The 57,671-nt window shown below is 47.7% G+C and carries 55 protein-coding genes, 1 other RNA gene, 1 pseudogene and 2 other annotated features (2 of these 59 running past the window's edge); of the genes and pseudogenes, 5 read left to right on the plus strand and 52 right to left on the minus strand.

The window, feature by feature from the left end; genetic code table 11:
* Nucleotides 1–361, plus strand: the 3' end of a protein-coding gene (gene trpS / locus P403_RS0103030; RefSeq protein WP_029331004.1) for a tryptophan--tRNA ligase. 644 nt of this gene lie to the left of the window's left edge; only the last 361 of its 1,005 coding nucleotides appear in the window; its start codon lies beyond the left edge, outside the window; it ends in the stop codon at nucleotides 359–361.
* An 85-nt stretch (nucleotides 362–446) separates the two neighbouring features.
* Here trpS and P403_RS0103035 read toward each other — a convergent pair whose 3' ends face one another.
* From P403_RS0103035 to recD2, 15 genes are all read right to left on the minus strand, one after another.
* Nucleotides 447–2,090, minus strand: a complete 1,644-nt coding sequence (locus P403_RS0103035; protein WP_029331005.1) for a peptide ABC transporter substrate-binding protein — start codon at nucleotides 2,088–2,090, stop codon at nucleotides 447–449.
* 208 nt (nucleotides 2,091–2,298) lie between these two features.
* On the minus strand, nucleotides 2,299–3,846 hold the full coding sequence (locus P403_RS0103040) for a peptide ABC transporter substrate-binding protein (protein WP_029331006.1): 1,548 nt from the start codon (nucleotides 3,844–3,846) through the stop codon (nucleotides 2,299–2,301).
* 172 nt (nucleotides 3,847–4,018) lie between these two features.
* A complete protein-coding gene (gene fabF / locus P403_RS0103045; RefSeq protein ID WP_029331007.1) occupies nucleotides 4,019–5,260 on the minus strand; it encodes a beta-ketoacyl-ACP synthase II in 1,242 nt (413 codons plus the stop codon).
* Nucleotide 5,261: 1 nt separating this feature from the next.
* A complete protein-coding gene (locus tag P403_RS0103050; protein ID WP_029331008.1) occupies nucleotides 5,262–6,206 on the minus strand; it encodes a beta-ketoacyl-ACP synthase III in 945 nt (314 codons plus the stop codon).
* Nucleotides 6,207–6,314: 108 nt separating this feature from the next.
* Entirely contained in the window at nucleotides 6,315–7,022 is a 708-nt protein-coding gene (gene mtnN, locus P403_RS0103055; RefSeq protein WP_029331009.1) for a 5'-methylthioadenosine/S-adenosylhomocysteine nucleosidase, read from the minus strand.
* 53 nt (nucleotides 7,023–7,075) lie between these two features.
* Nucleotides 7,076–7,549, minus strand: a complete 474-nt coding sequence (gene greA, locus P403_RS0103060) for a transcription elongation factor GreA (protein ID WP_029331010.1) — start codon at nucleotides 7,547–7,549, stop codon at nucleotides 7,076–7,078.
* Nucleotides 7,550–7,605: 56 nt separating this feature from the next.
* Nucleotides 7,606–8,253 (minus strand): uridine kinase, encoded by a 648-nt coding sequence (gene udk, locus P403_RS0103065; protein ID WP_029331011.1) that lies wholly within the window; start codon nucleotides 8,251–8,253, stop codon nucleotides 7,606–7,608.
* Between the two features lie 16 nt (nucleotides 8,254–8,269).
* Nucleotides 8,270–8,911 (minus strand): O-methyltransferase, encoded by a 642-nt coding sequence (locus P403_RS0103070; protein ID WP_029331012.1) that lies wholly within the window; start codon nucleotides 8,909–8,911, stop codon nucleotides 8,270–8,272.
* 71 nt (nucleotides 8,912–8,982) lie between these two features.
* Nucleotides 8,983–10,131, minus strand: a complete 1,149-nt coding sequence (gene mltG, locus P403_RS0103075) for an endolytic transglycosylase MltG (RefSeq protein WP_029331013.1) — start codon at nucleotides 10,129–10,131, stop codon at nucleotides 8,983–8,985.
* Nucleotides 10,132–10,210: 79 nt separating this feature from the next.
* Nucleotides 10,211–10,507 carry a DUF1292 domain-containing protein gene (locus P403_RS0103080; RefSeq protein WP_235195162.1) on the minus strand — a complete coding sequence of 99 codons (297 nt, stop codon included), beginning with the start codon at nucleotides 10,505–10,507 and terminating at the stop codon, nucleotides 10,211–10,213.
* Complete coding sequence (locus P403_RS0103085; RefSeq protein ID WP_029331015.1) at nucleotides 10,491–10,778, minus strand: DUF1292 domain-containing protein; 288 nt, start codon at nucleotides 10,776–10,778, stop codon at nucleotides 10,491–10,493. Before P403_RS0103085 ends, P403_RS0103080 begins: the two co-directional genes overlap by 17 nt.
* Nucleotides 10,779–10,791: 13 nt before the next feature.
* Nucleotides 10,792–11,214: a Holliday junction resolvase RuvX gene (gene ruvX, locus P403_RS0103090; RefSeq protein WP_029331016.1), complete on the minus strand. Its 423-nt coding sequence runs from the start codon at nucleotides 11,212–11,214 to the stop codon at nucleotides 10,792–10,794.
* On the minus strand, nucleotides 11,211–11,480 hold the full coding sequence (locus tag P403_RS0103095; RefSeq protein WP_029331017.1) for an IreB family regulatory phosphoprotein: 270 nt from the start codon (nucleotides 11,478–11,480) through the stop codon (nucleotides 11,211–11,213). Before P403_RS0103095 ends, ruvX begins: the two co-directional genes overlap by 4 nt.
* Before the next feature lie 34 nt (nucleotides 11,481–11,514).
* Nucleotides 11,515–14,157: an alanine--tRNA ligase gene (gene alaS, locus P403_RS0103100; RefSeq protein WP_029331018.1), complete on the minus strand. Its 2,643-nt coding sequence runs from the start codon at nucleotides 14,155–14,157 to the stop codon at nucleotides 11,515–11,517.
* 331 nt (nucleotides 14,158–14,488) lie between these two features.
* The gene (recD2, locus tag P403_RS0103105) at nucleotides 14,489–16,714 is read right to left on the minus strand and encodes an SF1B family DNA helicase RecD2 (protein WP_029331019.1); all 2,226 of its coding nucleotides are present in this window, start codon (nucleotides 16,712–16,714) and stop codon (nucleotides 14,489–14,491) included.
* Nucleotides 16,715–16,837: 123 nt separating this feature from the next.
* On the opposite strand from recD2, the gene P403_RS0103110 reads away from it, so the two are divergent.
* Nucleotides 16,838–17,386 (plus strand): VOC family protein, encoded by a 549-nt coding sequence (locus P403_RS0103110; protein ID WP_034800839.1) that lies wholly within the window; start codon nucleotides 16,838–16,840, stop codon nucleotides 17,384–17,386.
* Between the two features lie 189 nt (nucleotides 17,387–17,575).
* On the opposite strand, the gene P403_RS0103120 is transcribed toward P403_RS0103110, so the two are convergent.
* From P403_RS0103120 to cymR, 4 genes are read right to left on the minus strand one after another with little or no spacing between them, the layout of a single operon-like run.
* Entirely contained in the window at nucleotides 17,576–18,292 is a 717-nt protein-coding gene (locus tag P403_RS0103120) for a tetratricopeptide repeat protein (protein ID WP_235195163.1), read from the minus strand.
* Nucleotides 18,246–19,370 carry a tRNA 2-thiouridine(34) synthase MnmA gene (gene mnmA, locus P403_RS0103125; RefSeq protein ID WP_029331022.1) on the minus strand — a complete coding sequence of 375 codons (1,125 nt, stop codon included), beginning with the start codon at nucleotides 19,368–19,370 and terminating at the stop codon, nucleotides 18,246–18,248. The genes P403_RS0103120 and mnmA overlap by 47 nt, the downstream gene beginning before the upstream one ends.
* A 12-nt stretch (nucleotides 19,371–19,382) precedes the next feature.
* Nucleotides 19,383–20,513: a cysteine desulfurase family protein gene (locus P403_RS0103130; RefSeq protein WP_029331023.1), complete on the minus strand. Its 1,131-nt coding sequence runs from the start codon at nucleotides 20,511–20,513 to the stop codon at nucleotides 19,383–19,385.
* Between the two features lie 12 nt (nucleotides 20,514–20,525).
* Entirely contained in the window at nucleotides 20,526–20,933 is a 408-nt protein-coding gene (gene cymR, locus P403_RS0103135) for a cysteine metabolism transcriptional regulator CymR (RefSeq protein ID WP_029331024.1), read from the minus strand.
* 67 nt (nucleotides 20,934–21,000) lie between these two features.
* On the opposite strand from cymR, the gene P403_RS0103140 reads away from it, so the two are divergent.
* The gene (locus P403_RS0103140; protein WP_029331025.1) at nucleotides 21,001–22,314 is read left to right on the plus strand and encodes a replication-associated recombination protein A; all 1,314 of its coding nucleotides are present in this window, start codon (nucleotides 21,001–21,003) and stop codon (nucleotides 22,312–22,314) included.
* A 41-nt stretch (nucleotides 22,315–22,355) separates the two neighbouring features.
* Here P403_RS0103140 and P403_RS0103145 read toward each other — a convergent pair whose 3' ends face one another.
* From P403_RS0103145 to P403_RS0103235, 19 genes and pseudogenes are all read right to left on the minus strand, one after another.
* Nucleotides 22,356–23,120, minus strand: coding sequence for a tRNA threonylcarbamoyladenosine dehydratase (locus P403_RS0103145; RefSeq protein ID WP_029331026.1), 765 nt, complete (start codon nucleotides 23,118–23,120; stop codon nucleotides 22,356–22,358).
* A gap of 108 nt (nucleotides 23,121–23,228) precedes the next feature.
* A non-coding RNA gene (gene ssrS / locus P403_RS16375) (6S RNA) lies at nucleotides 23,229–23,418 on the minus strand.
* Between the two features lie 82 nt (nucleotides 23,419–23,500).
* A complete protein-coding gene (locus P403_RS0103150; RefSeq protein ID WP_029331027.1) occupies nucleotides 23,501–24,688 on the minus strand; it encodes a DASH family cryptochrome in 1,188 nt (395 codons plus the stop codon).
* A 310-nt stretch (nucleotides 24,689–24,998) separates the two neighbouring features.
* Complete coding sequence (locus P403_RS0103160; protein ID WP_029331028.1) at nucleotides 24,999–25,583, minus strand: DNA-3-methyladenine glycosylase; 585 nt, start codon at nucleotides 25,581–25,583, stop codon at nucleotides 24,999–25,001.
* Between the two features lie 121 nt (nucleotides 25,584–25,704).
* A complete protein-coding gene (aspS, locus tag P403_RS0103165) occupies nucleotides 25,705–27,468 on the minus strand; it encodes an aspartate--tRNA ligase (RefSeq protein WP_029331029.1) in 1,764 nt (587 codons plus the stop codon).
* Complete coding sequence (gene hisS, locus P403_RS0103170; RefSeq protein ID WP_029331030.1) at nucleotides 27,465–28,745, minus strand: histidine--tRNA ligase; 1,281 nt, start codon at nucleotides 28,743–28,745, stop codon at nucleotides 27,465–27,467. The genes aspS and hisS overlap by 4 nt, the downstream gene beginning before the upstream one ends.
* A 43-nt stretch (nucleotides 28,746–28,788) precedes the next feature.
* Nucleotides 28,789–29,011, minus strand: a binding site (T-box leader).
* A gap of 56 nt (nucleotides 29,012–29,067) precedes the next feature.
* Nucleotides 29,068–29,505 (minus strand): D-aminoacyl-tRNA deacylase, encoded by a 438-nt coding sequence (gene dtd / locus P403_RS0103175; RefSeq protein WP_029331031.1) that lies wholly within the window; start codon nucleotides 29,503–29,505, stop codon nucleotides 29,068–29,070.
* A gap of 12 nt (nucleotides 29,506–29,517) precedes the next feature.
* Entirely contained in the window at nucleotides 29,518–31,716 is a 2,199-nt protein-coding gene (locus P403_RS0103180; protein ID WP_029331032.1) for a RelA/SpoT family protein, read from the minus strand.
* A gap of 140 nt (nucleotides 31,717–31,856) precedes the next feature.
* A complete protein-coding gene (locus P403_RS0103185) occupies nucleotides 31,857–32,375 on the minus strand; it encodes an adenine phosphoribosyltransferase (RefSeq protein ID WP_029331033.1) in 519 nt (172 codons plus the stop codon).
* Complete coding sequence (gene recJ, locus P403_RS0103190; protein ID WP_029331034.1) at nucleotides 32,354–34,663, minus strand: single-stranded-DNA-specific exonuclease RecJ; 2,310 nt, start codon at nucleotides 34,661–34,663, stop codon at nucleotides 32,354–32,356. The genes P403_RS0103185 and recJ overlap by 22 nt, the downstream gene beginning before the upstream one ends.
* A gap of 70 nt (nucleotides 34,664–34,733) precedes the next feature.
* Nucleotides 34,734–36,945, minus strand: a pseudogene (gene secD, locus P403_RS16965) (protein translocase subunit SecD).
* Nucleotides 36,946–37,098: 153 nt separating this feature from the next.
* Complete coding sequence (gene yajC, locus P403_RS0103200) at nucleotides 37,099–37,389, minus strand: preprotein translocase subunit YajC (RefSeq protein ID WP_029331035.1); 291 nt, start codon at nucleotides 37,387–37,389, stop codon at nucleotides 37,099–37,101.
* Between the two features lie 70 nt (nucleotides 37,390–37,459).
* Complete coding sequence (tgt, locus tag P403_RS0103205; protein WP_029331036.1) at nucleotides 37,460–38,605, minus strand: tRNA guanosine(34) transglycosylase Tgt; 1,146 nt, start codon at nucleotides 38,603–38,605, stop codon at nucleotides 37,460–37,462.
* Complete coding sequence (gene queA / locus P403_RS0103210; protein WP_029331037.1) at nucleotides 38,602–39,645, minus strand: tRNA preQ1(34) S-adenosylmethionine ribosyltransferase-isomerase QueA; 1,044 nt, start codon at nucleotides 39,643–39,645, stop codon at nucleotides 38,602–38,604. Before queA ends, tgt begins: the two co-directional genes overlap by 4 nt.
* Before the next feature lie 3 nt (nucleotides 39,646–39,648).
* Entirely contained in the window at nucleotides 39,649–40,644 is a 996-nt protein-coding gene (gene ruvB, locus P403_RS0103215) for a Holliday junction branch migration DNA helicase RuvB (RefSeq protein ID WP_029331038.1), read from the minus strand.
* A gap of 7 nt (nucleotides 40,645–40,651) precedes the next feature.
* Nucleotides 40,652–41,245 carry a Holliday junction branch migration protein RuvA gene (ruvA, locus tag P403_RS0103220; protein WP_029331039.1) on the minus strand — a complete coding sequence of 198 codons (594 nt, stop codon included), beginning with the start codon at nucleotides 41,243–41,245 and terminating at the stop codon, nucleotides 40,652–40,654.
* A 127-nt stretch (nucleotides 41,246–41,372) separates the two neighbouring features.
* Complete coding sequence (gene nadA / locus P403_RS0103225) at nucleotides 41,373–42,470, minus strand: quinolinate synthase NadA (protein WP_029331040.1); 1,098 nt, start codon at nucleotides 42,468–42,470, stop codon at nucleotides 41,373–41,375.
* Nucleotides 42,460–43,302, minus strand: coding sequence for a carboxylating nicotinate-nucleotide diphosphorylase (nadC, locus tag P403_RS0103230; RefSeq protein ID WP_029331041.1), 843 nt, complete (start codon nucleotides 43,300–43,302; stop codon nucleotides 42,460–42,462). Before nadC ends, nadA begins: the two co-directional genes overlap by 11 nt.
* Nucleotides 43,271–44,701 (minus strand): L-aspartate oxidase, encoded by a 1,431-nt coding sequence (locus P403_RS0103235; protein WP_029331042.1) that lies wholly within the window; start codon nucleotides 44,699–44,701, stop codon nucleotides 43,271–43,273. Before P403_RS0103235 ends, nadC begins: the two co-directional genes overlap by 32 nt.
* A 97-nt stretch (nucleotides 44,702–44,798) precedes the next feature.
* On the opposite strand from P403_RS0103235, the gene P403_RS0103240 reads away from it, so the two are divergent.
* The gene (locus P403_RS0103240; RefSeq protein ID WP_029331043.1) at nucleotides 44,799–45,884 is read left to right on the plus strand and encodes a cysteine desulfurase family protein; all 1,086 of its coding nucleotides are present in this window, start codon (nucleotides 44,799–44,801) and stop codon (nucleotides 45,882–45,884) included.
* Between the two features lie 26 nt (nucleotides 45,885–45,910).
* Entirely contained in the window at nucleotides 45,911–46,453 is a 543-nt protein-coding gene (locus P403_RS0103245; RefSeq protein WP_029331044.1) for a transcription repressor NadR, read from the plus strand.
* A 399-nt stretch (nucleotides 46,454–46,852) separates the two neighbouring features.
* On the opposite strand, the gene P403_RS0103250 is transcribed toward P403_RS0103245, so the two are convergent.
* The 14 genes from P403_RS0103250 to P403_RS0103315 form a co-directional block, all read right to left on the minus strand.
* The gene (locus tag P403_RS0103250) at nucleotides 46,853–48,130 is read right to left on the minus strand and encodes a hemolysin family protein (RefSeq protein WP_029331045.1); all 1,278 of its coding nucleotides are present in this window, start codon (nucleotides 48,128–48,130) and stop codon (nucleotides 46,853–46,855) included.
* Nucleotides 48,131–48,175: 45 nt separating this feature from the next.
* The gene (obgE, locus tag P403_RS0103255) at nucleotides 48,176–49,471 is read right to left on the minus strand and encodes a GTPase ObgE (RefSeq protein WP_029331046.1); all 1,296 of its coding nucleotides are present in this window, start codon (nucleotides 49,469–49,471) and stop codon (nucleotides 48,176–48,178) included.
* A gap of 15 nt (nucleotides 49,472–49,486) precedes the next feature.
* Entirely contained in the window at nucleotides 49,487–49,972 is a 486-nt protein-coding gene (locus P403_RS0103260; protein ID WP_029331047.1) for a Spo0B domain-containing protein, read from the minus strand.
* 68 nt (nucleotides 49,973–50,040) lie between these two features.
* Entirely contained in the window at nucleotides 50,041–50,319 is a 279-nt protein-coding gene (gene rpmA / locus P403_RS0103265) for a 50S ribosomal protein L27 (RefSeq protein ID WP_012370976.1), read from the minus strand.
* A 14-nt stretch (nucleotides 50,320–50,333) separates the two neighbouring features.
* Nucleotides 50,334–50,672: a ribosomal-processing cysteine protease Prp gene (locus P403_RS0103270; RefSeq protein ID WP_029331048.1), complete on the minus strand. Its 339-nt coding sequence runs from the start codon at nucleotides 50,670–50,672 to the stop codon at nucleotides 50,334–50,336.
* A gap of 3 nt (nucleotides 50,673–50,675) precedes the next feature.
* Nucleotides 50,676–50,984 carry a 50S ribosomal protein L21 gene (gene rplU / locus P403_RS0103275; RefSeq protein WP_012370978.1) on the minus strand — a complete coding sequence of 103 codons (309 nt, stop codon included), beginning with the start codon at nucleotides 50,982–50,984 and terminating at the stop codon, nucleotides 50,676–50,678.
* A 15-nt stretch (nucleotides 50,985–50,999) separates the two neighbouring features.
* Nucleotides 51,000–51,069 (minus strand) — a sequence feature (ribosomal protein L21 leader region).
* 66 nt (nucleotides 51,070–51,135) lie between these two features.
* Nucleotides 51,136–52,482, minus strand: coding sequence for a ribonuclease E/G (locus tag P403_RS0103280; RefSeq protein ID WP_029331049.1), 1,347 nt, complete (start codon nucleotides 52,480–52,482; stop codon nucleotides 51,136–51,138).
* A gap of 63 nt (nucleotides 52,483–52,545) precedes the next feature.
* On the minus strand, nucleotides 52,546–53,394 hold the full coding sequence (minD, locus tag P403_RS0103285) for a septum site-determining protein MinD (protein WP_051667297.1): 849 nt from the start codon (nucleotides 53,392–53,394) through the stop codon (nucleotides 52,546–52,548).
* A 5-nt stretch (nucleotides 53,395–53,399) separates the two neighbouring features.
* A complete protein-coding gene (locus tag P403_RS0103290; RefSeq protein WP_029331051.1) occupies nucleotides 53,400–54,074 on the minus strand; it encodes a septum site-determining protein MinC in 675 nt (224 codons plus the stop codon).
* A gap of 3 nt (nucleotides 54,075–54,077) precedes the next feature.
* The gene (gene mreD / locus P403_RS0103295; protein WP_029331052.1) at nucleotides 54,078–54,581 is read right to left on the minus strand and encodes a rod shape-determining protein MreD; all 504 of its coding nucleotides are present in this window, start codon (nucleotides 54,579–54,581) and stop codon (nucleotides 54,078–54,080) included.
* Complete coding sequence (gene mreC / locus P403_RS0103300; RefSeq protein WP_029331053.1) at nucleotides 54,574–55,458, minus strand: rod shape-determining protein MreC; 885 nt, start codon at nucleotides 55,456–55,458, stop codon at nucleotides 54,574–54,576. Before mreC ends, mreD begins: the two co-directional genes overlap by 8 nt.
* Nucleotides 55,459–55,472: 14 nt before the next feature.
* Complete coding sequence (locus P403_RS0103305; protein WP_029331054.1) at nucleotides 55,473–56,507, minus strand: rod shape-determining protein; 1,035 nt, start codon at nucleotides 56,505–56,507, stop codon at nucleotides 55,473–55,475.
* 162 nt (nucleotides 56,508–56,669) lie between these two features.
* On the minus strand, nucleotides 56,670–57,302 hold the full coding sequence (radC, locus tag P403_RS0103310) for a RadC family protein (RefSeq protein ID WP_200872410.1): 633 nt from the start codon (nucleotides 57,300–57,302) through the stop codon (nucleotides 56,670–56,672).
* A 47-nt stretch (nucleotides 57,303–57,349) separates the two neighbouring features.
* Nucleotides 57,350–57,671: the 3' portion of a Maf family protein gene (locus tag P403_RS0103315; protein WP_029331056.1), read on the minus strand. The gene runs 257 nt beyond the window's last position; only the last 322 of its 579 coding nucleotides appear in the window; its start codon lies off the right edge, out of view — the gene reads right to left on this strand; its stop codon occupies nucleotides 57,350–57,352.

The following is a 57,671-nucleotide window of genomic DNA, read 5'->3' on the forward strand; positions in this document are numbered from 1 at the left end:
TAAAAAAATCAAGTCGGCCGTGACGGATTCGGAAGGAATTGTTAAGTTCGACCGGGAGAACAAACCGGGTGTCTCAAACTTACTCGAAATCTATTCACTACTCGCTGACATCTCCATCGCCGATCTCGAAGCGAAATACGAAGGTTCAAATTATGGCGTGTTCAAAGCTGATGTCGCTGAAGCAATCATTGCCGAACTCGAGCCAATCCAAAAGCGCTACTATGAGTTAATCGACTCAGAAGAACTCGATATCATTTTAGATCAAGGCCGTGAAAAAGCCGACCTCGTCGCTTCTCGTAAACTTACTAAAGTAGAAAAAGCAATGGGGCTCCAACGTAAACGTGCGAAAATAAAAAAATAAGAATCCATCCCGGCGAGTCGTTCATCCGACTCGCTTTTCTGTGCAAAAAAAACACTTCCGAAAAATCGGAAGTGTTTTTAAAAACTTATTTGCCTTCGATTGAAGCCCATTTGTAAGAGAAGTCTGCGCCGAAGTTATGCTCGACAACACCTTTTACGTATGGTTTAACGAGGAACGCACGTCCACGTTGATAAACAGGTGAGATTCCTGCAGAATCAAGAAGAATTTTCTCTGCTTCTTGAAGTTCAGACCAACGTTTTGCTGCATCCGTTTGTGTTTGAGCATCTTTGACGAGTTTGTCGTACTCTGGATCTGACCAGTCACCACGGTTATATGGTCCATCAGTCAAGAAGAGATCGAGGAACGTCATTGGATCTTGATAGTCAGGACCCCAGCCTGCGAATGAGAATTCGAAGTCGCCTTTGTTTTCAAGATCAAGTTTGTTTTTGAACGGTTGTTGCTTGATTGTGACTTTCATACCTGGAAGGTTCTTCTCAAGCTCACCTTTCAAGAACTCACCGATTTTCTTCGCATCATCACTATCATAGTTAAGAAGCTCAAGCTCGACTGAATCTTTGCCGATTTCTTTTAAGCCCTCTTCCCACAGTTTTTTCGCTTCATCCGCATTGAACTCGTTGAATGTTGGATACTTTTCACGGAAGTCTTTTCCGTCAGCATCTTTCGCGAAGTCTTTTGGTACAAGATAGTTTGCTGGAAGTGATCCGTTTGCAAGGATGACATCCGTGATTCCTTTTTTGTTATATCCCATATCGATCGCACGGCGAATTTTTTCATTTTCGAGTGCTTCAACTTTCGTATTCAAGTAAAGGTAGAAGATTGTTGATTCACCTTTAGTTTGGAATTCTTTATTGTCTTGATACTGAGCTACGAATTCAGATGAAAGACCTGTACGGTCGATTGTCCCTTTTTCGTAAAGGTTAACAGCAGTCGAAATTTCTTTTACGACCTTAACGTTGATCGTGTCCAATTTGACGCTATCTTTATCCCAGTAGTTATCGTTTTTAACCATTTTCCAGCCTTGTTCACGTGTCCATTCCGTTAACTTGAATGGTCCATTATAAAGTGATTTGTCAGCTGTCGTACCGAAGCCCTTACCGATTTCTTTCGAAAGTTCTTCCGATTTCGGCATGAATGGACCGAATCCAGTCAATCCGAGGAAGTAATCTGCAGGTGATTTTAATTTTACTTCGAACGTTTTATCATCAACTGCTTTTACGCCTACCGCGTCACGCTCGCCTTTTTTCGTATTGTATTCTTCAGCACCTTCGATGTTGTAGAATACATACGCATATTGCGATGCGTTTTCTGGGTTAAGGACTTCTTTCCAAGCGTACTCGAAGTCTTTTGCAGTGATTGGTGTACCATCAGACCAATTAGCATCACGTAGCTTGAACGTGTACGTCAATTTGTCGTCAGAAACCGTATGGCTTTCTGCAATACCTGGTGTTGGCTGTTGCTTGTCATCCAAACGGTAAAGACCTTCCATCGTGTTGTTCAAGACGTTGAACGAAACAGCGTCCGTAGAAGTTGTTGGGTTAAGCGTCGGGATATCCGCGCTTTCGATCAGGTTAAGCGTCTGCTCACTTGATTTTTTGTCCGAACCGTTATCGCCCGATGAATCATTTGAATCAGTCGTCGAACAAGCAGCAAGGAATGCGCTTGATACGAGCGCTACTGAGGTAGCGAGTGCAAAACTTTTCTTTTTCATGATACGATGACCCCCCTAAAATTTCCAAAGCTAGTAATCTAAAGTTTTTGCCCGAAAAAAAGTAGTCCTTTTTGGCCGAACAAAACTCTCCGTTACAAATAGTTTACAATGTTCTGATAATTTTGCAAAGCTTTTATCCGATTTTTCTAAATATTTTTTCAAAAAAACAAGAAGGACATGAGTGCATCCCATGTCCTTCCTTAATTAATTAATTCGATTTCTTTACTGTTCGAAGCAAGTATTCAGGTCCATAAATTGGCACTGTCAAGCCGTTTATCCCTTCTTTTACCAACATGTTTTCCGTTGTCTGATAAAGTGGAATGATGACCGCATCTTTTTCAATCAATTTTTTTTCAGCAGTTCGATAACCTGAAGTTTTTTCTTTTACTGTCTTTACATTTCTTGTTTCTTTAATCAATTTGTCATATTCTTTTGAATTGTAATTTACTTTATTCAATGGATTATCTGATACGAATTGATTTAAATAGGCGAGAGGACCTGGGTAGTCAGGCATCCAGCCTGTCAGCGTCATGGAAAAATCGCCAGATTGTTCAAGGCGTATTTTATCTTCGATATCTACATTTTTAGTCACAATATCGATTCCAGGTAGCTGCTTTTCGAGAATTTTTTCAATTGTTTTCCCTAGCTCTAACGCTTTTTGATCATCAAAATTCAACAATTCAACCTTCACTTTTTTCTTAGTCGCCTGTTTCCACTTTGTCGTTGTTTGCTCTTGATGCGGAGAAATCCAGTCACTCGCCGTTACTACAAAACGATTCGTCGGTTTCCCTGATAATCCGAGCGGCAAGTTCAATGTTTGTTGATTCATCAGTGTAGAAGAGATGGCTTGGCGGGCATTTCGACTTTTAAACAATGGATCGTTCATATTAAAGGCTAGATAAAAGACCCCGCTCCGACTTTTTTGATAAGTAGGCTCGTCACCCATCAAAAGATTCGTATCAAATCCTTCAATTAGTGGCAACATGTCTGCTTGATCATTTCGATACGCTGTCACCTGATCTGACATACTTTTAGCGGTGATACTTTTGACGGTATCGAGCTGAACGACAGTCGCTTGATGATAGTGATCATTTTTTTCGAGCATGTAGGATGCCTTTTTCATCTCACCCATTTTAAATGGACCATTTTCATTCAAATCCGACCATTCGCTTACTTCAGGTTGCGGATAGAATACAGACATCGCCAGTAATTGTGATAGATCCGAAACCGGCTGATTTAATTCAATAATTAGCGTTGATTTCCCTTCTGCTCTAACACCAAGTTTATTCGGTGGGAGTTCGCCATCATTGACTTGCCGTCCGTTTTTAAAAACTTCGAATAAAAAACCATATGGTGAATTTGTCTCATTTGAAGCAACACGTTGAAAACTATCAACAAAATCTTGCGCTTCGACTGGCGTACCGTCAACGAACTTTGTTTCTTTTAGTTCGATTGTGTACATCAAGCCGTCATCCGAAACAGTCATCGTTCGGGCGAGACCTTTTCGGACAGATGGACCGCCAGTAAACACAAATAGTCCTTCATATAATTGTGCAAGCAACGTTTGTGAACGATTATCTGTTGCCTGTGCAATATCCGGTACTCGTGGCATCGATGACTCAATGATTGTCATATGCTGTTGTTGCTTTTTTGTAGAGGCTTCCTCTGTCGTGTTTTGTTGAAACACAATGAATCCACTAATGATTACTCCGATTACTAAAAACATTAAAACAAACAGTTTAAATTGCTTAGACATATTTTTCCCCTTTTATTTTAAAGTGACTCTACCATTCAAACAGAATTCAACCAAAAAAGCGACCTTACTGTCTTATTGACAGTAGGTCGCTCCAGGCTGTAGACAAAGTGCTATCAGGAGATAAAGCATTTTTTTCGTTGCTTTCCTCTGGCGAGGCGCAATCCTTCAAGAATTATGCTTCCTGATACCGCTTAAAGACGAGTGAGGCATTGTGCCCACCGAAACCGAGCGAATTGCTTACTGCATACTCGACGTCCCATGCTCTGCTACCTTCACGAACGTAATCTAAATTACAGCCTTCGCTTGGTTGTTCGAGATGAATCGTCGGGTGAACCGTTTGTTCTTGCAACGACTTGATTGTTGCAATCGCCTCGACGCCACCTGCACCACCGAGTAAATGACCAATCATTGATTTCGTCGAGTTCACAGCGAGTTTCGCTACATGTTCTCCGAAGACCGTATGAATGGCTTTCGTTTCCAGAACATCATTCATTGGCGTACTCGTACCATGCGCATTGATGTATTGAACAGCAGTTGGCTCGATGTTCGCATCTTGAATCGCCATCGCCATCGCACGTGCGCCTCCATCACCATCTGGATCTGGAGCAGTAATATGATACGCGTCTGCAGTCAGACCGTATCCACTGACCTCTGCGTAGATTTTTGCTCCACGAGCAATCGCGTGATCGTATTCTTCAAGGACGAGAATGCCTGCCCCTTCTCCCATGACAAATCCATCGCGTCCCTCATCGAATGGACGGCTCGCTGTATTCGGATCATGATTTGTCGACATCGCTTTGTTCGCACAAAAACCAGCGAATGCTAAGTTCGTGATTGGAGCTTCCGCCCCACCGGCAATCATGACATCTGCATCACCACGTTCGATTACGCGTAACGCTTCACCAATTGCATTCGTACCTGAAGCACAGGCAGTGACAGAACAGTTATTTGGACCTTTCGCTCCTGTATAAATCGAAACTTGCCCGCTCGCCATATTCGGAATCATCATTGGAATGAAGAATGGGCTGACACGACGATGTCCGCGCTCAAAATAAATTTTCGCTTGTTTTTCAATCGTCTCAACGCCACCAATCCCTGAACCAATCCACACGCCTGTACGTTCAGCATTCGACTTGACATCAAGTCCTGCATCTTTGACAGCTTCCATGCTTGCGACCAATGAATAGTGAACAAATCGATCCATCTTTCGTGCTTCTTTTGCTTCGATGAATTCTGTAATATCAAACCCTTGTAACTCACCCGTCACTTTTGTTGGATACTCATCGATATCGAGTCGTTCCATCGGACGAATCCCGTTCTCACCTGCTTTTAATGCATTCCAAAATGTATCCACATCATTTCCAATCGGTGTTAGTGCACCCATACCAGTAACTACTACTCGTTTTCTCGTCATCTTATATGTTCTCCCCTTTAGTCCAAGTAATGTAAGAAGCTCCCCAAGTCAAGCCAGCACCAAATCCTGCAAGAACGAGTGTCGTTCCCGGTTGTAGTCGCCCTTGACGCCGTGCTTCTTCTAATGCCAACGGAATCGACGCCGCTGATGTATTTGCATGTTCATCAATCGTGACGATGACTTTCTTTTCATCGATACCTAATCGTTCGCGTGCCGCGTCGATAATCCGTAAGTTTGCTTGGTGCGGAATCAATAAGTCAAGTGATTCCAACGATCCGTTCGCTTTTTGAATGACTTTATCGACAATCTCTGGTAATTTTCGAACGGCAAATTTAAACACTTCTCGCCCGTTCATTTCAATTGGTCCATCCAACTCTTTAAACAACAGATGTGCCCCTCGCCCATCCGTTCCGAGTTCAAACGCATTCAATCCTTGCTGTTCTGTTGGTCCGAGGACGACTGCACCTGCACCATCACCAAACAAAATTGCTGTCGACCGGTCTGACCAGTCGACGATGCTCGACATTTTTTCCGCTCCAATGACGAGCGCATACTTAGAGTTCGTCGCCCCCATCATGCTTGATGCTGTTTGAAGAGCGAAGATGAAACCGCTACAAGCAGCACTAATATCAAATGCCGTCGCGCCTAACGCCCCTAACCGTTCCTGAACGATACAGGCTGTTGAAGGAAAGGCACGTCCTGTCGCTGTCCCGACGACGATCAATCCGATATCATCAGCTGTTAGGTTCGCATCAATCAATGCTTGTTGAGCGGCCTCTGTCGCTAAATCCGTTACATCGACTTCGTCTGTTGCAATCCGTCTTGCACCGATTCCCGTTCGTGTCCGAATCCATTCATCGCTCGTATCAAGCGTCTTCGCTAAATCATCATTTGTAATCCGACGTTCTGGTAATGACGTCCCTAGTCCTACAATCCCGATATTCATGTGGTCGCTCCTTTAGTATTAGTATCTGGTACTAATATAAAGCGTTAATCCTTTTTTGTCAAAGAAAAAAGAAGGGTCCCTTCGATTAGGGTCCCTCCTCCATCCACCTTACGCTTCAGAATCTGCTAGCGTTCGTACAACTTCCATGACCATCTTCGCAGAGTTAATCGACGCAATTTCTAAAAATTCATCAAATGAGAGGGAAGCTTCCTCATCTGCACTATCCGAAATCGAACGTGTTACGACGAAAGGAACATCGAATTGATGACAGACTTGTGCGATCGGTGCTGCTTCCATTTCAACTGCTGCGACGTCCGGGAAGTTCTTTTTAATGAGTGTCGAGCGCTCTGTATCATGAATGAAAGAATCTCCTGTCACGATTAGACCGTGAACGACATTAATCGACTCCATCCGTTCGATGACGGCTTCAGCTGTCGCGACAAGTTTTTCGTCTGCCACGTAAGCAGCAGGCATTCCCGGCACTTGACCGTACTCGTATCCAAACGCCGTCACGTCGACATCATGATGACGGACTTCTGTCGAGACGACGACGTCACCGACAGTCAGCCCTGCCTTAAATCCACCAGCAGAACCCGTGTTGATGACGGCACTTGGTTTAAAATGATCCAGTAATAATGTCGTCCCAATCGCAGCATTCACTTTCCCGATGCCTGATTTCAAGATGACGACTGGCACACTGTTCAATAAACCTTCATAAAAATGATAGTTAGCGATCATCGTGTCTTTTCGTTCAGAAAGTTCATTCCGAAGTAAGTTGACCTCTTCTTCCATTGCTCCAATGATAGCGATTGGCATACTCATTCCTCCATCATACAGAAAGCCGGATTGCTCCGGCTTCATCGTTTTATTTATTTAATCGATGTAATCTTTACAGCGAAATCTCCACCTGGAGCTTGTACCGATACTTTCTCACCTACGCTATGTCCGAGTAAGCTTTTAGCGATTGGTGATTCGTTCGAGATTTTACCTGTGAACGGATCCGCTTCTGCACTTCCGACAATCGTGTACGTTTCTTCTTCATCATCTTCAAGAATCAAGAATGTGACCGTCGTTCCGATACTAACGACCGAAATATCCTTTTCTTCTTCAGAAATAATTGCTACGTTACGTAGCATTTCCTCAAGTTGTGCAATCCGTCCTTCGACCATCGCTTGTTCTTCTTTCGCTGAATCATATTCTGCGTTCTCAGACAAGTCTCCGAAAGATCGGGCAATCTTAATATTTTCAACTACTTCTTTACGGCGGACTGACTTCAGTTCGTTTAATTCGTTCTCAATTTTCGCTTTACCTTCAAGCGTCATATAGTACTGTTTTTCTGCCATTTTTGTCACGCTCCTTTTTATTCCACTAGTATAGTATATTCACATCTTTTTTGGAATCAATATCCTCTTTCATCAAGTGCTGTTCGATAATCGAGGATGGCACGAATCTTCGTTACGAGGAGATCAATCGCGACATGATTCTCTCCACCTTCCGGAACGATGATATCTGCATAACGTTTTGTCGGCTCACAAAACTGAAGATGCATCGGACGGACGACATTCGTATACTGCTCGACGACCGAGTCGATTGATCGACCACGTTCGTTGATATCACGTTGCATCCGTCGTAAAATCCGTACGTCTGCATCCGTGTCGACAAACACTTTAATATCCATCAGTTCCCGTAAACGCTCATCTTCAAGCGCTAAAATCCCTTCAACGATGATGACATCTCGTGGATCGAGTTTAATCGTCTCTTCCGCTCGCGTATGCGCAACGTAATCATAAACAGGTTTTTCAACCGCAATGTTTTCGCGTAACGATTTGATATGATCAATCAGCAAATCATTATCGAATGCAAACGGATGGTCATAATTTGTTTGATATCTTTCTTCCATCGAGAGTGTACTTTGATCTTTATAATAAGCATCTTGCTCGATCATGACGATCGATTCGCTCGGGAAAGCTGCGACGAGTGAGCGTGCGACTGTCGTCTTTCCTGATCCCGTACCTCCAGCAACGCCAATTACAACCGGTTTTTGCATTGATTTTGTTCCTCCATCATTCCGACTTGATTTTTCGACTTACGGAAACACCGTCTCCGAGCGGAAAAATCGTCGTATCGTATTGTTCTTGTTCCATCATCCAGACTGTGAATTCCTTGACGAGACGGACGAGTCGTCGTCTTCTTCGATCAAACGTTTTTGGATCTGTTTCTAAGACATCACCATGTAAAAATAGATTATCCGTGTATAAAATCCCGCCTATTGGCACAAGCCGCCCATAACCGTTGAAGAATTTTTTATACTGCCCTTTCGCCGCATCGATGAAGATTGCATCGAACTCTTGGTCAAGGGTTTCGGCTAATTCTACTGCATCTGCAAAAACGATGTCAATTCGGTCCGCGACATCTGACCGGGCGATGAATGCTTTTGCTTCTTCATACCGTTTTGCATTTCGTTCGACTGTCGTGATGCGTGCGTTTGGCAATGCACGTGCCATTCGAATCGCGCTATATCCAATTGCCGTCCCTAGTTCGAGTATTCGCTTTGGTTGTTGTAGCGTCAGCAACGATAATAACACTTCTGACCCCGTCAACTCAATGATTGGGATGTGATGTTCCTTAGCATATGCTTCCATCTCTTCGAGTAGCGAATCACGTGGCTTAATCATTGCTTCGACATACGCTGTAAACTCATTCATTCGAACTACTCCTTCTCCGCATAAACAGGTTGACCTGGAACGAAAATACTCGTCCCAAACCAACCCGATGCTCATTGCTCTTTACTTGCTTCGTATTCAACCCATTCCGGTTTATACTTTACGACATTACGTTGATGTTCTTCATACGTCTCTTCGTAAAGAATCTGCCCTTTTGGATTTTTTTCGCTCGGTGGCCGAGCAAAGAAATAAACATACTTTGTTTTATTCGGATTGAGTACGGCGAGTACGGAATCTTTACTGACTGTTGAAATCGGACCAATTGGAATTCCCTCATATTTATACGTATTGTATTTCGAGTTATTCTCAAGATCCTTCAATGTCGTTAATGCCGTGTTTTCTCCCGTACCATACCAGACCGTTGGATCCGATTGAAGTTTCATGCCATCATCAAGACGATTTTTGAAAACGCCAGCGATTTCACGACGGTCTTTCGCTGTTGCCGCTTCACGTTCGACCATCGCACCAAGACTGAGTACTTCATGGAATGTCATTCCTGATTCTTTAATCGCATCTGCATTTGCATCATAAATTTTTTCCATCTCGTCAAGCATCGTTTCAGCAATTTGATTGATGTTTTTCCCTTTATCAAATTCATATGTCGCCGGGAACAAGTAACCTTCAAGGGAGTAGAGTACCCCTTTTTGTTTCACTTCGTCCGTTAACATCGGGTACTTTTCAATCAAACTGTTGATGTACGTTTGATCCGTCAGTGCTTTACGAACGGCATCTTGCTTAAAGCCCGTTGCTTTTGCAATCACGGCGATTTGCCGATCCATCGTAATCCCTTCAGGAATCGTCATCTTGACATCTGCTGCTTTCATGACTTTACCGGTTTTCAACTTATTGATGATTTCGTCCGGTGTCATCGCTTGCGTTAGCGTATACGTTCCCGCTTGGAATGACGATTCATTCTTATAACGAACGTAATAGCGGAAAATCGTTTCATTCGCAATCAAGTCTTTGTCCTTTAGGATACTTGAAATCGTACTTGTTCCAGCACCTAACGGAATTTCGACTTTCACGGATTTTGTTGCGTCCGCATTGACGGGTTCGAGTGAATTTTTTAAAAAGATATAGATTGCCGCACCTGCTACTAAGAAAATCGTGAATAACACTGAAAGGATGATGAGCGTAATCCGGCGTGATGTCCGGCGGCGCTTGTTTTCGATTTCAGCATTGTGCTTCCATTCGTTCTCCATCGGTTCCTCCTTTTTCTCTTAAAACAAGGTGATCTCGAAAGAGCATTGCTCCTTCGACATCACCTTATACACGAGTCGTTTATTCAAGCTCGTCTTCTAATGTATTGAAGACTTCTTCGATTTCATCCCACGTTTCCGTGTCATCTTCTTCGATTGGAACAAGATTGAAGTCATTGTCTCCATCGCCATACTCGTCTAGTTCGTAAACGAAGATGTCGACTTCTTCTGCGTTGTCGTAGTCAGCACCGACTGGCTCGAGGAAGATATACGTTTTGTTTGAGCGTGGGCTCTCATAACGTAACCGCTCCATAAATTCGAAATCATTACCTTCACCATCTGGAATTACGTAACGTGTTGGTTCATTCTGTTGCATCATTCATCCGCTCCTTTAATGCAGTCTCGAGCTCATCCCAAGTCTGCTCATCATTTTCATCGATCAGGCTCAGTTCAAAATCGTCGTCGCCTTCTCCATACTCATCAATCTCACAGATGATTAAATCATCTGCGCCATCTTCTGGATTCCCTATCATTTCGAGGAACAGATACGTTTTCCCTGTTCGCTCGCTGACATAACGGTACCATTCTTCGAAAAGATGTTCGCCACCGTCTTCATCCGGAAAGAGATACTGGCGCTTTTCTTCAGACATCTCATTTCCTCCTTTACCGATTCGCCCGATCCAAATACGATTGTAGGATCATGACTGCCGCCATCTTATCGATGACTTGTTTTCGTTTTTTTCGACTGACATCTGCGTCGATCAACATACGCTCTGCCTGCATCGTCGTGAGACGTTCGTCGACAAGAACTGTTGAAAGTCCTGTCGCTGATTCGATTTCACGCGCGAACGCTTCACTTGCTTCTGCTCGCGGGCCAATCGAACCGTTCATGTTTTTCGGATGTCCGATGACGATGATTTCGACACCGTACTCTTTAATGATTGCCTCTAGTCGCTTGAAGGCGACAGGATAATCGGGTTCTGTCCATTTGACGGTCTCGACGCCTTGCGCCGTCCAGCCCATCAAATCACTCACCGCGACTCCAATCGTCTTCGAACCGACATCGAGTCCGATCGCACGCTTCATTTTTTGTCTCCACTCTCCGACAGATAGGATTTGACGAGTTCTTCAAGCAATTCGTCTCGTTCAATCTTACGGATTAGATTACGTGCATCATTATGACGAGGAATGTAAGCAGGATCCCCAGATAGAAGATATCCGACGATCTGATTAATTGGATGATATCCTTTCTCTTCCAAAGCGTGATAGACCGTCAACAACACTTCCCGTGTCGCTGCTTTACTATCGTCTTCCGGAAAATTAAATTTCATCGTTTGATCCATCTGACTCACGTTAATCACCTCTTTCATTTACACTACTTTTCTATTATGCCAGTGATTGCGCATAATGTGAAGCATACGCCAACGCTTCATTTAATTTCGAAGCATCTTTCCCACCTGCTTGGGCCATATCGGGGCGACCACCGCCACCGCCGCCACAACGTGTCGCAACTTCTTTAATCAACTTTCCAGCATGATAACCTTGGTCGATTAAATCTTTCGAGACACTTGCGACGAGGTTCACTTTGTCGCCTTGAGCACTGCCGAGGACGATGATTGCTGACTCGAGTGAACCTTTCAATTCATCCATCATCCCACGTAATGCATCCATATCAGACACATCGACACGTTTCGAAAGGACTTGGACACCATTGATCAATTCAACGTCATCTTTAAGTGATGCTGCTTCGATATTCGAAAGTTTTGCTTGGAGTGATTCGTTTGCGCGTTCTGTCTCACGTAATTGAACTTGTAACGCTTCGATTCGACTCGGAACTTCCGTCGTTTTCGTCTTCAGGACACGTGCTGCTTGTTCGAGCGTCTCAAGATGCGCATTCATGACACGATATGCACCAGCTCCTGTGACCGCTTCAATCCGACGTGTACCAGCACCGATACCTGATTCAGAAACAATTTTGAAAAGACCGATTTCCGCCGTGTTCTTGACGTGGATCCCGCCACATAATTCGATTGAATACGTTCCTGCCGATACGACACGGACCGTCTCACCATATTTTTCACCGAACAGTGCCATTGCCCCTTTTGCTTTTGCGTCAGCGATGTTCATTTCTTCGATATCAACAGCCAGCGATGCCCAGATTGCCTGATTGACATCCTGTTCAATCGTATTCAGTTCATCTGCCGTGACTGCACCAAAATGAGAGAAGTCAAAGCGAAGACGATCTGCTGACACGAGTGATCCTGCTTGATTGACGTGCGTGCCGAGTGTATCTTTTAGTGCTTTATGCAACAAGTGTGTTGCTGTATGGTTTTTCGTAATGGCTTTACGTGATGCCTCTTCGACCTCTGCGATGACTGAAGCATCCGCGAGTGCAATCCCTGTCCGAACGATGACCGTATGCAAGTTTTGCCCGTTCGGTGCTTTTTGCACGTCTTTGACGTCTAAGACGAAATCTTTTCCTTCAATCGTTCCTGTATCCGCGACTTCACCACCGCTCTCAGCATAAAACGGCGTGATGTCTAAAATGACTTGTGCCTGCTCGCCTGCTGCGACTTCCGTGACATGCTCTCCATCATGAAGTAATGCGACGATCGTTGCATCCGTCTTCACATCCGTATAACCGACGAACCGGCTTGGTACCGTCAATGTCGCAAGCACTTCAGATTGCTGTTGCATCGATCCGCCATCTTCACGTGCCGCACGAGCCCGCTTACGTTGCTCATCCATCGCCCGTTTGAAGCCTTCTTCGTCAACTGCCATTTGATGATCTTCTGCATATTCAACCGTCAATTCGAGCGGGAAACCATACGTGTCATAAAGACGGAATGCATCTTCCCCACTAATCGTATGCTCCCCATTATTTTTAGCCGTCTGAGCGACCGTATTTAAAATCGCGAGACCATCTTGTAATGTTTCGTGGAAACGTTCTTCTTCATTCTTGATGACACGTTTGATGAAGTCCGCCTTCTCTGGAACTTGTGGATAAAAGTCAACCATGACGCCACCGACCGTATCCACGAGCTCGTACATGAACGGACGTTCGATTCCAAGCATTTTCGCATAGCGGACTGCCCGGCGAAGTAAACGACGGAGGACATACCCGCGTCCTTCGTTCGACGGCAATGCGCCGTCGCCAATCGCAAACGAAACTGTTCGGATATGATCAGCGATGACTTTGAATGCTACATCCAGCTTCGCGTCATCACGGTATTTTTTACCACTCATTTCTTCCGTCTTATGGATGATCGGCATGAACAAGTCCGTATCGAAGTTCGTCGGCACGTTTTGTAAGACACTTGCCATCCGTTCGAGACCCATTCCTGTATCGATGTTCTTGCGTGGAAGTTCTGTATAGTTCCCGTTTCCATCATGGTTGTACTGACTGAAAACGATGTTCCAGATTTCAAGGTAACGTTCATTTTCGCCACCTGGGTAGAGTTCTGAATCGTTCGGGTCGTCACCGAAGTCTGGACCACGATCAAAGAAAATTTCCGTGTTCGGACCAGATGGACCTTCACCGATTTCCCAGAAGTTATCTTCGAGCGGAATGATCCGTTCAGCCGGAACACCGAGTTCAAGCCAGATTTGGCGTGCCGCATCGTCTTCCGGATGGATCGTCACAGACAAGTACTCTGGATCTAGACCGTACCATTCGTCACTCGTTAAGAGTTCCCAGCCCCATTTGATCGCATCTTCACGGAAGTAATCACCGACTGAAAAGTTACCGAGCATTTCAAAAAACGTATGGTGACGTGCTGTTTTACCGACGTTCTCGATATCGTTCGTCCGGATCGATTTTTGTGCATTGACGATTCTTGGATTGTCTGGGATGACACGTCCATCAAAATATTTTTTTAATGTCGCGACACCTGAGTTAATCCAAAGCAATGTTGGATCTTCCACTGGTACGAGTGAAGCACTCGGTTCCACAGCGTGACCTTTCGATTGGAAAAAGTCGAGATACATCTGACGGATTTGTGCGCCAGTCAACGGTTTTAATGGTTTCATCGAAAATACCCCCAATTAATTAATAAGTTCATCCTGAACGCAAAAAAAACGATGCATCATCCCCTAGGAAAGGGACGAAAGCATCGCTCTCGTGGTACCACCCTCGTTCGCAACATCCGCTGTTACGGATGTTACCTCGAAAAATCCAATAACGAGGATTAACCGCAAGTGTTTTCACTCGACTCAAGAAGGAGCTTCAAATGAGGCATCACGGAGATGGTTGCAGCAAATCCATCTCTCTCTTCGTCATGATTGCATCACTCTACTTATCTTCCATCAACGTTTTACGTCCATTCATCTAACGTGATTATTACCTATCCAACGTATTCCGTCAAGTCTTTGTCGCACCACCGAGACGTTCAATCAACCGCGTCCGCCGGCGTGGTTCTTCTTCTTGTGATGCCTTGTGAAAGGCGCGTGGATCTCCGAACAACAACAAACTTGTTTTCGCACGGGTCACGGCCGTATAAATTAAGTTTCTCGAGTGCTTAAAGGCGCCCGTGAAGAAGACAGGCATCAAGACAATCGGGAACTCCGACCCTTGGGCTTTATGGATCGTGATCGCATAGGCATGTGTGAATTGGTCCCAGTCACTGCGATTGTATTCGACTTCCGTCTGGTCGAACCGCGCGATGATTTTATCGACTTTATCGACGTTTTCTTTCGCAAAAAAGATGTTGACGATTTCGCCGATATCACCATTGTAGACATTTTCTTCTGCATTGTTGACGAGCTGCAGAATCTTATCCCCGCTCCGGTACAACCGATTTCCTTGCTTCACTTCCCGTTTTTTCGGTGCTTCCGGATTGTAGACATTCTGCAGCGCGAGATTGAGTTCATCAATCCCGACTTGTCCGCGGTACGTCGGGGCGAGGACTTGGACGTCGAACTTCGAGTAGCCTTTTGCTAACGCTTTTTCAGCGAACGCGGCAATCCCGCGTAATGATTCTTGCGGAGCCAGTGAATAAAAACGGCGGTCCGATAACGGTGCCAATAAATCAGCCGATGTGACCCGATTTTTCAAATCGTGAGCCAATCGTAAAATCGATGAATCCTCCGCTTGACGGTGGACGACATTGAGTCGTACGACCGGAATCCCGTCCGTATCCATTAAATCAGCCAACACTTGTCCCGGACCGACCGACGGCAGTTGATCCCGGTCACCAACGAACAAGATTTTCATCCCGTTCGGTACGGCGCGAAGGAGACTCGACAAGAGGTAGATATCAATCATCGATGATTCATCGATGATCAACACTTTTCCGGTGATCGGTTGATCTTCATTCAATTGAAAATTTGAGCCGTCATACTTCAACAGCCGATGAATTGTCATCGCTGGAACATCGGTCGCTTCCGACAATCGTTTTGCAGCACGCCCGGTCGGTGCGACGAGAACGTACGGATACACATCACCTGATTTGACTTGGCTTTTTTCGAGCGGCCAATCATGGATTTCTTGTAAGGCATGTAAGATTCCTTTGATGACCGTCGTTTTACCGGTTCCCGGTCCACCGGTCAAGACCATCAATGGTGCTTTGACGGCCAGTTCAATCGCTTCTCGTTGTTGCGTCGCATATTCCATCCCGAAACGTTCTTCGAGCTGACCGATTGCCGTTAAGATCGTCGCGACATCGACTTCTTGTTCTGCTCCATTCGCCATGACGCGTGCCAGCTCTTTTGCCGCCCTGACTTCCGCATAATAAATCGTCGGCAGATACAGACAGCCTTCTTCGAGTTTTACTTTATCTTCTGTCAATAACAACTCGATTGCCTGTTCGAGTCGTTCGCCTGGGTCTTCCCCTAGCAGGCGGGGAGCGCGTTGCAACAGGGAATCAATCGTCGCAAAAGCATGTCCTTCCCCTGCCTCTTGCTCAAGTATGTGCATGACGGACGCTGCAACGCGTTCCGGGTGAAGACCAACTAACCCGAGATGGGAGGCAATTTGATCGGCCGTCTTAAAACCGATCCCGCTCACTTCGTACATCAAGGAATACGGGTTTTCACGAATCCGCGCCATCGCATCCCCTTCGTACGCCGCATAAATTTTAGCTGCCAGTTTCGGCGTGACGTCGAACGGTGCCAAAAACAACATCAATTGATCAACACCATAGAGCGTTGCCAGTCGACTGAAGATGACGTCAGCTTGTTTTTGTTTAAGTCCAGGCACACGATCGAGGGCACGGCTATCTTTTAAGATGACATCGATCGCATCCTCGCCAAGTGCCTCGACGATATTTTTCGCTGTTTTCGGACCAATGCCGGTAAACGATCCATTCGTCAAAAAGCGGACAGCGGCATGCTTCGTCATCGGAACAGAGCGGCGAATCAACTCTGCCTTTAATTGTTTCCCGAACCGTGGATGATCAATCAATCGTCCGAATGCCTGGTACGTACCGCCAAGTTCAATTCCGACACCTGTTCCCGTCACGACGAGTTCGGTTTCTTTCAATTCAAAGTTTTTTTCCTTCACAGCCACCAATACGATGGAATGCGCTTCTTCTTCGGAGGAGAAGAGCACACGTTTAACACGACCGACGACTTGATGGGGGTGCTCCATCACTCCACCTACTTTCTAAAAGACTACGATCTCACTACGCTCTCACCATCATAGCATTCGTTTAATCGATTTAAAATCAGGGAAAGTGAAGTTGGACTAAAAATCGAATTGGAGGAGAAGCTTGTGGGACGATTACCAATTGCTGGCTTATGTGAATTAGTACTTGAAGTAGAGGATATGGAACGTGCTGTCGACTTTTGGCATGGGACGCTCGGAATACCGATTGTCGAACAATGGGCTCCGGATGACGCGGAACCAAGTAAAGAGCAAGCCACTCAAGACGGCGTTTGGGCGACATGGCTCTATATTGGTGGAAACACGCGACTCGGACTCTGGCTCAAACGAGATTTCACCCTTGAGGAACGGACTGTCAAAAATCTACCGGTCACGAAGTGGGATTCACTTTATGATGAAGGAGGGACTCACGTCCACTGCGCCTTTTACATTGAAAAAAACCGATTCGAGGACGCTCTGAACGTCTTACGGGAAGCAGATATTGCCGTTAAGATTCGAGAATGGGATGAACAAGAAACTTCAAATGATAAAGAATACTCCGCTTATTTTAAAGATACCGAACAAAACGTGATTGAGCTCTATACAAAAAATATGGACGAGGCGTACGAAGACTTTTCTGGTCCGCCGCAACGCGTCGTACGTGAAGTCGGAAACTAATGAACCGCCACCCCACTCACTTCGCCTGGCTATGCACTAAACGATTTTGAATCATAAGAAGTTGTATAAAAAATGGCCGACGATCCCGTGAGAAGTGGAATCGTCGGCCATTTGATTGTTGAAGGACGGAAACATCCGTCACACGGCTTGATGCTGGTCTGACTTATGCGTCAGACCCGTTCATGGACCTTATTTTAACAAAGAATCCATTTTCGCTTTCGCATCTTGCGCGAGCGTATGATTCGGTTGATATTCAAGAACCGTCTCGAGCTCCGTATAACACGCTTCTTGCTGACCAAGAAATGCAAGGGCAATCGCATAGTTATAGCGTGCGTCCGTGTGCGTTTCTTCTAACAACAGGACTTGTTCGAAAATTTCTGCCGCTTCTTCAATCTGTTCGTTTTGCGCGAGCGCAAGGCCGTATTGGAAAGCAATTTCGACGTCCACCCCGTTCAATTCCGTCGCTTGTTTCAAGCGAGGAATTCCCCGGACAGGATCCCCGAGCTTTTGATACGTCAGACCAAGCATGAAGTGTAGATCGGCGTCATCAAGTCCATGGAGTAAGGCGAGTCGTAAGGCATCTTCTGCCTCGACAAGTTGCTCTGCCGCAAAGAACAATGCCCCTTTTGCATAGTGGGCACTTGCGAACGTTGGATCAATCGTCAGCGCTTTTTCATAAAAACGTAATGCCCGGTCCGCGTCATCCATCGATTGAAGCAACGTCCCCAAATTGACATATGCCGTCGGATCATTCGGATTTTCTTCAATCGCATCGTTGAACGCTTGCGCCGCCAGTTCGTAATTTCCCGCTTCTAAATGTCTAAATCCTACTTCGTTATAATTCATCGTGTTCTCTCCCTTATGCAAGATACGTAAGACGTTCGCCCGCTTTGTACGCTTCGTCAATCGTTGCGCCACCTAAGCAGACATCACCATCATAAAAGACGACGGCTTGTCCCGGTGTGATGGCCCGTTGGCGTTCGTCAAAGGCAACATCAAGACGTCCATTTTCAAGCAAGCGGACAGTCACGCCTGAGTCTTCTTGACGGTAGCGGAACTTCGCCGTACACCGGAATGTATCGCCGACTTTCAGTGGTGCCGTCCAGCTGATGTCTGACGCATATAATCCTTCCGAGTAGAGCAGTTCATTATGGAAGCCTTGATCAACGAACAAGACGTTATCCGCAAGATTTTTTCCGACGACGAACCAAGGCTCTCCGTCTCCACCAATCCCTAGTCCATGACGCTGTCCCATCGTATAATACATCAAACCATCGTGACGTCCCATGACTTTCCCGTCGAGTGTTCGCATTTCGCCCGGTTGTGCCGGGAGGTATTGGCTGAGGAATTGTTTAAAGTTCCGTTCACCAATAAAACAGATACCGGTCGAATCTTTTTTCTTCGCTGTCGCCAAGTTCGCTTCTTCCGCGATTTTCCGGACTTCTGATTTTTCCATGTGACCGATTGGGAACATCGCTTTCGCAATTTGGTCTTGTGACAGTTGGTTCAAGAAGTACGTTTGGTCTTTATTCGTATCGACCCCACGGAGTAACTTGTGCTCCCCGTCTTCATAGACCGCACGCGCGTAATGACCTGTCGCGACAAAATCCGCCCCGAGACGCATGGCATGATCAAGAAACGCTTTGAACTTAATTTCCTTGTTACACATGACATCCGGATTCGGTGTCCGACCCAGTTTATATTCATTCAAAAAATACGTGAAGACTTTGTCCCAGTATTCTTTTTCGAAGTTGACTGCATAGTACGGAATGCCGATTTGATTGGCGACCGCAATCACATCTTCATAGTCTTCCGTCGCTGTACAAAAACCGTCTTCATCCGTATCATCCCAGTTTTTCATGAAGATTCCGATGACGTTGTACCCTTGTTCTTTCAGCAAGTGTGCTGTGACGGACGAGTCGACGCCGCCAGACATTCCGACGACGACTGTCGTCTCACTTGGCGCTTTTGCTCTTGTATTCATTGCTTTCACCTCTTATTTGTTCTGAAACGATTTTACGACATCTATCAATCCTTGTGCGAGTAGTTCGACTTGCTCCTTATCGTTTCCCCGTCCAAAACTAATTCGGACCGATTGCCGCGTCCGGTCATTTTCACCGTACATCGCGGACAACACGTGGGACGGTTCAATCGATCCTGCCGTACAGGCACTCCCACTCGAGACGGCAATTCCACGCATGTCGAGCATGATTAAAAACGGTTCAATCTCGACACGTGGGAAATAGAGATTGACGATATGCGGCAGTCCTTTATGACCGTTTTGTTCATAGGAAATCGAGGCGGTATCGAGGCGCTCGAGTAACAAGTGACGCAAGTCTTCCGACTGGGCTTTCAGTATGTCACGTTCTGCTACGATCAATTGAACGGCTTTTGCGAAACCGACGATTCCAGCGACGTTCTCTGTTCCCGCGCGACGCTTCCGTTCTTGTTCACCGCCATATGATTGCGCTTCTAATTGAACACCTGTCCGGACGTAGAGCATCCCGACTCCTTTTGGTCCATTGATTTTATGACTTGATGCCGATAATAGGTCAATTTGACATTCTTCGACGTCGAGACTCAGCTTGCCAAAGACTTGGACCGCATCCGTATGAAAGAGAATATTTTGCTTGTTTAATAGCTGGCCCATTTCCTTGATTGGTTGCAGTGTCCCGACTTCATTGTTTCCGAACATGACCGAAACAAGAATTGTATCCGGACGAAGTGCCGCCGCGAGTGCGTCGATCGTGACGACGCCCGACTCCGGAACTTCTAAATACGTCACGTCAAATCCACGTTTTTCGAGTTCCTCGAACGCATGCAAGACGGCATGATGTTCAAAGCGTGTCGTAATCACGTGGCGACCTTGTGTTTGATATTTCATCGCAGCACCAAGAATCGCATAGTTATCCGACTCCGTTCCACCCGCCGTGAAAATGATTTCATTCGGTTTGGCATTCAGTTCACTCGCAAGTGTTCGACGTGCCGCGTCGATTGCAGCTCGTCCCGAACGTCCAAAGGCATGGACGCTCGAAGGATTACCAAACTGTTCGAGCATATATGGAGTCATTGTTTGTAGTACATCAGGGTGCATCGGCGTTGTCGCTGCATGATCAAAATATATCATTTGTCTCACCTTTCATATATAGAACATATATCCAGTATCATCATCTTCCGCTAAATCTTTTAATGTCGTCGAATCAAGTACTTGATCGACTGCACTTTGGATTTTATCCCATAATTTACGTTTCGTCACTTCATCACAATTGTCCCCTTCGACAACGACGAGTGGTCCTTCAAGCAAACGAATGATATCACCGGCTGTGATTTCTTCCGCTTTTCGTCCTAATTTGTATCCACCGTAAGCACCACGGACACTTTTGACGAGCCCGCCATTACGGAGCGGGGCAATCAATTGTTCCAAGTAATGCTCCGACAGATTATACATCTGGGCAATTTTCTTTAAGGATAGCGGCTTTTGTTCGCCTCCTTTAGCGAGTGCGATCATGATTGTCAGACCATAACGGCCTTTCGTCGAAATTTTCATCATGCGAAATAACATCCTTTCTAGTATAGTAGGAGCTGAATCCACGTGGAAAGAAGGAACGCTACCTATGGCTAATTTATTTGAATCAAAATATCCTGCTGGACCGCTCGCCAACCGGATGCGTCCTCAGTCACTGGAGGAAATCGTTGGTCAACGGCATTTGATTGGAGAGACGACCCTTTTACGTCGTGCCATTCTTGCCGATCGACTCGGAACGGTCATCTTTTACGGACCACCGGGAACCGGAAAAACGACACTGGCGCGTGTCATCTCGAGCTATACGAAGTCGGCTTTCGAACAGTTGAACGCCGTCACCGCAAAACTCGATCAATTACGCGATGTCTTGAAGGCAGCAGAATCTCGCCTACAGTTCGATGATCAAAAAACAATCCTCTTTTTAGATGAAATCCATCGTTTCAATAAAATGCAACAAGACGCGTTGCTCCCTGCTCTTGAAGCGGGTACAATCACCTTGATTGGGGCGACGACAGAAAATCCGAGCTTTGAGGTCAATGCCGCCTTACTTTCCCGGGCGACCGTCTTTCGGTTCGAGCCGCCGACTGCAGACGACTTACGTGTCGTGCTTAACCGCACGTTACAAGATAAAGACCGTGGTCTTGGAAAATATCCGATTTCGATTACAGAAGAAGCGATTGATCATTACGTTAAACTATCTGACGGCGATTACCGTGCCTTATTGAATGCACTCGAGCTCGCCGTCTTGACGACTCCGGAAGTCGACGGAGAAATCACGATTGATCTCGCCGTCGCCGAAGAATCGATTCAGCAAAAAGCATTGAAATACGATAAAGACGGTGATCGCCATTATGACGTTATCTCGGCTTTCATTAAATCTATCCGCGGATCCGATCCGGACGCAGCATTATATTGGCTCGCCGTCATGATTGAAGCGGGCGAAAGTCCTCGTTTCATCGTCAGACGGTTGTACGTCCATGCCGCGGAAGACATCGGGCTATCGGATCCACAAGCTCTGTTGATTGTCGACGCTTGTGCTCGTGCGTGTGAATACGTCGGTTTTCCGGAAGCACGAATTCCGCTCGCTGAAACGGTGTTGTACTTGGCGACGGCACCTAAGTCAAATACCGTCATCACAGCAATCGACAAGGCGCTGGCTCTCGTACGACGTTCGGACGGCGGACCGGTCCCACCGCATCTTCGTGACGCCCATCATCCCGGTGCAGAAGCACTCGGAAATGGTGTCGCTTATCAATACCCGCACCAATTCCCTCACGCTTACGTGAAACAAAGCTATTGGCCGGAAAACTTAGCGCGGACGAAACCGGTCTTTTATGAACCAAGTCCACGCGGCTTCGAGAAACAGCTCCAAGCCCGACTCGAGTTTTGGAAAAAACAGCCGTAACCATTCAAGATGCGAAAAAGCGACCGAAGTGGTCGCTTTTTTTAACGGACGCGTTCGATCGTAACGCCTGCTTCGCGAACGATCTCATTGATGACGTGACTTGCTGCAATCAAACCACCGACCGACGGAACGAATGCGTTCGAACTTGGTGGCATCTTCGCTTTTCGAATGACTGCTTCGTCATTTCCGACGACTTGACGCACTTCTTCGATTGTTTTGACAGGTGGTTCATCCGAAAAGACGACAGGAACACCTTTATGGATCCCTTCCTTGCGTAAACGTGTCCGGATGACTTTTGCTAATGGATCATATGTCGTATCTTTGATGTCAACGATCTTAATCCGTGTCGGATCCATTTTATTTGCCATCCCCATGCTCGAGATGATTGGAATGTTGCGTCGTTTACACTCTTTAATCAAATGAATTTTAAACGAGACAGTATCTGATGCATCGATGACATAGTCCGGTTGTTGGTCAAAAAAGGATTCGTACGTTTCTTCATTGTAGAACATCTTCAGGCGGACGATTTCTAAATCGGGATTGATCAACATCAACCGATCTGCCATCGCATCGACCTTCGGTTGTCCGACGGTCGGCAGCAGGGCATGGATTTGGCGATTGACGTTCGTGATATCGATGTCATCTTTATCGACGAGAATCAATCGTCCGACACCACTCCGGGCCAGTGCTTCTGCCGAAAATGATCCGACGCCGCCAATTCCTAAGATAGCGACAGACTTTGATGCCAATGCTTCAAGTCCCGTCTTACCGATTGCTAATTCATTACGTGAAAATTGATGTAACATGTCTCTAACCTCACAATTCTCATACTGTTTTACTCGGAATTATATCATAAAAAAAAACGTCATGCGACGTGTCTTTTTTTAATCATTTTTAATTTTAATAAAAAGACGATGGGACCCGAAGTGCCGTGTCGATACCTTATTTTTGAACCTGCTGTGCAGGTGGGTGTCTTATCCGATTCCTATTCGTACGTCCTCCTGCTGTGTTACGAGGCATGTACTACTAGTTGGAACGTCAAACTCCCTATCAAAAAAGAGTGGCTCAAAGATAAAAGGCGGCTCTCGTACATCTCAGGAACCCCATCTGTTGCATTTAATATAGCATTCCCCTAACCGAATTGCAACTCAATCTGCTTCTAAAAAAATGATATTTTTTTAACGACTCAGGGTGATGTCCAACGCCTCGTGAAGGCGCCTGTCGGATCATACATTTGTTGCTGAAAAATAGGATTGAAGCGTGGAATTCGAGTCGCATTTCCGACACCTGCGATATAAGCCCAGTTACCATAATTTGAAGCGACGTCATAATCGATCAGTTGGCTTTCAAAGTATGACGCCCCGACGCGCCAATCCTGTCCAAGCTCATGAATCAAATAACTCGCAGTAATTTGTCGCCCACGATTCGACATCCATCCCGTTTCTCGAAATTCATGCATGAAGGCATCCACGAACGGTTGCCCAGTTCGTCCTTCGATCCACATCGAAATGATTGACTCGTCCGTCGGCCAGACGTTACTCCCTTCTCGTAAACCTTGCGCAAGAAATAATCGATTCCCCGTCTCTCGCATCGTGAAATGAAAGAAGTCGCGCCAAAGTAACTCGAAATACAACCAGTATGTCGATTCATTAGCACCATGCCGTCTTTCTACGCTTTGAAGTTCTGCCATGACCCGGCGTGGGGATAAGGAACCGTTCGCTAACCAGGCCGATAATTTGGAGGAATCATCCCGACCGAAACCATTCCGTGTTTCCTTATACGTAAAAATAGGTCCTTCCAGATATGCTTTTAATTTTGCACGCCCCGTCATCTCCCCTCCTTCAAAGGGAAACGCATCACCTGATGCATAAGCGGGTAACGTAATAGCAGCCGCAGGGTCTTCAATCGCAACTGGTTGTTCAAAATGTCCCGACCGCTCGACTTTCTTGCGAAAGGCTGAAAAGACATGCGCCAATTTGTCGCTACCGATTTGTTCACGGCGATACAACGTCTGCGTTTCATAGATGTGTGCCGTGAATTGTGCAAGCACTGCCCGCTCATCAATTGATTCGTAATACCCCGTCATCCGATGAAAGTAAACGACGTCTCCCGGCTTCATAAACCGTCCCAACTGTTCGCTGACGTCCCCGGTTAAAATCGTTAACTCGATTCCGAGTCGTCCTAACTCCTCCTGAAGCGTCTGTAACGTTTCACGCTCAAATTTCATTTGAGCACGTCCACGTTCAAATCGTCTCGTATTTAACGGTTGTTGAACAAAGACAGCTTTGACCGTTGAATGTGCCTGACGTGCCTGCGCTAAGGCTTCGTGATCGTCGACACGTAAATCAGCACGGTACCATACGATTCCACTCATCATCTCGTCTCCTTTCACCCTCGTCCTGTTTCATCATCTCAAGGATTTCGGGATTCGCCTACTCTGCAATATGCCGAAAAGGTTTCAGCTTTTTGTTTTCGTGGAATATAGTTAATACAAAACGGTGTAAGGAGTGACAGACAGATGGCTAAAAAAGGAAAATTAAGAACGTTAATCACGCTCGCGACGACAGTTGGACCAATCGTCTATAAGTTTTATAAACAACAACAATCTAAAAAAACAACGAACACTCCTAAATAAAACGTCAAGACGCGACGGACTTCATTGTCCCTCGCGTCTTTTTTTGTTGTCACTTTTTACTGACACCAGGACTTCCCTCTTCATAAAACCGCCACGGATAGTGTGTCGCTTCACCGGCATTCGGAATCCCAATCCGTGTCGTCTCGATGATTTGTCCAGACTGACCCGCAACGAGCCGAAAACGTTCTTGATATAAATCTTCCCCCGACTCAGCAGTCGTTAAGCCAAAGGCCTGACAGAGCTTCGCTGGTCCGTTGACCAAGTTTTTGAGTTGGGTGTTCGTCAGTTCGTGATACGATCTATGAAATCGACGATAGGCGATGATCTCATGACCTGAAATGATTTCCGCTCCCCGCAGTAAGACGGCATACCCTTGCCCGACCTCTCCACAGACAAAATTCAAGCAATGATGCATGCCATAAGTAAAGTAGACATAGAGATGCCCTGCTTCACCGAACATCGGTGCCGTTCGTTTCGTCGGACGGCCACTGTAGGAATGTGCAGCTTGATCATCCGGTCCGAGATACGCTTCGACCTCGACGATTCGCATCGTCACGTCATCGACCGTCAGAACACTCCCAATCAATTCTTTGCCGACTTCAAGCGGTGACCGTTCAAAAAAACTCCGTTCCATTGTTGCTCCCTCCTAATCTTCCAATCACTCTTAAAAAATCAGAATCTTGAATTAGTCAAAACCCATTTAACTAAAAGAAACAGACTCCCTTCCAAAAGAGGAAGAAAGTCTGATGTGATGATTATTGTTTGACAGCCGTCCGGATTGACAACTCATTTAATTGTGCGTCCGAGACCGGGCTCGGTGCTGCAGTCAACAAGTCGCTCGCTGACGCCGTTTTCGGGAACGCAATCGTATCGCGTAAATTCGTCCGTCCCGCAAGTAACATGATCAAGCGGTCAAGACCGAGTGCGATACCGGCGTGCGGCGGTGTACCGTATTCAAAGGCTTCCATCAAGAATCCGAACTGTTCGTTCGCTTCTTCTTCCGTGAAACCAAGTAATTTGAACATCCGCTCTTGGATATCGCGCTCATAAATCCGTTGCGATCCGCCACCTAACTCATACCCGTTCAAGACTAGGTCATAGGCGACGGCAAGGACGTTACCTGGGTCCGTTTCAAGTTTGTCGAGGTCTTCACGGCGTGGCATCGTGAATGGGTGGTGGTTCGCATAGAAACGGCCGTCTTCTTCTTCGAATGTTACGAGTGGGAAGTCCGTCACCCAGAGGAAGTTAAAGACCGTTTCGTCAATCAAACCAAGTTCTTTCGCCAGTTTTTGACGAAGTGCACCAAGGCTATCCGCGACGATCGACGCTTTTGCTGCGACGAAGACGAGTAAGTCACCTGCTTCTGCTTCCGTTGCTGCGACGAGACGCGCAACCGCTGCTTCGTCAAAGAATTTCGCGATTGGTCCGTTTAAGCCGTCCGGAGTCACTTTGACCCAGGCGAGACCTTTCGCGCCGTAAATTGCCGTGAACTCTTGTAATTTATCGATGTCTTTGCGTGAGAAGTTGTCTGCTGCCCCTTTGACGTTCAATGCTTTGACTTCGCCACCGGCTTCAAGCGCCATATCGAAGACTTTAAAGCCTGCCCCTTTGACGGCTTCCGCAACATCGATCAGTTCGAGACCGAAGCGTGTATCCGGTTTGTCCGAACCGAATCGGCTCATCGCTTCTGCGTATGGCATCCGTGGGAATGGTGTCACGATGTCTTTTCCGAGTGTCTCTTTCATGACACGTGTCATCATCGACTCCATCATCGCATACAAGTCTTCCACGTCCATGAAGCTCGTTTCGATATCGACTTGCGTGAACTCCGGCTGACGGTCTGCCCGTAAGTCTTCGTCACGGAAACAACGTGCGATTTGGAAGTAGCGCTCAAAACCAGATACCATCAATAACTGTTTAAACAACTGTGGTGATTGTGGTAACGCATAGAATTCACCTGGGTGGACACGGCTTGGTACGAGATAGTCACGCGCGCCTTCCGGTGTCGATTTCGTCAAGATCGGTGTTTCGACCTCAAGGAAATCTTGCTCGTCAAGGAAGTTCCGCATGATGTTCGAAGCTTTCGAACGGAGACGGAATGTCTCTTGGAGCGACGGGCGACGTAAATCAAGGTAACGATACTTCAAACGAAGATCTTCTGATGTTTGCTCTGCTTCCTCACTGATTGGGAATGGCGTCATTTTTGAAGCGTTCAAAATAACGACTTCATCCGCAACGACTTCAACGAGCCCCGTCGGCATGTTCGGGTTCGGATTTTCGCGTTGGACGACTTTCCCTTTAATATCAAGCACGTACTCGGAACGAATCGATTCCGCTAAGCGGTGTGCTTGTTCGTTTTCCGGTTGGAAGACGACTTGGACGATTCCTGTCCGGTCGCGGAGATCGAGGAAAATCAAGCCCCCGAGGTCGCGTCGTTTTTGAACCCATCCTTTTAGTTGGACGGACTGTCCGATGACGTCTTCCGTCACGTGTCCATTCATATGTGTGCGTCCGATCATTGTGTTGCCTCCTTTAATTTTGCGACGATCGTATCTGCGACCGCCGACAAGGGAACATCTGTCTGTTCGCCTGTCTCCATATTTTTTAATGCTGCGGCACCACGCTCGACTTCTTCATCACCGAGGATGACCGTATACCGCGCCTTCATCCGGTCCGCTGCCTTGAACTGCCCTTTAAATTTGCGACCGAGATAATCACGATCTGCCGTGAGTCCTTCGAGACGCATCAATTGGAGCAGGCGTGTCGCTGTTTTTTCGACTTCTTCATTGCCTTGGGCGACGATGAAGACATCAATCGCTTCGTCGATTTCCGGCAAGACTTGTTCATTCTCAAGTGCCATCAAGAGACGCTCGATGCCGATCCCAAACCCAATCCCTGGTGTCGCAGGTCCACCGATTTGTTCGACGAGACCGTTATACCGTCCACCACCGCAAAGCGTCGTAATCGCACCGAAACCTTCTGCCTCGGACATGATTTCAAATGACGTGTGGTTGTAATAATCAAGACCACGGACGAGTGTCGGATCGATGACATATTCAATCCCTAATGCATCAAGGTGCGATAAGACTTGATCGAAGTAGTCTTTCGACGCTGCATTCAAGAAATCGAGAATCGAAGGTGCCGTCGCCATACTCGGGTGATTCCGGTCGACTTTACAGTCAAGGACACGCAACGGATTCGCTTCCAAGCGGTTTTGACAATCTTGACACAATTCGTGTGCGACCGGCTTGAAGTGGTTGACGAGTGCTTCACGGTGTGCGGCACGACTTTCGCTGTCACCCAGTGAGTTGATGACAAGTTTTAATTGTTTCAGACCGAACGACCGGTAGATACTCATCGCGAGACTGATGACTTCTGCATCGATTGCCGGTTCTTCACTGCCAAGCGCTTCGACGCCGTACTGGTGGAGCTGACGGAAACGTCCTGCTTGCGGACGTTCATAACGGAACATCGGTCCGATGTAGAACAATTTCGTCGGCTGGTTCGGTGCTCCGTACAGTTTGTTCGTCACGAATGACCGTACGACCGCTGCCGTCCCTTCCGGACGAAGTGTAAATTGATCTTTCCCGCGTTTTTCGAGCATGAACATTTCTTTTTGAACGATGTCGGTCGTTTCTCCGACACCCCGTTTGAAGAGTTCTGTTTCTTCAAAGATTGGTGTCCGAATTTCTTTATAGTTGTATCGTTTACTAATCTCACGTAATTGATTTTCGATATACTGCCAGCGTTCAACCGTCCCCGGAAGGATATCAAACGTACCGCGTGGTAATTTCATCCTAATTCCTCCTTAAAAATGAATACAAAAAAGTCCTCGTCCGCAAAGGGACGAGAACTTGAAGATCCCGTGGTACCACCCTGGTTGCTGAAAAAATTCAGCCACTCGGTGCAGTTAACGCCTGCTTACGATTTTCCCTACTGCAGTGTTCAGGAAAATACCTCGGAAGGGTCTTTCATCCAGGTCATCTGATCACCCTTTCAGCCAAGGGGCGACTCTCTAAGCAGACGAGGTCTTGAATTACTCCTCTTCGTCATCGGTTCTATAATCGTTCTGTTACCATTTATATTGCATCGTTCCCGAAGTCCTGTCAAGACTTTGGTCACTTTTCTAAAATTAACGTGACCGGTCCGTCATTGATGAGGGCGATATCCATCATCGCACCGAACTGTCCCGTTTCGACCGTTGTCCCGTTCGAACGAATCCGTGTATTGAAAGCTTCATAAAGTTCATTTGCAAGATCTGGCTTCGCGGCTTCGGTAAATGCCGGACGCCGCCCTTTTTTGACGTCTCCGTATAACGTGAACTGGGAGACCGATAAAATCTTCCCGTCGACATCATCGAGCGAACGGTTCATCCGTTCTTCCTCATCCTCGAACACGCGTAGCCCGGCAATTTTATCTGCTAACCAATTGACTTGATCGAGCGTGTCCTCATGCGTGACCCCGACGAGCAATAAAAATCCCCGATCGATTTGACCGATGATCGTTCCGTCGACCGTCACGCTCGCTTCTTTGACGCGTTGTAAAACGACTCTCATCCTATCCGCTCCTTACGTCATCATGACGCGATGGACTGCATACACGTCTGAGATTTGTTTAATCCGGTCGACGACTTTTTGTAAGTGATTGACGTTATTGATCGCGATCGTCATCGAAATCTTCGCTTGTTTGCTGTTATCGCCTTTACCACTGACGGCAACGATGTTCGTGTTCGTCGCGGACACGGACTGAAGCACTTCGTTGAGCAGACCGGCACGATCATACCCCGAGATTTCGATTTCGACATTATAACTCTTGACCGTTTTTCCTTCATGTTCCCACTCGACTTCGAGCAGACGTTCCGGATTTTGTTCATTCAAAACGTTCAGGCAATCCGAACGGTGAATCGATACACCGCGTCCACGCGTAATATAACCGACGATGTCGTCCCCGGGAACCGGATTACAACAGCGACTCATCCGGACGAGCATATTGTCGATGCCTTTGACACGCACACCTTCTGGATTTTGCTTTTTCGGACGGTCAAATGTTTTCATTTCACTGATGGCGTCATTTAACTCTAAGTTTTTCGACTCTTTGTCTTTGCGTAATTTTTCCGTCAATTTATGGGCGACCTGAGCAGCTGTCAAACCATGATAGCCGACTGCGGCATACATGTCTTCTTCTTGACCGAAGTTGAACTTCCGCGTGACGTCTTCGAGCGTTTTATCCGTGATGACTTCCTTCGGTTCAAAGCCAAGTTTTTTAACTTCTGCTTCAATCAGTTCGCGTCCTTTAAGGACATTTTCTTCGCGCTGTTGCCGTTTGAACCATTGACGGATTTTATTTTTCGCCTGACTCGAGACACAGATTTTTAACCAGTCCTTACTCGGACCGTAACTATGCTTCGACGTCACGATTTCAATGATATCGCCCGTTTTCAATTTATAATCGATCGGAACCATCCGTCCGTTGACCTTCGCACCAATCGTCCGGTGACCGATCTCCGTATGAATCCGGTAGGCATAATCAATCGGGACCGAGCCTTTCGGTAGCTCGATAACGTCACCCTTTGGTGTAAAGACGTACAACATATCACTAAAGAAATCGACTTTGACGGATTCCATGAACTCTTCCGCGTCCGCCGTATCTTTCTGTAATTCCAGAATCTCACGGAAATGAGCAATCTTATCTTCAAATCCCGATTTCGCTTCTTGCTCTTTTCCTTCCTTGTACGCCCAGTGTGCGGCGATCCCGTACTCGGCGATGAAGTGCATGTCTCGTGTCCGAATTTGAACCTCGAGCGGCTCCCCCTTCGGTCCGATGACGGTCGTGTGCAGCGACTGGTACATGTTCGGTTTCGGCATCGCGATGTAATCCTTGAAGCGACCCGGCATCGGTTTGTATTGCGTATGAATGATACCGAGGACTGCGTAACAATCTTTGATCGAATCGACGATGATCCGGACTGCCATCAAATCATAAATCTCACTGAATTCTTTTTTCGAGTTTTGCATTTTATTATAGATCGAGTAAATGTGTTTCGGACGACCGTCGACCTCAGCAGCGATCTGTACCTCATCCAACACTTCATTGACCTCTCCGATGACGGAATTAACGAGCGCTTCACGTTCCGTTCGTTTTTGTTTCATCATCGAGACGATCCGGTAGTATTGCTGTGGATTGATATAACGCAGACTAATGTCTTCAAGCTCCCATTTAATCGTCGAAATACCGAGACGGTGTGCAAGCGGCGCAAAAATTTCGAGTGTTTCTTCCGCTTTTTGCACTTGCTTTTCTTTAACCATGTGTTGCAAGGTCCGCATGTTATGCAGACGGTCAGCAAGCTTGATCAAGATGACACGAATGTCTTCTGCCATCGCAATGAACATCTTCCGGTGATTCTCTGCTAATTCTTCACGTTTGGATTTATATTTAATTTTCCCGAGTTTTGTTACACCATCAACGAGCATCGCAACGTCCGGTCCAAACCGTTCCGTCAACTCTTCCAGCGTAATGTCTGTATCTTCTACGACATCATGAAGAAGCGCTGCAACAATCGTCGTGGCATCGAGTCCGATGTCGACAAGAATCCCGGCAACTTGTACCGGGTGAATGATATAAGGTTCACCCGACCGACGAAATTGTCCATCATGCTCGTCTTTTGCGAATTGGTAGGCACGTTCAATATCGTTCACTTCTGCCTCTGTCATGTACTCCGCACATCGAGCGAGAAGGTCTTCTACGTTTACGATTTGTTTATTTGTCATCCCTTTTCCTCACCCAGTCCCCGGGATTGCTTCCGCCTAAATCCCTAATATATATCTTCTATTATCGTGAAATCTTGATAAGATGTCAAAATAAAAAGAAATACCCCCCCGACAAGTTCGTCGGGAGAGTATTCCTGTCATTAGTCTTCGTAGCGAATCAATGACAAAATATCGTAACCTGCTAATTTTTCACGTCCACCCAGTCCATCTAGTTCAATCAAGAACCCGATTCCGGCAACCGTTCCACCAAGTTGTTCAATCATTTTGATCGTTGCTTCAATCGTCCCGCCTGTCGCAAGCAAATCATCCAAGATGACAACACGTTGCCCTGGTTTGATGGCATCATGGTGCATCGTCAAGACATCTTTGCCGTACTCAAGACCATACTCGACACGGACTGTCTCACGAGGGAGCTTGCCTTCTTTACGAACGGGCACAAAACCGATTTCCATTGCGTATGCCGCAGGGCAACCGACGACGAATCCACGTGCTTCCGGTCCTGCAATAACATCTGCCCCTTGCTTGCGTGCATAATCGACGAGTGCATCGACCGATTGTTTGTAAGCCGGACCATTTTCCATCAATGATGTGATGTCTTTAAAGCTGATTCCTTCTTTCGGCCAGTTCTCGACCTCTTTTATATGCTGTTTGAACTCCATGTCATTTCCTCCTGCTTCGCCGCTTCCACTAAAGTATCAAAACGCTCTTTCAACTGAGCGAGTGACGAATAAATGTATTGTTGCTCGAGACGTTGACGTTCTTCATGACGCTTGTACGTCGCGGCCTCCGTCAAATCCCGTTTTTCAGCGTCTGGGTTCACACCCGGTAGCCCGTCCTCCATTGTAACAAGAAAATCCAGTTCCGAAAACACTGAATGCATAAAGTTAATCGAACGTTTCGACCATTTTCTTGTTTTCGACAAACGAACGAGTCCGATTCGTAACTCTTCACGTGGACATTTTGCGAAGTAATTAAAGTAATGTTTGAAGTCTTCACGGGACGGAATCGCCTCGAAGTAGTAGCCTTCATCCTTAAACGCACAATAAATCCGTTCCGCCTGTTTCAAGTACGGTAAGAATGCTTCTTCCGTCTCCGGTAAGTCGAGGAACACAACATTTTCATGAATCGCTCCATTTAGCGGACGCTCGGCATATTTTTGTTTTGTCTCGTCCGAAAACGCAACGAGTGTTGTCTGTTCTTGCGGCAACTCAAAAATGTCCGTGAGTGGTTTTTTCCCACCGCGGTAATCAAATAACTGATAATCGGCGACAGCCAAATCTTGAATCATCAATTGGGGTTTTCGAAAACCATTCCACTCATTGATATTCAGACTCCCCATCAAGGAGACTTCAGCCAGTAGTGAAATTTCGTCAACCGCGTCACCGAAACCGAAACCAATCCCATCTAACTCTGACGTTCCATCCGATAAGAGCGCCTTCAAATGGGTCAAATCGCGGCCGATCCGTTTCATGTCCCGAATTTTAGCATCTTCGATGACGATCCGTGGTGCCGGATTCCCCATACCGAACGGGGCCAAGCGTCCGATCTCCTCAATCAATCCGATTGAGACGTCAGACACATGTAACCGCAAGTCGATCTCAATCGTCGCGATGAAGGCCTCATCCGGAAGTTTCGCAGCCTGTGCATTCAAGCGTTCACGTAAGGAAACGACGTCATCCGACGAGAGCGTCATGCCAGCAGCTGCCGGGTGTCCACCGAAATGCGGTAAGATGTCTTCGCATAACGTCAGCTCGGCAAATAAATCGAAGGCTGCAATCGAGCGACCAGACCCTTTCGCCGTCCCCTTCTCCACATCATGACAGAGCATGATGACCGGACGATGATATTTCTCGACGAGGCGTGAGGCGACGATCCCGACGACACCCGGGTTCCAGTTGTTCGCGTCCACAACGAGCACACGGTCTTCTAGATATTTTTCTTCGACAAGTGCTGTCGCTTCTTCCGCGATTTGTTTGACGATGTCTTGCCGCTGTTTATTTTGTTGGTCAAGCTGGTTCGCGAGCACGACGGCTTCCTCGAGTGTCTCAGCAAGTAACATCTCGAGTGCCGGCATCGCGGAATCGAGTCGACCGGCCGCATTGATCCGGGGACCGAATGCGAATCCGACCGATTCCTCCGTCAGTTCGTCTTCCGTCAAACTACAGACTTGGCGTAGTGCCAAGATGCCGGGACGCTCACTTGCATTCAACGCTTCGATTCCTTTTGTCGCAAGCAACCGGTTCTCATCGACGAGCGGAACTAAGTCGGCAATCGTTCCGAGCACGGCGAGGTCAAGCAACTCCGTCGGGACGCGTTCGAGCAACGCTTGCGCCACTTTAAAGGCAACACCTGCCCCAGCGAGTTTTGAGAACGGATAGTTGCGATCGACACCCGGGTGAATCATCGCATAGGCGTCCGGGAGAACGTCTTTCGCCTCATGGTGATCGGTGATGATGAGGTCGACCCCTAACTCTTTTAAGACGGCTGCTTCCTTGATACCTGAAATCCCGCAGTCGACCGTGATGATTAATCCGAATCCTTCTTCGACCGCCCAGCGGAACGCCGCTTCGTTCGGTCCGTATCCTTCCGTGAACCGGTTCGGGATATAACATTCTGCCATTGCCCCGATTTCAGTTAAGGCGTGCCACAAAATCGCAGCCGAACTGACACCATCGACATCATAATCCCCATAAATCAAAATCATTTCACCTTGATCGGCAGCTTCTTTAATCCGTGCGACGACTTTGTCCATGTCCTGAAACAGGAATGGATCGTGGAACGGCATTTGTCCTGCTTCTAAAAAGGCCGTTGCCTGTGCCGGTGTCTCGAGGCCACGCTGGACAAGCAGACGGGCTACGTTCGGTGAGACGGACGCTTGCGCGACCAGCTCGTCTATTTTTAGTGAATCGACTGGTTTGTCGAGCCATGTTTTTTTTGAATGATACATCCAATCCCTCCAATCAACTTCCCCATTATAAGACAAAACCCGCGTCAGGGATACCCAACGCGGATTGTCTTTATGAAGCTTGTTTTGGTTGCTTTAATGTGCGTTTTTTCATGACGAGCCAAAGTTGCGCAGCGATGAAGATCGATGAATACATCCCCATGAACAAACCGACGAGCAAGGCAAGACTGAACCCACGAATCGCTTCACTTCCGAAAATATAGAGGGCGGCAGCCGTCATGATGACGGTCACGACCGTATTGATTGAACGGATGATCGTTTGCTGAATCGATTCGTTGACGACGTCGCATAATTCATCAAACGAAACGGTTCTGCCTCCTTTTTCAGCACGCCCTAAATTTTCACGCACCCTGTCGAATGTCACGATCGTATCATTGACCGAGTACCCGATAATCGTCAGGACGGCGGCGATGAAGTACAGGTTGACTTCGATTTGGAAGAGTGAGAAGAACGCGATGATCATCAAGGCATCATGGAGCAAAGCAAGCACTGTCGCGATTCCATACGCCGGTTGGAAACGGAACGAGACGTAGATGACAATTCCGATTGAAGCGAGCAAGACAGCGTACATCGCATTTCGGGCGATTTCGCGTCCGACTTGCGGTGATACCGTCGAGATACTTGGTGCCTTATCATATTTCGCTTCGATCGTTTTGTTCATTTCCGCGACTTGTTCTTGACTGAACTCACCGACGAATGTAACGTTCGCGAGCGTACCGCCTTGCGCGAACTGAATCCCGTCGATTTCTTTTGCGTCGATTCCCGCTTCTTCAATGACGGACCGGACTTCACTTTCCTCGATTTGATTTTCCGAAGAAATTTCGACTCGTGTCCCTTCCGTGAAGTCAATCCCGAGATTCAAGCCTCGGAATGAAAGCAACAGAACCGACAGGAGAACTAAAGCGATCGTGATCGTGAAGTAGACTTTGCGATGTTTTACATAATCGAATTTCGTTGGATTAAAGTTCACGAATTTCACTCTCCTTTACGCCAAACCATGATTTTTTCTTATCAAACCAACGGCTACTGACAAGAAGTTGCATCAAGTAACGAGAGATGAAGACGTTCGTGATGAACGTGACGGCAATCGAAACCATCAACATGATCGCAAACCCTTTGACGGTACTCGTTCCGAAGTAATAGAGGACACCTGCTGAAATCAGCGTCGTTAAGTTCGCATCTAAAATCGTTCCGAACGAACGGCGGTTCCCGGCTTTGAATGCCGACAAAACAGATTTCCCACTACGTAGCTCATCTTTAATCCGCTCTGCAGTGATGATGTTCGCATCGACCGCCATCCCGACTCCAAGGACGAGTGCCGCGATACCCGGTAAGGTCAAGACGGCATTGATTCCGTTGAAGAAGATCATGACGAGGTAAATATAGAACAACAACGTGATGATGGAGACGAAACCAGATACACGGTAGAACAGCAACATGAATAAGAAGACTGCCGCAACACCGATCATCGATGCAAATAATGTTTGATCAAGCGCATCTTTCCCGAATGCCGCCGACACTGATGTCGAGTAGATTTCATCAAGCTTAACGGGTAATGCCCCGGCATTTAAAATGGATGACAATTGTTTTCCGTACTCGGCATCGATATCGCCACCCGAGATGATCGCTTTATCCGAGTTGATTGGCTGATTGACTGACGCATCAGATACAATTTTCGAATTTTCTTTTTGAATCTCTTTTTCGTACGTGTCACCTTTCGCATAATCAAGCCAAATAACGAGACGATTATCCGGCGCTTGTTTTTGCGAAATCTGTTGTGTCACTTCATAGAACTTCTCTTTTGATTTCAATGTTAATTCGACGAGTGGTTCATTCGTATTCGGATCATAGCCGACTTTCGCACCCTTCGCCTTTAAATCCGATCCGTCAAGCAACAGCTTATCGTCGATATCACGGAATGATAACTCGGCTGTCGAAGATAGAATTTGACGTGCTTCGCTTTGGTTTTTGACACCCGCGAGTTGTACACGAATCCGGTCTTTCCCTTCGATTCGAATGTCCGGCTCCGATACACCGAGAACGTTGACACGGTTTTCGATTGCCGTCAACGTCGCGCTCATTGCTGTATCATCGATGACATCCCCCTCTTTTAAGGGTTGAACTTCATACAACACTTCGAACCCGCCCTTTAAATCAAGACCGAGTTTCGTGTCTTTCAAGAGCCATGTCGACGTCGTGCCGATCAAGATGAGTAATGCGGCGACGATAATGAAGAACGTGGCTAGTTTTCCTTTCTTAACCATGCTACATTGTCCTTTCTCTAAACCCCAGTATATTTTCAGACAACTTTCGTATCCTATCCTAGCTTACATAAGAATTGGTAATCATAGCAATCGTTTTTCTCATATAAAGACAGAAAAGACGCTCCGAAATTCGGAAAGCGTCTTTTTCTTGCCTTATTCGACGGTTTCGTCGTCCATGACAGTCGTTGATTTTTTTGTAACTTCCGCGACCGCACTACGATTGAACGTCAATTGGGAATTCCCTGATTTTAATGTAACTGTCGTTTCATCAACCTTTTGTACGACTCCGTGGAGTCCACCGATTGTAACGACCGTGTCGCCGCGTGATAATTGCGTTTGCATTTCACGGACTTGCTTCTGGCGTTTGTTCTGTGGACGAATCAACAAGAAATAGAACACCACGAAGATCAAAATCATCGGGAGGAATGTGATTAGTTGTTGCATCTGACTCAGCTCCTTTTCATTCAAATCACGTTCATTATACCTTGAAACGATTGATTTGTCAGACGATAACTCAGAAATTCTTTGCGTTTGGTAAATTATAACCGTATTCTTCGAAGAACTCATCCTTGAAATCAAGCAGACGGTCCTCTCGAATCGCTTGACGGACGCCCTCCATCAATTTGACGAGGAAGTGAAGATTATGTGTCGAACAAAGATGTAAACCAAACGTTTCCTGGGCACGAATCAAGTGGTGGATGTAGGCACGTGAGTAATTTTTACATGCATAGCAATCACACTTTTCGTCGAGTGGACGGAAATCGCGTGCATACTTCGCATTACGGACGACAAGCCGGCCGCTTGACGTCATCAACGTGCCGTTACGCGCAATCCGTGTCGGTAAGACACAGTCGAACATGTCGATGCCGCGAATCGCCCCTTCAATCAAGGCATCCGGTGATCCGACACCCATCAAGTACCGTGGTTTATCTTCCGGCATGAGTGGCGTCGTGAATTCGAGCGCCCGGTACATGACGTCTTTTGGTTCTCCGACAGACAAACCACCGACGGCATAGCCTGGGAAATCAAGTGACGCGAGATCACGTGCGCTTTGACGACGTAAATCTTCGTACTCGCCCCCTTGGATAATACCGAACAAGGCTTGATCTTGCGGCCGTTCATGCGCCGTCAAGCAACGTTCTGCCCAGCGACTTGTCCGTTCGACCGATGCTTTCATGTATTCGTGTGACGCTGGGAACGGCGGACATTCGTCAAACGCCATCATGATGTCTGAACCGAGTGCGTTTTGAATCTCCATCGCTTTTTCCGGTGAGAGGAACAGCTTGTCCCCGTTCAAGTGATTCCGGAAATGAACACCTTCTTCCGTGATATTTCGAAGATCCGCGAGCGAGAAGACCTGGAAACCACCAGAATCCGTTAAAATCGCGCCATCCCAGTTCATGAATTTGTGTAGGCCGCCCGCTTCTTTGATGACATCATGTCCCGGACGGACCCAGAGATGGTACGTGTTCGCAAGAATGATGTTCGCGTTCATGTCCTTGATTTGTTCCGGTGCCATCGTCTTGACCGTCGCTTGTGTTCCGACGGGCATGAAGACCGGTGTTTCAAAGCTGCCGTGCGGCGTATGGACGATTCCTAACCGCGCACCTGATTGTTTACATGTCTTAATGTGTTCGTATGTTACTGCGTGTTTTGTCATCGGTTTAATTCCTCTCTTGTTAAGAACATCGCGTCACCGAAACTAAAGAATCGGTATCCGTTTGCGACAGCTTCTTCGTATGCGTGTAAAATGTGTTCCCGGGTCGACAGTGCGGAGACAAGCATGATTAACGTCGACTTCGGCAAATGGAAGTTCGTGACCAAACCATCGATTGCCTTCACTTCCTGCCCCGGGTAAATAAAGATGTCCGTCCAGCCCGTCGCTTCGACGAAGTCACCATGATCACGGATAACTGTCTCAAGCGTCCGCGTCGACGTCGTTCCGACGGCGATGATCCGTCCGCCGCGCGCTCGTGTCTCACGTAAAATTGCTGCTGAACTTTCCGGCAGTTCATAATATTCACTATGCATCTTATGACTGTCGACGTCATCGACCGAGACCGGACGGAACGTACCGAGCCCGACATGTAACGTGAGCGGTGCTAGTGTAACACCTTTATCCGTCAATGCTTTCAACAATTCCGGTGTGAAGTGGAGTCCAGCAGTCGGTGCCGCAGCACTCCCGCGTTCGCGCGCATACACCGTCTGATAACGGTCTTGATCGTCGAGTTGCTCGTGAATATAAGGCGGAAGCGGCATTGTCCCGAGTTCGTCAAGAACTTCATAAAAGATTCCGTCATACGAGAACTTCAAAATCCGTCCCCCATCGTCAAGTGCTTCGACGCACTCGGCCTTCAGTAAACCGTCACCAAACGTAATCACCGTTCCCGGCTTCACCCGTTTCGCAGGTTTCGCGAGCGTCTCCCAGACATCATCACTCGTCTGCTTCAATAACAACAGCTCGATTTTTCCACCGGTTTCTTCTTTGACACCAAACAAACGGGCCGGTAAGACTTTCGTATCGTTGATGACGAGCGTGTCGCCGGCATTGAAGTGCGAGACGATATCATGGAACCGTTCGTGACGTAACGCTCCCGTCTCGCGGTCAATCACCATCAGCTTCGAGCTCGTCCGGTCGAGTAAGGGAACTTGGGCAATCTGTTCTTCTGGCAAATGAAAATCAAATAAGTTTACATCCATGGGTCAATTTCCTTCTTTCAATCCTAAATGTTGCCGCGCGAACGGTGTCAAGATACGACCGCGTGGTGTTCGTTGTAAAAATCCTTGTTGTAACAAATATGGTTCGTAGACGTCTTCAATCGTCTGTGCGTCCTCCCCGATCGTTGCGGCAATCGTTTCGAGTCCGACGGGTCCGCCAGCAAACCGTTCAGCGAGTGAACGGAGTAACCGGTGATCGACATCGTCAAGTCCGAGCGCATCGACATGGAGCCGGTCGAGTGCACTCGTCGCGAGTGTCGCATCGATTTCTGTTTGATGGGCGACCTGGGCAAAATCACGAACCCGACGTAATAAGCGATTGGCGACCCGTGGTGTTCCACGCGAGCGGAGAGCGATGGCTTCCGCCGCCATCCGGTCTGCTTCAAATCCGAACAGGCGGGATGTCCGCGTGACGATCGCTGAGAGCTCCGGCATCGTGTAATACTCAAGTTTCAGTGTCACACCGAAGCGGTCACGGAGCGGAGCAGACAGCATCCCGGCCCGTGTCGTCGCACCGACGAGCGTAAACGGTGGCAAGTCAATCCGGACGCTGCGAGCCAGTTCGCCTTGTCCGATCACGATATCGAGGCAATAATCTTCCATCGCCGGATACAAAATTTCTTCGATTGAACGACTAAGCCGATGAATCTCATCGATGAATAAGACATCTCCCGGTTCGAGTGACGAGAGGATTGCTGCTAAGTCACCCGGTCGCTCGATTGCCGGCCCTGCTGTCGTCTTGACACCGACGCCCATCTCGTTGGCAATGATCGTCGCAAGTGTCGTCTTCCCGAGACCAGGAGGACCATAAAGCAGAACGTGATCGAGCGTCTCTTGACGAATCTTCGCCGCTTCGATGAAGACACTTAAGTTTCCTTTTGCCTTCTCTTGACCGATGTACTGATCAAGTGTTTGCGGACGTAGACTCCACTCTTCTTGATCTTCTGCATGGGCTGATTCTGATAAAATCCGCTCTTCCATTTTGTCCTCACCTCACATTCAATAACAACTGAAGGGCCCGCTTGACATATTGATCCGTCGAGAGCACTTCGGCCTGAAGCGCCTTTTTAACTTTTTCAACTTCACGGTCACTGTACCCGAGAGCCGTCAAGGCTTCACATGCTTCGTTCAACTCGGCATTACTTTGAGCGAACAGACCTTCGCTCGGTACATAATCCGGAGCGAGTTCGGCTAATTTCCCTTTTAAATCAAGTGTCATCTGTTTCGCCGTCTTTTTGCCGACTCCGGGGAACTTGATGAGGTAACTTTCTTTTTCCTGTTCAATCGCTTCGACAAGCGCGTCAACATTTCCTGACGCGACGATTGCGAGTGCACCTTTTGGACCGATTCCTGTCACACCAAGCAATTTCGTGAACAATGCACGTTCGCGTCGTGAACGGAATCCGAACAGTACTTCTTGATCTTCTCTCACATAATGATACGTATATACGATAACCTGTTCGTCTCCGGTCCGATAAAAAAACGGGTTCGGTGCTACGATTTTGTAGCCAATCCCCCCGACTTCGATCGTCACGAATTCCGCACAGACATAAGCGACTTCGCCGCGTACGAATTCTATCAATTTAGAACGCTCCCATCCAATTACAAACTCTCGTGCTATTGTAGCATATAAGTCTGATTTGCTTCAAAATGTTCTTCCGACAAAAAACGCCTCACCGATGATCTTCATCGGCAAGGCGCTGTCTGCTTTATGATCGGTCGAGCATCCGCTCCAGTGCCAATACGGCATATTTCGTCGTCTCGGCATCGACGCTGATGATGTTGACCGGTGTACCCTGCTCGACTTGTTCGAGTGACCAGGCGAGGTGCGGCAAGTCAATCCGGTTCATCGTCAAACAGGGACACATGAATGGATTGAGTGACACGATATCTTGATCCGGAAAATCCTTCGCCAACCGGTTGACGAGATTCATCTCTGTTCCAATCGCCCATTTCGTGCCGGCTGCCGCCTGCTTCACTTGATTGATGATATACGCTGTCGAACCGTTTAAATCTGCTGCTTCCACGACCTCAAACGAGCATTCCGGATGGACGAGAATCTGGCGTGCCGGATCCGTCAGCCGGAACTGTTCAATTTGACCGACCGTGAACTTTTCGTGGACCGAACAATGCCCTTTCCACAAAATGACGCGGATGTCCGAATCCTCCCCGTCAAACACCAACTGATCGTTGATCGGATCCCAGACCGCCATCTGTTCGAGCGGAATCCCGAGCGCATGCGCCGTGTTTCGTCCTAAATGTTGATCCGGCAGGAAAAACAGGATATCCCGTTCCGCGAGTGCCCATTCGACCATCTTGACAGCATTCGATGAGGTCACCGTCGCTCCGCGATGGCGCCCGACGAACGCTTTGATTTCTGCTGTCGAGTTGACATAGGTCAAAGGTAAGATGGAATCGCCCAAGCGATCGACGAGATAGGCATAGGCGCGTTCCGTTTGATAGCCGTTCGCCATGTCCGCCATCGAACAGCCGGCACGCATATCGGGCAAGACGACCGTATGTTCAGCTTGCGTTAACATATCAGCGGTTTCCGCCATGAAATGGACACCACAAAAAACGGTATATTCCGCCTCCGTCATCTGTTTTGCGATTTGCGCGAGCTGAAGCGAGTCACCCGTCGCGTCAGCAAACTGGACGACTTCATCCTTTTGATAATGGTGCGCCGGCAAAAACAACCGACTGCCCATCCGGCGTTTGACCCCTTCAATGATTGCTATTAATTCTGCCTCTGTTTTTTCTAAGTACTGTCCGGGAATCCCTTGATTCGCCAATAAATCAAAGCTCATCTTTTTTTCCTCCTTGAATTTTCATACTGATATCGAGTGCCCGCGCTGAATGCGTCAGCGCCCCGAGTGAGATGACATTTGCTCCGCTATCCGCGTAGTCTGGCAGCGTCTCAACTGTAATACCGCCGGAAATTTCCACCGTGATATGCGGTGGGATCAGTTGCCGGAGCTGTTTGATTTCTGCAGGTGTTCGATTGTCGAGCATGATGATGTCGACACCGGCTTTGACCGCTTCGTTGACTTCCGCTTCTGTCTCGACCTCAACTTCAATCGGCGTCGTATGCCCGACGGCACGTTTTGCCCGTTTGACTGCCTCCGTGATCGACCCTGCTGCCGTGATGTGGTTATCTTTAATCATCACGGCGTCGTCTAAGCGCCCCCGGTGATTGAAGCCACCACCGACGCGAACAGCATTTTTCTCAAGCATCCGTAGACCTGGTGTCGTCTTGCGTGTATCTGCGATGCGAATCCGTCCGTCTGCCCGGTCAACGGCCCTACGTGTCAATGTCGCAATACCTGACGTCCGTTGAATCAAGTTAAGTGCCACCCGTTCTCCGCTCAGAATTGAACGCAAGTCGCCCGTCCATTCCGCAAGCACCTGCCCTCGCTTGATTGCTTGCCCATCTTCAACCTGTTGAATGCATGTCACCTCTAGTAATCGTGCAAGCTCCCGCAACACGGCGACGCCGCAAAAGATGCCGTCCTCTTTCGCAAGGAATCGTCCCGTGCCGTGCTCGTGTCTAGTCAGGCACAGTTCACTCGTGATGTCTTGATGTCCGATGTCTTCGGTTAAAAATCCTTCAAGTTGTTGCCGCAGGTGCCATCTGTTCATTTGTTAACCGTTCTCCTTTTAATCGATGTAACGCTCCTTCGAGGAGGAGACGCGCCGTCGTTATTTGTAACCGATGTTGTTCCGCCCGCCGTCCTGTTTGACGAAACGACTTGTTTGTTAACTGTTCAAGGGCGGCTTGAAGACGGTCTTCTTTAAGTTCCACCGCTAAGACTTCACTCAACTGTTGCTTTGAAACACCATCCTCACATCCGAAAATCGGTCGTAATGTGGGTAATGTCCTCCGTGGTGGGAGCTGCAACTGCCGGGCCAGTGCTTTCCCCATCACAAAACATTCGAGCAACGAGTTCGACGCAAGACGGTTCGTGCCATGTAATCCGATTGACGCCGTCTCGCCGACTGCATATAAACCAGCGACGGACGTTTGTCCTGCAAGATTCGTTTTAATCCCGCCCATCAAAAAGTGGACACCGGTCGTCACCTCGACAAGTTCCGGATTTATGTTCAATTTTTCACATTTTTGGACGAATGTCGGGAAGCGTTCCGCTAATTGCACGACCGGTGTCGTGTTGAGGTAAACCGGTTCCTGCTTTCGGATTGCCGTGATCATAGCCGACACTTCGTCCCGTGCCGCTAAATCGCCTTCCGGATGATGGTCCATCACACGCCGTCCATCGCGCGTCATCAAGTACGCACCAGCCCCCCGCAATGCTTCCGTAATCAATCCGGCCGATTTTCCTTGATGGACTAAAATCGTCGGATGGTGCTGGATGTACCCTAAATCAGACAACTCCGCTCCGACGTCTGCAGCAAGTGCTAAGCCGTCTCCGGTGATCATGTCATCATTCGTCGAGGTCAAAAGCAGTCCACCGATTCCACCACTTGCGAGGACGACGGCCCGCGCCGAAATTTCGATTCGCTCGTCACCTTCGTAGCCCGCTGCCCCGACGACTCGTCCGTCAGCCGTTAACAGTTGTGTGATGACGGTCTGCTCAAGGACTGGATGCGTGATTTTTCCAGATAATGTTTCCATCATCCGGCACCCAGTCTGGTCACCTCCGCTATGGAAAATCCGCGGAAGACCGTGCGCTCCCTCACGCCCGACCGCGTACTCATCATTCTCTTGACGGTCGAAGATGACACCCAGTGCTTCGAGTTCAGAAATCACTGTCCTTCCTTCGCGTGTCACGAACTCCACAGCTTCAGGGTTCACCCATCCTTTTGCAGCGCGGACTGTATCTGCGCGATGTGCCTCGTGATCATCTTCGAGCGCCGCAGAAGCAATTCCCCCTTGTGCCCGCATCGAGTTCGTCGCACTTCTAGTTCCTTTCGTGACGAGTAACGCGCGTAGATTGTCCGGTAAGTGGAGTGCGACCGTGATTGCTGCAAGCCCTGTCCCGACAATCAATACATCGGTCACGAAATGTTTATGTAAAGACATTTGTTTTACACCTCTGTTTTTTTAGTTTACTATTGTCTTGACAATAAGTTTGGCATATTTTTAGTCGAGTGACAAGACGAAAGGATCCGATTCATTTATGATTTATTTAGATTACGCGGCAACGACTCCGATGTATCCTGGTGCAATCGAACAGTATCGATTGGCAGCTGAACAAGCTTACGGCAACAGTTCTTCACTTCATGACATCGGAAATCGAGCAGCACAAATTCTCGAACGAGCACGTACACAGCTCTTAGCTCTACTCGGTCAAACTGATGGAAATATCGTTTTCACCGGTAGTGGCTCGGAAGCGAATTACATTGCGATACAGCACCTCCTTCGTCAAAGTCAAAAGACAACTGTCTTGACACTTGCTTGCGAACACGATTCTGTCCTCCTGCCACTGGAGCGGCTCGCCTCAAACACGATCCTCTTACCACTGCTTCCAAATGGTTCATTTGACTGGACGTACTTCAAGACCGTCTGCACGGATGAAGTCGGTGTCGTCTCGATTCAACACGTCAACTCGGACACAGGCTTCATTTTTCCAGTTGAAGAAATCGCTCAATTTTGTCAGGCGAGAGGCATCTTATTTCACTGTGACGGTGTGCAAGGATTTCTCAAACATCCCCTCTCGATTGACTCGTTTGATGCCTATACGTGCAGCAGTCATAAAGTCTATGGACCAAAAGGACTTGGCGCCGTCTATTTACGCCGTCCGCTCTTTAGCCCTTACTACGCTGCCCACCACGAGCTTGGAATTCGCCCCGGAACGGTCGATGTCCCGGGAATCGTCGCTTTCTTGACCGCTTGTGAACACTATCAATCTGAAAATCCTCGCTTCCAAGCCGCAAGTCAGAAATTTCGTGGTATGCTACAAAAAAGACTTCCTCATGCGAGTTATCATGTCGTCGAGTCACCCAATCAACTGGCTTCGATTTGTGCCATTCATACGAAAAAGATGGATGGACAATTCGTTTTACTCGCCCTGAACCGGGCTGGAATCGCTGTTTCAGCCGGAAGCGCTTGCCGGGCAGGCGAAAATGGACCGAATTCTACGCTTCGTGCCATCCAGTATGATGAAACGGCAGCACACGGCCTGATTCGTCTTAGTTTTGGACTTCATACGACAAAAGAGGAAGTCGAGCGGTGTATCGATTTCTTATGTACACTTGATACATGATTTTTTGAAGAAGGGCAGGAGTGGCAATGGGAAGAAGACAATCTGGAGAAGAACGTCGAAACTTACTCCTACAGATTATCGAGGATAGTAATCATCCGATCACTGGTACGGCACTTGCGAAACAGGCGGGTGTAAGCCGACAAGTCATCGTTCAGGATTTATCGTTATTAAAAGCCAAAGGTCATCCAGTCGTAGCTACGGCTCGCGGGTATTTACTCAACGAACTAGAAAACGATTCTTCACGAAAACGGCGAAAAATCGTCTGCCGTCATGGATACGATCAGCTTAAAGAAGAATGTGATGCCATCGTCGATGAAGGCGTCACCGTTCTCGACGTCATCGTCGAACATCCAGTCTACGGTTTCATCACGGGCGAGTTGATGCTGAAAAGTCGGCGTGACGTCCGCGTTTTAATAGAACGCCTTGAAGAAACACAGGCGACTCCATTATCGAGTCTGACGGACGGTGTCCACATCCATACGTTAGAAGCTGACAGCGATGAGGCGCTTGAAGCAGCAATCGAAAAGTTAGATCATCTCGGCATCCTAGTTTCTGAGTTGGACGTCTAACCAAAATGCATACATCTGACCGTCATGAACGAGAAAAATATGTATAGAAAACGCCGATGACTCCGCATAACAGCGGGAACATCGGCGTTTCTTGCGCACAGGGCGGAACCGTCTTTCATTACGTTTGATTTTTAAGCGATGATTGCATATGCCTCTTCGACTTTTAGACTGTAGACAAACTCTTATGAAACGTAAAATGTGATATCGAGAAGCAACAGTTCGCGCTTCCCTGTCCTGCCTCGCCCGAGGAAAGCAACGAAAAAAGACACTTTTATTTTCAGATATCACTTTGTCTACACGCTGAAAGAAGGGATTGCACATCCATGATAGATGGCAATCCCTTCTTTTTTATCATCGGCTTTTAATCAACGTGTTGTATTCAGACCTCTTCCAAGTCGATCAAGATCGTTCTTCGACCGTTTCAGCAACTTCAGACACGAATGTTGCTAATATTTTTCGGACACGGCGGTTTTCAACATGAAGTACCGTGAACGTGACACGCTCATATGTCATCGTTGTGCCCACTTCAGGAATTTGACCGACACGTTCCATAATCCAGCCGCCCAGCGACTGGGCTTCTGTTTCCGGCATCGTCAATTCGAATTGGTCACAAAAATCTTCAATGTCATACTCTGCGAGACATTCGAAACGGTTTACACCAATCTGTTTCGTATATTCAAGTGATTCATCATGCTCATCCCAAATTTCACCGACTAATTCTTCTAAGATATCTTCAAGCGTAATTAATCCGGCCGTTCCACCAAACTCATCAAGTACGACAGCCATATGTGACTGTTTCACTTTCAGTTCAGGTAACAAATCCATCAAATGGGTTTGCGGGACGACGAAGGATACCGGTCGAATCCACTCACGGATGTCGACGGTTCCATTTTTGACGAACTCGCGTAAGAAATCACGTTCGGATAGAACACCGATGATATGGTCAATCGAGTCCTTATAAACCGGCAGACGGGAAAAACCGCCTTTTTGTACCTCACGTAAAATTTCTTCGAAGCTGTCATCGATATCAATCGCTTGAATATCTGTTCGTGGTGTCAACGCTTCTTCGACAGTAATGTTCTTAAAATCGACGGCACGGTGGACAAGCTCAGCCCCTGCTTCATCCATGACGCCTTCTTCCTCACTGATGTCGACGAGTGCCAACAGCTCTTGTTCCGTCACGAGCGGTCCTTTTGGATCAGCACCAATCAGGACAAGTGCAACATGACGTAACTTTAAGAATAGAAAGACGACTGGTTTGAAGAGACTCAGACACATGCGCAGTGGACTACTAATCCAGAGGACGTACTTTTCAGCATGTTCCCGTGCGTACGATTTCGGAATCAATTCACCGAATAACAAAATCAGTAAGAACGTTCCGAAAACGATGCCGACGCGTGGTAACGGCTCCGATGACATCGTCATCGCAAGCCATCCCCCAATCATCGCAACACCGAGGTTCGAAATCGTATTGCCAATCAAAATTGCGGTCAGCGTTTCTTCATAGCGTTGGAACAAGCGCAGTGCTCGTGAGGCACGACGGTCGCCTTCTTCAGATTGATGCAAAATCCGTAAGCGGTTTGCGCTCGATAAAGCAGTTTCAGAAGAAGAGAAGAACGCTGAGATGACCAATAACACGAGCAGCCAGATGAACGGAATCGCGGGAAGTGGGTCCACGATGATTTCACACTCCATTTCCTAAATGAATGATTTACGTGATTTTTAGAACGAAGACTCGATGAATTCGAATTCGAAGTCACGGATCCGAACGACGTCCCCATCAATCGCACCTAACTTACGAAGCTCATCATCGACGCCCATTTGACGTAATGTCCGAGCGAATCGTTTAATCGACTCTTCCCGCATGAAGTTCGTCATCGTGAAGAGTTTCTCGATCCGTGGTCCTTGGATGACGAAGCAATCATCTTCATCTTTCGAAATCGTAAAGCCAGCTTCTGGTGCTTCGTAACCATAGACAACACGTGGTGTCGCGGCTTTTTCTTCAAGCTCTTCAAGACCAAATTCTGGTGTCGCATCGACGAGATCGGCGATCCGGAACAAGAGGTCACGTAATCCTTGACGCGTCGCTGCAGAAATCGCAAAGACTTCGAGGTCCGGGAACGCTTCTTTGAACGCTTCGAGGTTCGCTTCTGCATCCGGCATATCCATCTTGTTTGCGACGACGACTTGCGGACGATCCGTCAGACGTAAGTTATAGTCTGCCAGTTCTTTGTTGATGATGTTGTAATCCTCAACCGGGTCGCGTCCTTCCATTCCACTCATGTCGATGACGTGGACGATGACTTTCGTCCGCTCGACGTGACGAAGGAATTGGTGACCGAGTCCGACACCTTCACTTGCTCCTTCGATGAGTCCCGGTAAGTCGGCCATGATGAAGCTACGGCTGTCTTCCGTTTCGACGACACCGATGTTTGGTGTGATTGTCGTGAAGTGGTATGCTCCGATTTTCGGACGTGCTGCTGAGACGATTGATAACATCGTTGATTTCCCGACACTCGGGAATCCGACAAGTCCAACATCAGCAAGCATCTTGAGTTCAAGTTTCAAGTACTTCTCTTCGCCGGGCTCCCCGTTTTCCGCATGTTCCGGAGCCGGGTTCGCAGGTGTCGCGAAACGCGAGTTTCCGCGTCCACCACGTCCACCTTTAGCGACGACGGCTTGTTGCCCGTGATGAACGAGATCGGCAATGACTGCATCCGTATCATCATCGTAGACGACCGTGCCTGGTGGTACTTTAACGACGAGGTGCTCCGACTTACGTCCGTGCATCCCCTTCGACATTCCATTTTCACCTTGAACGGCTTTAAAATGGCGTTTGTAACGGAAGTCCATCAACGTACGAAGTCCTTCATCCACTTCAAGAACGACGTGAGCACCGTGCCCACCATCTCCTCCGGCCGGACCACCGTCTGGAACATATTTTTCGCGACGGAACGCAACTTGCCCGCGTCCACCATCTCCTGCTTTTACATAAATATTTACCTGATCGACGAACATGTCAGATCCCTCCTATTACTTCTCTTCCCCTACAGGAAGACTTTCAATTTCGATCACACACTCATTGGCTGTCTGTGACTCGATTTCCATCGGCGTCACTAGATTCTTAAGGCGCGACATATCTAGTAGATCCCGATAGACCTCGATGGTCACGCCCTCATGGAAGGTCACGGATACTTCTCCATCTCCCACTTCAATCATATCAATCGCAGCCTCGATGATTTTCGCTAGCCGTACGTCATCAATCTGCTTCGGTTTCTCGATCACATCATATTCGACAGTCAAGCCTGTCCAATCCGCTCGTTGAAGTGTGAGCGCTGTTTTCGGTAGTTCAATCAACGTCAGGCGTCCTTCTCGTGACGCTTGCTCGCGATAGACTGAACAAATCGATTCAACCGCCGCCTCGTCACCCATCGCGCTATACGAACGAACGAGTTGTAATCGATTCAACCATTCGTGACGAAGTGTCTTTAAAAGATCAAGTACCTGCTCATCCTTCATCGGTCGTTCCCTCCTAAAAAAACAGACCCTAACCCCCGAAAGTGGCTAGAGTCTGCTTCATCGATCACTTATGCTGGGTAAACGCTGACTTGTTTTTTGTCGCGTCCAAGACGTTCGAAACGAACGACACCAGTTGCAGTTGCGAAAAGTGTATCATCGCCACCACGTCCGACGTTCATACCTGGGTGAATCTTCGTACCGCGTTGGCGGTAGAGGATTGAACCAGCAGAAACAGTTTGACCGTCTGCACGTTTCGCCCCAAGGCGTTTCGATTGCGAGTCACGACCGTTCTTTGTCGAACCTACCCCTTTTTTCGATGCGAAGAACTGAAGATTAAGTTTCAACATGTGGAATCCACCTCCTATATTTGTTCAAGTTGGATATACTCACCGTAACTTTCAGCGATGGTTCCGAGTTGGACCAAGGTCGCTTCCAGTAACAATTGGGTGCGTTCACTGACATCCGGTGCTAAGTCAGCGTACGGCTCTACATAAAAGTAGCCACCCTCTTGTTGTTCTGCCATTTCAAGGAGCAGGACCTGCCCGAGTAGTGACTCGATTGCATTGTATGCTCCGAAAATCACGCTTGAAGTGCCGGCACAGACTAAATCTAGACCAGGCTCAGCAAACTCGGCATGTCCTGTCACTTCGATGGAACGAATCAAATCCGCTTCATCTCGTCGAATCTTAACACGTATCATGGCTTACGCTTCGATTTTCTCGATGCGGACCTTCGTGTAAGGTTGACGGTGACCTTGCTTACGACGGTAGTTCTTTTTAGCTTTCATTTTGAAGACTGTGATCTTTTTCGCGCGAGCGTGTTTGATGACCGTTGCTACGACCTTCGCACCTTCTACGAGTGGAGCGCCGACTTTAACATCGTCACCACCAAGGATCAAGACTTCGCCGAATTCTACTGTGCTGTCGACGTCTGCGTTTAATTTCTCAACGTAGATCTCTTGGCCAGCTTCGACTTTAACTTGTTTACCACCAGTTTTAATAATTGCGTACATTACGTGCACCTCCTCTTAGGAACTCAGACTCGCCATCACGGGCAGCGGATGCTTTAAAACCCGGTCTGTGCGGTTGTAGTCATTTGGTGCTTCCAAACGAACTAACGTTATTCAGAATACCAAATGAAGTTGACTATTGTCAATAACGTTCTTATTGTTTTTGCTGACGACCGATAAATTCTTCACATTCCTGCTTCGTTCCCGTAAATAAGATACCGGTTTCGCCTTCGACAATTAACAGCTCGACCGGTGCGTCTTGTAGCAACAACGGACTTAAGTCGCCAGTCGGCACGCGGACGACGGCTGCTTCCGCATAGGTCGCAATTTCAATCAACTTCGGTTCGAGTTGCCGGTGAATCGCAATCCGTGACGGCTTCCCTTGTGCAACAGACCGTTCGAGTAACGATTTTCCATGCCGTTGCCGCGTCAATTCGCAAAGACCCATCTTCGTAAAACCGTAGACTTCGATTTGCTTCGTTTCTTGGGCGGCGCGTTCCTTTAGCAATTGCGTCACACGCGTCTGCCCTTTACTTGAGCCCCGCAGGAAATCGACGGCAATCATGCCACTGATGTTGCGCAAACGTAATTGGCGCATGATTTCACCGGCTGCCGCTTCATTGATTTGGTCAAACGTCCGTTTTTGCTCTTTGACGGAAATCATCTTCCCACTATTGACGTCAATCACTGTCATCGTCTCGACTTCTTCAATCAATAAATAGGCGCCGCCATCGAGCCAAACGATTTTTTCGAGCGCTTTCTCGATGACTTGGTCGACATGTTCCATCTCCGGGAGCCGTCCTTTCAATACAGGACGATCGACGCGTAATCCGAGTTGCTCCAATCGTTCTTTTTCCATTCGATTCGATACACAGGCTTCTTCGATGAACGGGAGCCGTTTCGCTTCCTGGACAATCAATGATTCATCCTGTTCTAAGTTATCCTGCTTTAGCATTTGTTCATGACGGGCCCGTAACTGAAACAGCTCTTTCTCGAGTATACCGACTTCTGCTTGCGATGCTTCCGTTCGGTACAAGATGCCTTCCATCTCACTTGTCTGAATCAGCTCGGCTAATTGTTGCTGCGTGACGAGATCGAGTTTCCGGCTAAAGCGGACACGCCGACCATACGGGAAATAGACGAGATAGCGTCCGCCATAGGTGATGTTTTGCGTCACTTTATGCTGTTTCGGTGCCGTGCCTTCCTTGACGACCTGAACGAGAATGGTCTGACCGACTTGGACAGCCTGACCGATTGTCGGGACATCCGGGTAACGGCGTAACGTTTCCAATGTTTCGTTGATCGGTAAGTAAAGCGGTGTTCCATCGGTCGCAATCAAAAAGGCAGCCTCAAGCGTCGGATGCAGCCGATCGACTTTCGCGTAGAGCAGCGTACCGACACGAATCTCATCCCGCATCCGCTCATGGTACTCGACGACTCGACCGCCTTCAACTAACGCAACACGCTCAAGCGACGGGGTTTGTTCACTAATCCATTTCATACGAATTCCTCCAAAAAAAATAGACCAGAAGCAACATAGCTCTTCTCGTCTATTTTCCCTAACTTATTTCATACCAAGCATTTTTTTCAATTTCACGAAGAACCCTTTTTGCGGTTGTTCGTTTAAGTCGAGTAATGGAACTGACTCTCCTAGAATCCGCCGCGTGATGTTCCGGTAACCGAGTCCGGCCCGATTATCCGGATTCATCGTCACCGGGACGCCACGGTGCGAGGCCGCGATGACTTCTTCGTCGTCGACGATCAAGCCGAGCAGGTCGATCGACAAGATACGCATGATTTCATCGATGTCGAGCATGTCCCCTGATGCCATCATGTGTGAACGGACACGGTTGATGACGAGACGCGGGACGATTTCACGCTCCGACCGTTCGAGCATGCCGATGATTCGGTCTGCATCCTGAACCGCGGCTTTTTCCGGTGTCGTGACGATGACGGCTTCATCCGCTCCGGCAATCGCGTTCATGAATCCTTGCTCGATTCCAGCAGGGCAATCGATTAAAACGAACTCATATTCAAGTTTCAACGTGTCAATGATCGCTTTCACCTGTTCCGGCGTGACGGACGATTTGTCCTTAGACTGGGCAGCAGGCAACAGATACATCTCTTCAAAACGTTTATCACGCACGAGTGCTTGGTGCAACTTACATTGCCCCGTCACGACGTCGACGATGTTATAGATACTCCGATTATCGAGACCAAGTACGATATCGAGATTACGTAATCCAATATCCGTATCGACGAGACAAACCGAGTGGCCCATCAATGCGAGCGCAGTTCCGATGTTCGCAGTCGTCGTCGTTTTCCCGACGCCACCTTTACCAGACGTGACGACAATCGCCCGCCCGACGTTCGTTTTGGCATCTCTATGTACCTGTTCTTTCACTTGTTCCATGTCTGTCACCCTCTTTCACTATCGATCGCAAACTGATCCATCCGCGCAAGCGGAACGGTTTGGAGTCGAGAAAATTCAATTCCCGCTTCTCCTATAAACGCACAACCCATTTCTAAGGCCGGTACCGGTGCATCATCCGGTTCATCATGGACGAGGTCAGAAATCGAAATCCACTTCGGTTGTAGCACACTTGCGGCGACGACCGCTTCATCATTGCCACCTTTACCGGCGTGAACCGTCCCTCTTAATGCTCCGAGACAATAGATACTTCCAGTCGCATGGACGACAGCACCAGGGTTGATGTCACCGATGACGACGATTGACCCTTCAATATCAAGGACATGACCACTCCTAGCAGTTCCACCAAAATAGTGGAAGGTCCGTTCCCCATATAATGCTTTTGCTTCATCTTTCGTCAGGCACTCACTGTCATACCCGTTGAATGAAAAAGAATCATGTCGTCCGACAATCGATTCGACCGCTGTCACGACACCTTCGTCGACGTAACGTCGCCCAAAGAAGAACGTAATCGGTACGGCGCGTCCGTTCTCGACGGATTTATCGGCAAGCGTCAATTCTAAGTCGTCAAGAAATTCATCCACACTGCACCGTTCGTTTACATAAACGGCAAGGCCACCACGATGACCTTTCATCGTTACATAACGCTTACGTTCAATCATGACTCATCCTCTTTTCTCGTCAAGTGTGGATTGCACGAGTCGGGTCATCGGATAATACAGAATGATAATCCCGATCAGCTGTGCAATGAGACTCTTCGGAATGATTTGTGTCGCCAGTTCTGTAAACGGAACATCGACACCTAAGACCGAAGCCGTAAAGAAATAAATATCAAATTCGAATAATAAGGCACTGAACGTAAAGGTGACGATAATCGTCAATACGTTCTCCTTTACATATTTTAGCACGAAGCTACTAAAAAGCGGAATGGCAGATAACGCAAATAAGTAAATACCGATGATATCGGAATAGACGAAGTCATACAACAGACCGAATACTAAGCCGAAACCAAGTGCCTGTTCGATTTTGCCGTAGCGTCCGAGAAACATTAAGGCAATCAAAGTCAGGTGGACCGCATACGGCGACCCGTCACCGAGCGGACCTGCAAAAATCGTTCCTTCCAAGATAAAAAGAAGGAACACGGCGAAAAACAACTTGACGTTATTCACGAGTGTCCCCTCCCTTATCGGTCTCAGCGAAAGGTTCCTCCGCCTCTCGTTCAATCACGAAGACGTGACCAAACTGTTCGAAGTCTGCTGCCGGTTTGACGTATGCGATTTTCGAAGCACCGTATTTATCCGACTTCACTTCCTCGATTTTGCCGATGACAACACCGCTTGGATATTTTCCTCCGAGACCGGATGTCGCGACAATCTGCCCTTTTTTTAACTTCGCGTCATTCGGAATTTTCGTGAATTTCAACAAGTTCGTTTCCTCATCGAATCCTTCAATCGTTCCGAAAACACCCTTGCCTTTCGTATCGTCCGCAACAGCTGAAACATTGTTCGTACGACTCGTGTCAGATAACAACTGAACGAGCGAAGTGTAGGCACTCGTCTGAATGACACGTCCAATCAATCCATCTGCCGTCACGACGGCCATATTGGACTTGACCCCTTTTTGTTCGCCGATGTTCACGGTCACGAAACGTTGCCACTCGGACGGTGTTCGACCAATCATTTCAGCTGGAAGTAACGTGTAGTCGCGAATCGAGCCACCCAGGTCGAGCATATCTTTTAACTCTTTGTTCTCACGTTCTAAATCACGGACTTTGACGGAAGTTTCCGCATAGTCATTTAAACGTGATTTTAAATACTCATTTTCCTTATACACGTCACGCACTTCTGTAATCGAAGTGACCGTATCATCAATCCAGCCAATCGGTGTCGCGAAAAGACGTTGACCGACCCCGACGGTATCACGGACAAAACTTTGATACCAGTGGGATTGGTTACGCCCTTGCAACGAAATACCGATCAATATCACCAAAAGGAGAAAACTAAGGAGTGTGATGAGCAGTTTTCGATTATTTAAAAATCGCTTCATCGCTCATCCCGTCCTTATCTTTTTTGTGAGATGCCTGATTTCGAACGAAGGACATTCATCATCTCAAGTGATTTTCCTGTACCGATTGCGACACAATCGAGTGCGTTTTCAGCAACAAGCGTCAAGATGCGTGTTTCGTCTTCGATGACAGAATCAAGGTTTTTAAGGAGCGCACCGCCACCTGTCAAGACGATTCCGCGGTCCATGACATCAGCCGAAAGTTCCGGCGGTGTTTGTTCAAGCGTGTGCTTGACACCTGCTAAAATCGCATCGACCGTATCGGATAACGCGTCGCAAATTTCTGCACTCGTTACTTCGATTTGTTTCGGAAGACCTGTGACGAGGTCGCGACCACGAATTTCCATCGTTTCGTTTTCTGACTCTTCATCGATTCGTGCGTAACCGATCGTCATCTTGAGTGTCTCGGCCGTCCGTTCACCAATCATCAAGTTGTACTTCGATTTGATGTAACGAATGATTGACTCATCCATTTCATCTCCACCGACACGAATCGATTGACTCGTTACGATGCCGCCAAGCGAGATGACTGCGACTTCCGTCGTTCCGCCACCGATATCGACGACCATTGATCCTGTTGGTTCAGATACTGGAAGACCGGCACCGATTGCTGCTGCAAATGGTTCTTCGATCGTGTAGGCTTCACGCGCGCCAGCAAGTTTTGCCGCATCTTCAACGGCACGTTTTTCGACTGACGTGATGCCGCTTGGCACACAAATCATGACGTTCGTTTTCGATGAGAACAATCCTTTTTTCTTCGACGCTTGATCCATGAAATACTTGATCATCGTCGCAGTTGTTTCATAATCAGCAATTACGCCGTCTTTCATCGGCCGTCGTGCCGTCACGTTGCCCGGTGTCCGTCCAATCATGTTTTTCGCTGCGTTCCCGACTGCCTCAATCTTACCTGTATCGGTACGGAAAGCGACAACAGAAGGTTCGCGTACAACGATTCCTTGCCCCTTCACATAAACGAGCGTGTTTGCCGTACCTAAGTCAATGCCGATTTCACGGCTAAATGATCCAAACATTATTCAAAAAACCCCTCTCTGAAAATACAACTCCACTAATTATAACGGAAAAGCACTCTTAGAAAAGCGCTAAAACGTTACAGCTTGTTTACAGTTCACCTATTTTTCAAAACACAAAAACGCCTGAGGTCAGGAAGTCCACTTCCCCCTCAGACGTTATTCTTACATAAATCCGCGTTGTTTCATACTAATAAATTGTCCGTGACCGATGACGAGGTGATCGATACAACTGATTCCAATCAATCTGCCCGCCTCGACCATCCGTTCCGACACCTCGATATCTTCCCGGCTCGGCGTCGGATCGCCAGACGGATGATTATGGACGGCGATGAAGCTTGCTGCCGAACAACGAATCGCTTCCCGGAAAATGTCACGTGGATGGACGATTGACGTGTTCAACCCTCCGATGAAGAGCGTCTTTTTCGAAATGACCTCATTTTTCGTATTCAAATACAGACAGATAAAGTGCTCTTGCTGGTAGAGGCGCATCTCTTCTAACAACAGCTCCGCTGCATCCTCCGGTGAACGAACGACCGGTCGGACCCACTTCGGTTCTGTGACGAGCCGGCGGCCGAGCTCGAGTCCCGCCATGATTTGGAGCGCCTTCGCCTTGCCGACGCCGGGTGACTTCTCCAGTCCTCCGACTCCCGCTGCCTCAAGCTCAATCAACGAGGGGTGACGATCAAGTAATTCTTCCGCGATTTCAAGCGGCGATTGATTTCTCGTTCCACTTCGGACGAGACATGCTAGTAATTCGACTGTCGTCGCATGGGTCAGCCCCTTTAGTTGAATCATATCCTTCGGCAATTCAATCACTGCATCCGACCTCTCTTTAGTAGGCGTTACGCAAATTCCGGCTTGATTCCGAATGCTTCGAGTCGTTTCGCAATCGGATGAATCGGTAATCCGACGACATTATAATAATCGCCTGCAATCGCTTCGACGAATAATCCTCCGACCGCCTGGATGCCGTATCCACCGGCTTTATCATACGGCTCATCCGTCTCCGTGTAGCGCATAATCCAGTCCTGCGACAATTTGGCAAACCGGACTTCTGTCGTCACGGTAAACGTTTCGACGTGATCATTCATCACAATCGTCACGCCCGTCAAGACATGATGGGTCCGACCAGATAATTGAAGCAACATCTGCTTTGCGGCTAAA

Source organism: Exiguobacterium oxidotolerans JCM 12280 (genome assembly GCF_000702625.1).
Taxonomy (GTDB): Bacteria; Bacillota; Bacilli; order Exiguobacteriales; family Exiguobacteriaceae; genus Exiguobacterium_A; species Exiguobacterium_A oxidotolerans.

What these genes read in the sequence shown, in the direction of transcription:
- P403_RS0103270 (WP_029331048.1), bottom strand. Translation starts at nt 50,672, where the DNA reads ATGATACGTGTTAAGATTCGACGAGATGAAGCGGATTTGATTCGTTCC.
- mtnN (WP_029331009.1), bottom strand. Translation starts at nt 7,022, where the DNA reads ATGCCAATCGCTATCATTGGAGCAATGGAAGAAGAGGTCAACTTACTT.
- ruvX (WP_029331016.1), bottom strand. Translation starts at nt 11,214, where the DNA reads ATGAAGCGTGCGATCGGACTCGATGTCGGTTCGAAGACGATTGGAGTC.
- cymR (WP_029331024.1), bottom strand. Translation starts at nt 20,933, where the DNA reads ATGAAAATTTCGACGAAAGGCCGTTATGGTCTGACAATCATGATCGCA.
- mreC (WP_029331053.1), bottom strand. Translation starts at nt 55,458, where the DNA reads ATGAAGCGATTTTTAAATAATCGAAAACTGCTCATCACACTCCTTAGT.
- queA (WP_029331037.1), bottom strand. Translation starts at nt 39,645, where the DNA reads ATGGATGTAAACTTATTTGATTTTCATTTGCCAGAAGAACAGATTGCC.
- P403_RS0103150 (WP_029331027.1), bottom strand. Translation starts at nt 24,688, where the DNA reads ATGAGTGGAATCGTATGGTACCGTGCTGATTTACGTGTCGACGATCAC.
- recD2 (WP_029331019.1), bottom strand. Translation starts at nt 16,714, where the DNA reads ATGGAGCACCCCCATCAAGTCGTCGGTCGTGTTAAACGTGTGCTCTTC.
- nadC (WP_029331041.1), bottom strand. Translation starts at nt 43,302, where the DNA reads ATGAACAGATGGCACCTGCGGCAACAACTTGAAGGATTTTTAACCGAA.
- P403_RS0103130 (WP_029331023.1), bottom strand. Translation starts at nt 20,513, where the DNA reads ATGATATATTTTGATCATGCAGCGACAACGCCGATGCACCCTGATGTA.
- recJ (WP_029331034.1), bottom strand. Translation starts at nt 34,663, where the DNA reads ATGTATCATTCAAAAAAAACATGGCTCGACAAACCAGTCGATTCACTA.
- aspS (WP_029331029.1), bottom strand. Translation starts at nt 27,468, where the DNA reads ATGATCGGACGCACACATATGAATGGACACGTGACGGAAGACGTCATC.
- P403_RS0103290 (WP_029331051.1), bottom strand. Translation starts at nt 54,074, where the DNA reads ATGATTGAACGTAAGCGTTATGTAACGATGAAAGGTCATCGTGGTGGC.
- tgt (WP_029331036.1), bottom strand. Translation starts at nt 38,605, where the DNA reads ATGACAAAACACGCAGTAACATACGAACACATTAAGACATGTAAACAA.
- P403_RS0103145 (WP_029331026.1), bottom strand. Translation starts at nt 23,120, where the DNA reads ATGTTACATCAATTTTCACGTAATGAATTAGCAATCGGTAAGACGGGA.
- P403_RS0103245 (WP_029331044.1), top strand. Translation starts at nt 45,911, where the DNA reads ATGGGAAGAAGACAATCTGGAGAAGAACGTCGAAACTTACTCCTACAG.
- P403_RS0103180 (WP_029331032.1), bottom strand. Translation starts at nt 31,716, where the DNA reads ATGACAAATAAACAAATCGTAAACGTAGAAGACCTTCTCGCTCGATGT.
- P403_RS0103085 (WP_029331015.1), bottom strand. Translation starts at nt 10,778, where the DNA reads ATGTCTGAAGAAAAGCGCCAGTATCTCTTTCCGGATGAAGACGGTGGC.
- fabF (WP_029331007.1), bottom strand. Translation starts at nt 5,260, where the DNA reads ATGACGAGAAAACGAGTAGTAGTTACTGGTATGGGTGCACTAACACCG.
- mnmA (WP_029331022.1), bottom strand. Translation starts at nt 19,370, where the DNA reads ATGAATACAAGAGCAAAAGCGCCAAGTGAGACGACAGTCGTCGTCGGA.
- P403_RS0103140 (WP_029331025.1), top strand. Translation starts at nt 21,001, where the DNA reads ATGGCTAATTTATTTGAATCAAAATATCCTGCTGGACCGCTCGCCAAC.
- P403_RS0103235 (WP_029331042.1), bottom strand. Translation starts at nt 44,701, where the DNA reads ATGTCTTTACATAAACATTTCGTGACCGATGTATTGATTGTCGGGACA.
- mltG (WP_029331013.1), bottom strand. Translation starts at nt 10,131, where the DNA reads ATGGAGAACGAATGGAAGCACAATGCTGAAATCGAAAACAAGCGCCGC.
- P403_RS0103080 (WP_235195162.1), bottom strand. Translation starts at nt 10,507, where the DNA reads ATGATGCAACAGAATGAACCAACACGTTACGTAATTCCAGATGGTGAA.
- P403_RS0103070 (WP_029331012.1), bottom strand. Translation starts at nt 8,911, where the DNA reads ATGAATGAGTTTACAGCGTATGTCGAAGCAATGATTAAGCCACGTGAT.
- P403_RS0103260 (WP_029331047.1), bottom strand. Translation starts at nt 49,972, where the DNA reads ATGAAGGATGAGCAGGTACTTGATCTTTTAAAGACACTTCGTCACGAA.
- P403_RS0103040 (WP_029331006.1), bottom strand. Translation starts at nt 3,846, where the DNA reads ATGTCTAAGCAATTTAAACTGTTTGTTTTAATGTTTTTAGTAATCGGA.
- P403_RS0103185 (WP_029331033.1), bottom strand. Translation starts at nt 32,375, where the DNA reads ATGGAGTTCAAACAGCATATAAAAGAGGTCGAGAACTGGCCGAAAGAA.
- radC (WP_200872410.1), bottom strand. Translation starts at nt 57,302, where the DNA reads ATGATTCAACTAAAGGGGCTGACCCATGCGACGACAGTCGAATTACTA.
- minD (WP_051667297.1), bottom strand. Translation starts at nt 53,394, where the DNA reads ATGGAACAAGTGAAAGAACAGGTACATAGAGATGCCAAAACGAACGTC.
- ruvB (WP_029331038.1), bottom strand. Translation starts at nt 40,644, where the DNA reads ATGGAAGAGCGGATTTTATCAGAATCAGCCCATGCAGAAGATCAAGAA.
- P403_RS0103160 (WP_029331028.1), bottom strand. Translation starts at nt 25,583, where the DNA reads ATGGAACGGAGTTTTTTTGAACGGTCACCGCTTGAAGTCGGCAAAGAA.
- nadA (WP_029331040.1), bottom strand. Translation starts at nt 42,470, where the DNA reads ATGAGCTTTGATTTATTGGCGAATCAAGGGATTCCCGGACAGTACTTA.
- P403_RS0103280 (WP_029331049.1), bottom strand. Translation starts at nt 52,482, where the DNA reads ATGAAATGGATTAGTGAACAAACCCCGTCGCTTGAGCGTGTTGCGTTA.
- P403_RS0103035 (WP_029331005.1), bottom strand. Translation starts at nt 2,090, where the DNA reads ATGAAAAAGAAAAGTTTTGCACTCGCTACCTCAGTAGCGCTCGTATCA.
- P403_RS0103050 (WP_029331008.1), bottom strand. Translation starts at nt 6,206, where the DNA reads ATGAATATCGGGATTGTAGGACTAGGGACGTCATTACCAGAACGTCGG.
- rpmA (WP_012370976.1), bottom strand. Translation starts at nt 50,319, where the DNA reads ATGTTGAAACTTAATCTTCAGTTCTTCGCATCGAAAAAAGGGGTAGGT.
- yajC (WP_029331035.1), bottom strand. Translation starts at nt 37,389, where the DNA reads ATGCAACAACTAATCACATTCCTCCCGATGATTTTGATCTTCGTGGTG.
- P403_RS0103240 (WP_029331043.1), top strand. Translation starts at nt 44,799, where the DNA reads ATGATTTATTTAGATTACGCGGCAACGACTCCGATGTATCCTGGTGCA.
- alaS (WP_029331018.1), bottom strand. Translation starts at nt 14,157, where the DNA reads ATGAAACCATTAAAACCGTTGACTGGCGCACAAATCCGTCAGATGTAT.
- dtd (WP_029331031.1), bottom strand. Translation starts at nt 29,505, where the DNA reads ATGAGAGTCGTTTTACAACGCGTCAAAGAAGCGAGCGTGACGGTCGAC.
- hisS (WP_029331030.1), bottom strand. Translation starts at nt 28,745, where the DNA reads ATGAAATTACCACGCGGTACGTTTGATATCCTTCCGGGGACGGTTGAA.
- obgE (WP_029331046.1), bottom strand. Translation starts at nt 49,471, where the DNA reads ATGTTCGTCGATCAGGTAAATATTTATGTAAAAGCAGGAGATGGTGGA.
- rplU (WP_012370978.1), bottom strand. Translation starts at nt 50,984, where the DNA reads ATGTACGCAATTATTAAAACTGGTGGTAAACAAGTTAAAGTCGAAGCT.
- greA (WP_029331010.1), bottom strand. Translation starts at nt 7,549, where the DNA reads ATGGCAGAAAAACAGTACTATATGACGCTTGAAGGTAAAGCGAAAATT.
- P403_RS0103305 (WP_029331054.1), bottom strand. Translation starts at nt 56,507, where the DNA reads ATGTTTGGATCATTTAGCCGTGAAATCGGCATTGACTTAGGTACGGCA.
- udk (WP_029331011.1), bottom strand. Translation starts at nt 8,253, where the DNA reads ATGCAAAAACCGGTTGTAATTGGCGTTGCTGGAGGTACGGGATCAGGA.